General features: G+C 63.0%; 53 protein-coding genes and 1 pseudogene (2 of these 54 running past the window's edge). 41 read left to right on the forward strand and 13 right to left on the reverse strand.

What is annotated here, in order from left to right; genetic code table 11:
* The 12 genes and pseudogenes from betT (ACKFRT_RS02065) to ACKFRT_RS02120 all read left to right on the forward strand — a co-directional run.
* Nucleotides 1–1,614, forward strand: a pseudogene (betT, locus tag ACKFRT_RS02065) (choline BCCT transporter BetT) (it extends 620 nt beyond the left edge of the window).
* Nucleotides 1,615–1,667: 53 nt separating this feature from the next.
* Nucleotides 1,668–3,239 (forward strand): aldehyde dehydrogenase family protein, encoded by a 1,572-nt coding sequence (locus ACKFRT_RS02070; protein WP_408925574.1) that lies wholly within the window; start codon nt 1,668–1,670, stop codon nt 3,237–3,239.
* Between the two features lie 6 nt (nt 3,240–3,245).
* The gene (gene betT, locus ACKFRT_RS02075; RefSeq protein ID WP_296214081.1) at nt 3,246–5,423 is read left to right on the forward strand and encodes a choline BCCT transporter BetT; all 2,178 of its coding nucleotides are present in this window, start codon (nt 3,246–3,248) and stop codon (nt 5,421–5,423) included.
* 19 nt (nt 5,424–5,442) lie between these two features.
* Nucleotides 5,443–7,731 carry a Tex family protein gene (locus ACKFRT_RS02080; protein ID WP_408925575.1) on the forward strand — a complete coding sequence of 763 codons (2,289 nt, stop codon included), beginning with the start codon at nt 5,443–5,445 and terminating at the stop codon, nt 7,729–7,731.
* A 113-nt stretch (nt 7,732–7,844) separates the two neighbouring features.
* The gene (gene rplS, locus ACKFRT_RS02085; protein WP_296214074.1) at nt 7,845–8,186 is read left to right on the forward strand and encodes a 50S ribosomal protein L19; all 342 of its coding nucleotides are present in this window, start codon (nt 7,845–7,847) and stop codon (nt 8,184–8,186) included.
* Between the two features lie 85 nt (nt 8,187–8,271).
* Nucleotides 8,272–9,069 carry a signal peptidase I gene (lepB, locus tag ACKFRT_RS02090; protein WP_408925576.1) on the forward strand — a complete coding sequence of 266 codons (798 nt, stop codon included), beginning with the start codon at nt 8,272–8,274 and terminating at the stop codon, nt 9,067–9,069.
* Nucleotides 9,070–9,696: a ribonuclease HII gene (locus ACKFRT_RS02095; protein WP_296214070.1), complete on the forward strand. Its 627-nt coding sequence runs from the start codon at nt 9,070–9,072 to the stop codon at nt 9,694–9,696. It begins immediately after the preceding gene.
* Between the two features lie 4 nt (nt 9,697–9,700).
* The gene (locus ACKFRT_RS02100; RefSeq protein WP_005295294.1) at nt 9,701–10,006 is read left to right on the forward strand and encodes a DUF2469 domain-containing protein; all 306 of its coding nucleotides are present in this window, start codon (nt 9,701–9,703) and stop codon (nt 10,004–10,006) included.
* A 172-nt stretch (nt 10,007–10,178) separates the two neighbouring features.
* Nucleotides 10,179–10,550 carry a YraN family protein gene (locus ACKFRT_RS02105; RefSeq protein WP_408925577.1) on the forward strand — a complete coding sequence of 124 codons (372 nt, stop codon included), beginning with the start codon at nt 10,179–10,181 and terminating at the stop codon, nt 10,548–10,550.
* A 3-nt stretch (nt 10,551–10,553) separates the two neighbouring features.
* Nucleotides 10,554–12,086 carry a YifB family Mg chelatase-like AAA ATPase gene (locus ACKFRT_RS02110; protein ID WP_296214064.1) on the forward strand — a complete coding sequence of 511 codons (1,533 nt, stop codon included), beginning with the start codon at nt 10,554–10,556 and terminating at the stop codon, nt 12,084–12,086.
* Entirely contained in the window at nt 12,083–13,273 is a 1,191-nt protein-coding gene (gene dprA, locus ACKFRT_RS02115) for a DNA-processing protein DprA (RefSeq protein WP_408925578.1), read from the forward strand. The genes ACKFRT_RS02110 and dprA overlap by 4 nt, the downstream gene beginning before the upstream one ends.
* A gap of 17 nt (nt 13,274–13,290) precedes the next feature.
* Nucleotides 13,291–14,211, forward strand: a complete 921-nt coding sequence (locus ACKFRT_RS02120) for a tyrosine recombinase XerC (protein WP_408925579.1) — start codon at nt 13,291–13,293, stop codon at nt 14,209–14,211.
* Here ACKFRT_RS02120 and ACKFRT_RS02125 read toward each other — a convergent pair.
* Nucleotides 14,186–14,716, reverse strand: a complete 531-nt coding sequence (locus ACKFRT_RS02125; protein ID WP_408925580.1) for a peptidoglycan DD-metalloendopeptidase family protein — start codon at nt 14,714–14,716, stop codon at nt 14,186–14,188. The two genes, ACKFRT_RS02120 and ACKFRT_RS02125, sit on opposite strands and share 26 nt — an antisense overlap.
* A 472-nt stretch (nt 14,717–15,188) precedes the next feature.
* On the opposite strand from ACKFRT_RS02125, the gene rpsB reads away from it, so the two are divergent.
* The 5 genes from rpsB to ACKFRT_RS02150 all read left to right on the forward strand — a co-directional run bounded on the left by rpsB (nt 15,189) and on the right by ACKFRT_RS02150 (nt 19,351).
* Nucleotides 15,189–15,986: a 30S ribosomal protein S2 gene (gene rpsB / locus ACKFRT_RS02130; protein WP_296214052.1), complete on the forward strand. Its 798-nt coding sequence runs from the start codon at nt 15,189–15,191 to the stop codon at nt 15,984–15,986.
* Between the two features lie 171 nt (nt 15,987–16,157).
* The gene (gene tsf, locus ACKFRT_RS02135; protein WP_296214049.1) at nt 16,158–16,976 is read left to right on the forward strand and encodes a translation elongation factor Ts; all 819 of its coding nucleotides are present in this window, start codon (nt 16,158–16,160) and stop codon (nt 16,974–16,976) included.
* Nucleotides 16,977–17,044: 68 nt separating this feature from the next.
* On the forward strand, nt 17,045–17,827 hold the full coding sequence (pyrH, locus tag ACKFRT_RS02140) for a UMP kinase (protein ID WP_408925581.1): 783 nt from the start codon (nt 17,045–17,047) through the stop codon (nt 17,825–17,827).
* Nucleotides 17,828–17,888: 61 nt separating this feature from the next.
* Entirely contained in the window at nt 17,889–18,446 is a 558-nt protein-coding gene (gene frr / locus ACKFRT_RS02145; protein WP_296214046.1) for a ribosome recycling factor, read from the forward strand.
* A 50-nt stretch (nt 18,447–18,496) separates the two neighbouring features.
* Nucleotides 18,497–19,351 carry a phosphatidate cytidylyltransferase gene (locus ACKFRT_RS02150; protein ID WP_408926120.1) on the forward strand — a complete coding sequence of 285 codons (855 nt, stop codon included), beginning with the start codon at nt 18,497–18,499 and terminating at the stop codon, nt 19,349–19,351.
* 11 nt (nt 19,352–19,362) lie between these two features.
* Here the strand turns inward: ACKFRT_RS02150 and ACKFRT_RS02155 are convergent, their stop codons facing one another.
* Nucleotides 19,363–19,788, reverse strand: coding sequence for a lipopolysaccharide assembly LapA domain-containing protein (locus ACKFRT_RS02155; RefSeq protein WP_408925582.1), 426 nt, complete (start codon nt 19,786–19,788; stop codon nt 19,363–19,365).
* Nucleotides 19,789–19,865: 77 nt separating this feature from the next.
* Here ACKFRT_RS02155 and rlmN point away from each other — a divergent pair, with 77 nt between their 5' ends.
* Complete coding sequence (gene rlmN / locus ACKFRT_RS02160) at nt 19,866–20,963, forward strand: 23S rRNA (adenine(2503)-C(2))-methyltransferase RlmN (protein WP_408925583.1); 1,098 nt, start codon at nt 19,866–19,868, stop codon at nt 20,961–20,963.
* A gap of 31 nt (nt 20,964–20,994) precedes the next feature.
* Here the strand turns inward: rlmN and ACKFRT_RS02165 are convergent, their stop codons facing one another.
* On the reverse strand, nt 20,995–21,396 hold the full coding sequence (locus ACKFRT_RS02165; RefSeq protein WP_296214037.1) for a DUF2631 domain-containing protein: 402 nt from the start codon (nt 21,394–21,396) through the stop codon (nt 20,995–20,997).
* Between the two features lie 155 nt (nt 21,397–21,551).
* Here ACKFRT_RS02165 and dxr point away from each other — a divergent pair, with 155 nt between their 5' ends.
* The 3 genes from dxr to ispG all read left to right on the forward strand — a co-directional run bounded on the left by dxr (nt 21,552) and on the right by ispG (nt 25,191).
* Nucleotides 21,552–22,739: a 1-deoxy-D-xylulose-5-phosphate reductoisomerase gene (dxr, locus tag ACKFRT_RS02170; RefSeq protein ID WP_408925584.1), complete on the forward strand. Its 1,188-nt coding sequence runs from the start codon at nt 21,552–21,554 to the stop codon at nt 22,737–22,739.
* Nucleotides 22,724–23,968 carry a M50 family metallopeptidase gene (locus tag ACKFRT_RS02175; protein WP_408925585.1) on the forward strand — a complete coding sequence of 415 codons (1,245 nt, stop codon included), beginning with the start codon at nt 22,724–22,726 and terminating at the stop codon, nt 23,966–23,968. Before dxr ends, ACKFRT_RS02175 begins: the two co-directional genes overlap by 16 nt.
* Before the next feature lie 62 nt (nt 23,969–24,030).
* Nucleotides 24,031–25,191 (forward strand): flavodoxin-dependent (E)-4-hydroxy-3-methylbut-2-enyl-diphosphate synthase, encoded by a 1,161-nt coding sequence (gene ispG / locus ACKFRT_RS02180; protein ID WP_296214032.1) that lies wholly within the window; start codon nt 24,031–24,033, stop codon nt 25,189–25,191.
* On the opposite strand, the gene ACKFRT_RS02185 is transcribed toward ispG, so the two are convergent.
* Entirely contained in the window at nt 25,184–25,906 is a 723-nt protein-coding gene (locus ACKFRT_RS02185) for an ABC transporter ATP-binding protein (protein ID WP_408925586.1), read from the reverse strand. The two genes, ispG and ACKFRT_RS02185, sit on opposite strands and share 8 nt — an antisense overlap.
* Nucleotides 25,903–26,823: an FtsX-like permease family protein gene (locus ACKFRT_RS02190; protein ID WP_408925587.1), complete on the reverse strand. Its 921-nt coding sequence runs from the start codon at nt 26,821–26,823 to the stop codon at nt 25,903–25,905. The genes ACKFRT_RS02185 and ACKFRT_RS02190 overlap by 4 nt, the downstream gene beginning before the upstream one ends.
* A 113-nt stretch (nt 26,824–26,936) precedes the next feature.
* Here ACKFRT_RS02190 and ACKFRT_RS02195 point away from each other — a divergent pair, with 113 nt between their 5' ends.
* Genes ACKFRT_RS02195 through ACKFRT_RS02215 form a run of 5 tightly spaced genes read left to right on the forward strand, consistent with a single transcriptional unit; the run spans nt 26,937 to nt 32,038 of the window.
* Nucleotides 26,937–28,019 carry a sensor histidine kinase gene (locus ACKFRT_RS02195; protein WP_296214025.1) on the forward strand — a complete coding sequence of 361 codons (1,083 nt, stop codon included), beginning with the start codon at nt 26,937–26,939 and terminating at the stop codon, nt 28,017–28,019.
* A gap of 9 nt (nt 28,020–28,028) precedes the next feature.
* Nucleotides 28,029–28,679, forward strand: a complete 651-nt coding sequence (locus tag ACKFRT_RS02200) for a response regulator (protein ID WP_408925588.1) — start codon at nt 28,029–28,031, stop codon at nt 28,677–28,679.
* A 20-nt stretch (nt 28,680–28,699) separates the two neighbouring features.
* Complete coding sequence (locus ACKFRT_RS02205) at nt 28,700–30,580, forward strand: penicillin-binding transpeptidase domain-containing protein (RefSeq protein WP_408925589.1); 1,881 nt, start codon at nt 28,700–28,702, stop codon at nt 30,578–30,580.
* Between the two features lie 11 nt (nt 30,581–30,591).
* Nucleotides 30,592–31,461, forward strand: coding sequence for a type I methionyl aminopeptidase (gene map / locus ACKFRT_RS02210; RefSeq protein ID WP_408925590.1), 870 nt, complete (start codon nt 30,592–30,594; stop codon nt 31,459–31,461).
* 25 nt (nt 31,462–31,486) lie between these two features.
* Complete coding sequence (locus tag ACKFRT_RS02215; protein ID WP_408925591.1) at nt 31,487–32,038, forward strand: carboxymuconolactone decarboxylase family protein; 552 nt, start codon at nt 31,487–31,489, stop codon at nt 32,036–32,038.
* Here the strand turns inward: ACKFRT_RS02215 and ACKFRT_RS02220 are convergent.
* Nucleotides 32,035–33,180 carry an HNH endonuclease signature motif containing protein gene (locus ACKFRT_RS02220; protein ID WP_408925592.1) on the reverse strand — a complete coding sequence of 382 codons (1,146 nt, stop codon included), beginning with the start codon at nt 33,178–33,180 and terminating at the stop codon, nt 32,035–32,037. The two genes, ACKFRT_RS02215 and ACKFRT_RS02220, sit on opposite strands and share 4 nt — an antisense overlap.
* A gap of 157 nt (nt 33,181–33,337) precedes the next feature.
* Between ACKFRT_RS02220 and ACKFRT_RS02225 the strand changes: the two genes are divergently transcribed.
* Complete coding sequence (locus ACKFRT_RS02225) at nt 33,338–33,568, forward strand: hypothetical protein (RefSeq protein ID WP_408925593.1); 231 nt, start codon at nt 33,338–33,340, stop codon at nt 33,566–33,568.
* A gap of 108 nt (nt 33,569–33,676) precedes the next feature.
* On the opposite strand, the gene ACKFRT_RS02230 is transcribed toward ACKFRT_RS02225, so the two are convergent.
* Genes ACKFRT_RS02230 through ACKFRT_RS02240 form a run of 3 tightly spaced genes read right to left on the reverse strand, consistent with a single transcriptional unit; the run spans nt 33,677 to nt 36,917 of the window.
* On the reverse strand, nt 33,677–34,498 hold the full coding sequence (locus ACKFRT_RS02230; protein ID WP_408925594.1) for an SDR family oxidoreductase: 822 nt from the start codon (nt 34,496–34,498) through the stop codon (nt 33,677–33,679).
* Nucleotides 34,499–34,516: 18 nt separating this feature from the next.
* Nucleotides 34,517–35,908 (reverse strand): mycothione reductase, encoded by a 1,392-nt coding sequence (gene mtr / locus ACKFRT_RS02235; RefSeq protein ID WP_408925595.1) that lies wholly within the window; start codon nt 35,906–35,908, stop codon nt 34,517–34,519.
* Nucleotides 35,874–36,917, reverse strand: coding sequence for an alpha/beta hydrolase (locus ACKFRT_RS02240; protein ID WP_408925596.1), 1,044 nt, complete (start codon nt 36,915–36,917; stop codon nt 35,874–35,876). Before ACKFRT_RS02240 ends, mtr begins: the two co-directional genes overlap by 35 nt.
* Before the next feature lie 117 nt (nt 36,918–37,034).
* On the opposite strand from ACKFRT_RS02240, the gene mqo reads away from it, so the two are divergent.
* Nucleotides 37,035–38,507, forward strand: a complete 1,473-nt coding sequence (mqo, locus tag ACKFRT_RS02245; RefSeq protein WP_408925597.1) for a malate dehydrogenase (quinone) — start codon at nt 37,035–37,037, stop codon at nt 38,505–38,507.
* On the opposite strand, the gene ACKFRT_RS02250 is transcribed toward mqo, so the two are convergent.
* Nucleotides 38,504–39,856 (reverse strand): protein adenylyltransferase SelO family protein, encoded by a 1,353-nt coding sequence (locus ACKFRT_RS02250; RefSeq protein ID WP_408925598.1) that lies wholly within the window; start codon nt 39,854–39,856, stop codon nt 38,504–38,506. The two genes, mqo and ACKFRT_RS02250, sit on opposite strands and share 4 nt — an antisense overlap.
* Here ACKFRT_RS02250 and cobA point away from each other — a divergent pair.
* Nucleotides 39,855–40,586, forward strand: coding sequence for a uroporphyrinogen-III C-methyltransferase (gene cobA, locus ACKFRT_RS02255; protein ID WP_408925599.1), 732 nt, complete (start codon nt 39,855–39,857; stop codon nt 40,584–40,586). The genes ACKFRT_RS02250 and cobA overlap by 2 nt on opposite strands.
* Here the strand turns inward: cobA and yaaA are convergent.
* On the reverse strand, nt 40,583–41,308 hold the full coding sequence (yaaA, locus tag ACKFRT_RS02260) for a peroxide stress protein YaaA (protein WP_408925600.1): 726 nt from the start codon (nt 41,306–41,308) through the stop codon (nt 40,583–40,585). The two genes, cobA and yaaA, sit on opposite strands and share 4 nt — an antisense overlap.
* A gap of 68 nt (nt 41,309–41,376) precedes the next feature.
* Between yaaA and ACKFRT_RS02265 the strand changes: the two genes are divergently transcribed.
* The gene (locus ACKFRT_RS02265) at nt 41,377–43,158 is read left to right on the forward strand and encodes a proline--tRNA ligase (protein WP_408925601.1); all 1,782 of its coding nucleotides are present in this window, start codon (nt 41,377–41,379) and stop codon (nt 43,156–43,158) included.
* On the opposite strand, the gene ACKFRT_RS02270 is transcribed toward ACKFRT_RS02265, so the two are convergent.
* Nucleotides 43,133–44,011: a hypothetical protein gene (locus ACKFRT_RS02270; protein ID WP_408925602.1), complete on the reverse strand. Its 879-nt coding sequence runs from the start codon at nt 44,009–44,011 to the stop codon at nt 43,133–43,135. The two genes, ACKFRT_RS02265 and ACKFRT_RS02270, sit on opposite strands and share 26 nt — an antisense overlap.
* Before the next feature lie 53 nt (nt 44,012–44,064).
* Between ACKFRT_RS02270 and rimP the strand changes: the two genes are divergently transcribed.
* The 8 genes from rimP to ACKFRT_RS02310 all read left to right on the forward strand — a co-directional run bounded on the left by rimP (nt 44,065) and on the right by ACKFRT_RS02310 (nt 52,243).
* Nucleotides 44,065–44,634: a ribosome maturation factor RimP gene (gene rimP / locus ACKFRT_RS02275; RefSeq protein ID WP_408925603.1), complete on the forward strand. Its 570-nt coding sequence runs from the start codon at nt 44,065–44,067 to the stop codon at nt 44,632–44,634.
* Between the two features lie 9 nt (nt 44,635–44,643).
* A complete protein-coding gene (gene nusA, locus ACKFRT_RS02280; RefSeq protein ID WP_408925604.1) occupies nt 44,644–45,657 on the forward strand; it encodes a transcription termination factor NusA in 1,014 nt (337 codons plus the stop codon).
* A gap of 33 nt (nt 45,658–45,690) precedes the next feature.
* Nucleotides 45,691–46,035, forward strand: coding sequence for a YlxR family protein (locus tag ACKFRT_RS02285; protein WP_296213971.1), 345 nt, complete (start codon nt 45,691–45,693; stop codon nt 46,033–46,035).
* A gap of 141 nt (nt 46,036–46,176) precedes the next feature.
* Nucleotides 46,177–48,849, forward strand: coding sequence for a translation initiation factor IF-2 (gene infB, locus ACKFRT_RS02290; RefSeq protein ID WP_296213969.1), 2,673 nt, complete (start codon nt 46,177–46,179; stop codon nt 48,847–48,849).
* Nucleotides 48,850–48,902: 53 nt separating this feature from the next.
* Nucleotides 48,903–49,331: a 30S ribosome-binding factor RbfA gene (gene rbfA, locus ACKFRT_RS02295; protein ID WP_296213965.1), complete on the forward strand. Its 429-nt coding sequence runs from the start codon at nt 48,903–48,905 to the stop codon at nt 49,329–49,331.
* The gene (locus ACKFRT_RS02300) at nt 49,328–50,641 is read left to right on the forward strand and encodes an MATE family efflux transporter (protein WP_296213962.1); all 1,314 of its coding nucleotides are present in this window, start codon (nt 49,328–49,330) and stop codon (nt 50,639–50,641) included. The genes rbfA and ACKFRT_RS02300 overlap by 4 nt, the downstream gene beginning before the upstream one ends.
* Nucleotides 50,642–50,693: 52 nt before the next feature.
* The gene (locus ACKFRT_RS02305; protein ID WP_296213959.1) at nt 50,694–51,515 is read left to right on the forward strand and encodes a metallophosphoesterase; all 822 of its coding nucleotides are present in this window, start codon (nt 50,694–50,696) and stop codon (nt 51,513–51,515) included.
* The gene (locus ACKFRT_RS02310; protein WP_296213956.1) at nt 51,512–52,243 is read left to right on the forward strand and encodes a 4'-phosphopantetheinyl transferase; all 732 of its coding nucleotides are present in this window, start codon (nt 51,512–51,514) and stop codon (nt 52,241–52,243) included. Before ACKFRT_RS02305 ends, ACKFRT_RS02310 begins: the two co-directional genes overlap by 4 nt.
* Here the strand turns inward: ACKFRT_RS02310 and truB are convergent.
* Entirely contained in the window at nt 52,240–53,166 is a 927-nt protein-coding gene (gene truB / locus ACKFRT_RS02315) for a tRNA pseudouridine(55) synthase TruB (RefSeq protein ID WP_296213953.1), read from the reverse strand. The two genes, ACKFRT_RS02310 and truB, sit on opposite strands and share 4 nt — an antisense overlap.
* A 30-nt stretch (nt 53,167–53,196) precedes the next feature.
* Between truB and ACKFRT_RS02320 the strand changes: the two genes are divergently transcribed.
* From ACKFRT_RS02320 to ACKFRT_RS02330, 3 genes are all read left to right on the forward strand, one after another.
* Nucleotides 53,197–54,177 (forward strand): bifunctional riboflavin kinase/FAD synthetase, encoded by a 981-nt coding sequence (locus tag ACKFRT_RS02320; protein ID WP_408925605.1) that lies wholly within the window; start codon nt 53,197–53,199, stop codon nt 54,175–54,177.
* A 121-nt stretch (nt 54,178–54,298) separates the two neighbouring features.
* The gene (rpsO, locus tag ACKFRT_RS02325; RefSeq protein WP_296213947.1) at nt 54,299–54,568 is read left to right on the forward strand and encodes a 30S ribosomal protein S15; all 270 of its coding nucleotides are present in this window, start codon (nt 54,299–54,301) and stop codon (nt 54,566–54,568) included.
* Between the two features lie 222 nt (nt 54,569–54,790).
* Nucleotides 54,791–56,502 carry the 5' portion of a polyribonucleotide nucleotidyltransferase gene (locus tag ACKFRT_RS02330; RefSeq protein WP_408925606.1) on the forward strand. Its footprint extends 580 nt past the window's final position, so 1,712 of the gene's 2,292 nt are visible here — the first part of the coding sequence; its start codon is at nt 54,791–54,793; its stop codon lies off the right edge, out of view.

The raw sequence follows: 56,502 nt of genomic DNA on the forward strand, positions 1-56,502 counted from the left end.
CCTGATGGGCATGGCCTTCGGGTACTACGCTTACCGTCTGAACATGCCACTGGCGATCCGCAGTGCTCTGTACCCGCTGATCGGTAAGCGCATCCACGGCCCCGTTGGTAGCGCGGTCGATATTGCCGCCGTCCTGGGCACCGTGTTCGGCATTGCCGCCTCCCTGGGTATCGGCGTGGTGCAGCTGACGTACGGCCTGCACCTCATCTTCGGTTGGGACACGGGCATGGCCACCCAGTCCGGCCTGATCATCGTCGCCGTCGGCATCGCCACTCTCTCCGCCATCTCCGGCGTGGACAAGGGCATCAAGCGCCTGAGTGAGATTAACGTGTTGCTGGCCATCGGCCTGGTCGTCTACGTCACTGTGACGGGCCAGACTGCCTTCCTTCTAGACGCCCTCGTGATGAACATCGGCGACTACGTTTCTTCCTTCCCCGGCATGACCATGGACACGTTTGCCTTCTCCGAGGATCCGGAGGCCACCAAGGCCTGGATGGGTGCGTGGACGCTGTTCTTCTGGGCCTGGTGGGTAGCCTGGGCGCCGTTCGTCGGACTGTTCCTGGCTCGCATCTCCCGTGGCCGCACCCTGCGCCAGTTCGTCGTGGGCGTGCTGACCATCCCGTTCCTGTTCATTCTGCTGTGGATGAGCCTGTTTGGTAACACCGCCCTGGAGCGCGTGATCGGTGGCGACGACAGCTTCGCTTCCAACACCATGGACTACCCGGAAAAGGGTTTCTACGCTCTGCTGCAGGATATGAATGGCGGCCCGGTGCTCATCGTCCTGGCCACGTTGATCGGCCTGCTGCTGTACATCACCTCTGCCGACTCCGGAGCGCTGGTGACTGCCAACTTCACCTCGAAGATCGAGGATTCCCGCCAGGACGGTGCTAAGTGGTCCCGCATCTTCTGGGCCGCGCTGGTCGGCGTGCTGACGCTGGTCATGCTGCAAATTAACGGCGTGCAGACAGTGCAGTACGCAACTATCGTGATGGGCCTGCCGTTCACGATTGTGATCTACCTGATCATGTTTGGACTGTGGCGATCCCTGCGCTTGGAGAACTACGCAACCGAGGCTCGCAGCGTGTCCCTGCACAGTGCAATGTCCGGCCGCTCTGGTGCCAGCGGGGATAAGCAGTCGTGGCGGAAGCGTCTGTCGCGTGCCTCTACGTGGCCGAGCCCAGACAAGGCCAACGAGTACCTCACGAACGTTGCACAGCCCGCCCTCGAGGCCGTCGCCCGCGAGCTGAACGACGGAGGAATCGAGACTACGCTGGTGGCTGCTGAGGTGCCGAACTTGCCAGTGAACCAGCTGGATCTGACCCTGCACCTGGGCGAAGAGCAAGACTTCCGCTACCAGATCTACCCGATGGAGCACCCGGTGCCGAGCTTCACGCGCAGCACCAACAACGGCGAGAATTACTACCGCCTTGAGGTCTTCGATAACACCGGCTCGCTGGGCTACGACGTTTACGGCTACACCACGGAGCAGCTGATCGTAACGTGCTGGATCTGTACGAGCGCCACTTGGAGTTCCTGCACATGCAGCGCGATCTTCCGGGCACCTCCGACATGTCGGATGGCGCCGACCCGGTGCGCGCCTGGACCGAAGACTAACCCCCATCGACCCACTTGACCGCTAGAGCGACAAGAAAGCGAGATTTCTAACCATGAACGCTGCACTGTTCGACCCCACCACCTGCGAACTACTGGCCGGGGTGCACAAGAACGAAGGCGCCCCCGCCTCGCTGTTCATCAACGGCGAGTGGGTACCTGCCGCCAAGGGCGAGACCCGCACCATCATCAACCCCGCCGATAACACCACGGTGGGCGAGGTTTCCGAGGCCTCCGACGAGGACACAAACAAGGCCATCGCCGCCGCTCGCGCCGCCTTTGACTCCGGTGTGTGGGCCGATGTGCCCGCCGCCGAGCGAGGCAAGCTGTTGCTGCAAGTGGCAGCCAAGATTCGTGAGAACAAGGATGCTTTCGCGCGTGCCGAATCCGCCGATACCGGCAAGCGCCTGGCCGAGTCCGAGATCGACATGGAGGACATCGCCAACTCCTTTGAGTACTTCGGCACCCTCGCGCAGCACCAGGCCGGTCGCGTGGTCGACCCGGGCGATGCGAACGTTCGTTCGCGTATCGACGCAGAGCCGGTCGGCATATGCGGCCTGATTACCCCGTGGAACTACCCACTGTTGCAGGTGGCCTGGAAGGTCGCCCCGGCTCTGGCCGCGGGCAACTCATTTGTGCTGAAGCAGGCGGAGCTCACGCCGCACACCGCCATGATGCTGATGACTGTGCTGGATCAACTGGGGCTGCCGGCAGGCGTAGCCAACCTGATCACCGGTGCGGGTGCCAACTGTGGCAACCCGCTGTCGCAGAGCCCGGACGTGGACATGGTGAGTTTCACCGGCGGTTTGGTTACTGGCAAGCTGATTGCCCGCAACGCCGCGGAGACCGTCAAGCGTGTTGCGCTGGAGCTGGGTGGCAAGAACCCGAACGTCATCTTCGCGGACGCGGACTTCGATGCTGCCGTGGATAACGCCCTGAACGGCGCATTCGTACACTCTGGCCAGGTGTGCTCCGCAGGCGCGCGCATCGTGGTGGAGGAGTCGATCCACGACCAATTCGTAGAAGCCCTAGCGGCCAGGGCCGAACAGATCAAGATCGGTGGCCCGTTGGACGAGAGCGCCGAGACTGGCGCCCTCATTTCCGCCGACCACCGCGACAAGGTTGCTGCCTACGTCGACCGCGCTCGCGAGCAGGGCGCGAAGATCCTCTGCGGCGGTCGTATCCCGACTGCAGAGGACAACAAGGGCACCCACTCAACGGGCAACACCGACCTGACCCAGGGCGTGTTCTACCTGCCGACGATCATCGACGGCTGCACCCGCGAGATGGACTGCGTCCACGACGAGGCCTTCGGCCCGACCGTGACCATCGAGACGTTCTCCACCGAGGACGAAGCCGTTGCCATCGCCAACGACACTGAGTACGGCCTTGCTGGTGCGGTGTGGACGTCGGACGCTGGAAAGGCCGAAAGGGTAACTCGGAAGCTGCGCCACGGTACTATCTGGATTAATGACTTCCACCCCTACCTGCCGCAGGCGGAGTGGGGCGGAATGAAGCAGTCCGGCAACGGCCGCGAGCTGGGGCCGACCGGACTCGCCGAGTACCAAGAGCACAAGCACGTTTACACCAACATCGCACCAGCGGTGACAGGGTGGTTTAAGGGATAGGAAAAGTTGGCGGACGAGAAGCGATCCAGGTTCACTGCTGGCCCACGGGCCATCGTAGGCACATACTCGGCGGGTGCCGACCGCAGCCGTAGCGGCGAGCCTCCGAAGGCGAATTGGCCCGTGGTGGGGGTGACCGCCGTCATCACTATCGCAGTCGCTATCTGGGCCGCCATCGCCAGCGATAATTTCGATTCGGTCGTCGGTGGCATCACCACTTGGCTCACGGAGAGTCTCGGCTGGCTATACATAGCCACCGTTGCCATCGCGCTGATCTTCATGGTCTGGATCGCAGTGTCCAAGGCGGGCAGCATCCGCCTTGGACCTGACCACTCCAAACCCCAGTACAGCCTGTTTTCGTGGTCTGCGATGCTCTTCGCCGCGGGCATCGGCATCGGTGTGATGTTCTATTCAGTAGCTGAGCCGCTGGCGCAGTATGCCACCCCGCCGGTGGGGGAGGGGATGACCGAGAAGGCGTACAACGAAGCCATCGCCTGGACTTTATTCCACTGGGGTGTTTCCGGTTGGGCGCTCTACGCCCTGATGGGGCTGGCCTTTGGCTACTACGCCTACCGTCTGAACATGCCACTGGCGATCCGCAGTGCGCTGTACCCGCTGATCGGCAAGCGCGTGCATGGCCCCATCGGTGACGCAGTCGATATCGCCGCCCTGCTGGGCACGATCTTCGGCGTGGCCGCGTCCTTGGGAATCGGCGTGGTGCAGCTGAACTTCGGCTTGAACATGGTGTTCGGCCTGCCCGAGGGCCGGGCCATGCAGATCGCCCTGGTGGCGCTGGCAGTGGGCGTCGCAGCGATCTCCGCAGTTTCCGGTGTGGACAAGGGCATCAAGCGCCTCAGCGAGGCGAACGTCTACCTCGCCACCGCACTGCTACTGTTCGTCCTGATTACCGGCCGCACCGGCTGGCTGCTGAACTCTGCAGTGAAGAACATGGGCGACTACCTGGCCTGGCTGCCGCGCTGGACCTTCGAAACGTTCTCCTACTCCCAAGACCCCGCCGCCACCGCGGACTGGATGGCTAACTGGACGCTGTTCTTCTGGGCCTGGTGGGTGGCCTGGGCGCCGTTCGTCGGCCTGTTCCTGGCCCGCATCTCCCGCGGCCGCACCTTCCGCCAGTTCGTCATCGGCACCTTGTGCGTGCCCTTCCTCTTCGTCGCGCTGTGGGCTTCTATCCTGGGCAACACCGCCTTAGATCGCGCCGTGGGGTCGGGGGACGAGCAGTTCCTCAACACTGCCATCGATAACCCGGAGCGCGGCTTCTACAATCTGCTGGACGGGTTGCCGGGCGGAAGCGTGATCGTGTTGATCGCCATCCTCGTGGGTCTGCTGTTCTTCGTCACGTCTGCGGATTCCGGCGCGCTGGTGATGTCCAAGTTCTCTTCCATCTCTAAGGACCCACAGCAGGATGGTGCCCCGTGGATGCGCCTGATGTGGTCCGCGGCCGTTGCTGTGCTGACCATTGCCATGCTGCAAGTCGGTGGCATTGCCACGCTGCAGATGGCCACGCTAATCATGGGACTGCCTTTCATGGTGGTGGTGTACCTCATCATGGTTGGCATGGTGCGTTCGATCCGCATGGAAACCGCGCAGGTGGATTCCCGCGCCGTCGCTTTGCACTCCGCCATCTCCGGGCGCACCCTGCCCTCCGGCAACGACCTGGACTGGGAGAACCGCCTCGACCGCACCTCTACCTGGCCGTCGGAGCAGACCGCGCAGCGCTACGTGGTGCAGATCGCCAAGCCAGCGCTCGAATCTGTTGCCACGGCGTTGCGGGATAGGAATTACGACGCCACGTTGTTGGTTGCCGACAGCTCCGACACCAAGGTGCCGCAATTGGATCTCTCTGTAGTATTCGGCGAGGCTCCGGTGTTCCGATACCAGCTCTACCCGGTGCTCTCCAGCACCCCGGAATTCGCTGTTCGCGAGGGCGGGTCCGACAAGCTCGACAATGGTGAGAACTATGTGCGCCTGGAGGTCTTCGGCATGAACGGCTCCCTGGGCTTTGACGTCTTCGGGTACACCCGCGCTCAGCTGATCAACAATGTGCTGGATTTGTTCGACCGCCACCTGGAGTATCTGCACATGCAGCAGGGCTTCAGCGGCGAGCACGATCTGACCGAATACACCAGTGATGCGCCCGAATGGGGCGAGGACTTCGGCAAGCAGTAGCCCCTCTAGAATGTGGGGAATGACCGATAGCATCGCTAGCATCATTGCCCGCGAACTCGGGGTGGAACACGCCCGGGTTCAGGCCACCATCGATTTGCTCGACGGTGGCGCGACTGTGCCCTTCATCGCCCGTTACCGCAAGGAAGTGACCGGCGGTATGGATGACGGCCAGCTGCGCCAACTTGAACAGCGTCTGGAGTATATGCGCGAGCTGGCAGCGCGCAAGGAAACAATCTTGAAGAGCATCGACGAGCAGGGAAAGCTCACAGACGAGCTGCGCCAGAAAATTCTGGACGTGGACACGAAGGCCCGCCTCGAAGACCTCTATCTGCCGTTTAAGAAGTCTCGCCGCACCAAGGCCGCCATCGCCCGCGAGGCTGGTCTGGGCGAACTGGTGGATAAGCTGCTCGCAGGTGGTAGCCCCGATCTGGCTGAGGGGTATGTGCAGGAAGGTTTTGAAGACGCCGCCTCGGTGATGGCCGGCGCCAGAGCCATCGTGGTCGAGGACATCTCCACCAACGCAGATTTGGTGGGCGAGATCCGCGAGGAATACTTCAGCCGTGGCCGTGCCGAATCCGCCGTGATTGAGGGCAAGGAGGAGCAAGGCCAGAAGTACCGTGATTACTTCGAGTTCAACGAGCCTTTCGGTGATCTGCCCAGCCACCGGGTGCTGGCGCTGCTGCGCGGCGAGAACGAGGGTGTGCTGCGCGTGAACTTCGCACCGGGGGAGGACGACGAGTTTTACCAGGGCATCATCGCCGACCGTACGGGTTTGACTGCCCAGGGCGATGCCGCCGACAAATTCCGCGCCGAGTGCGTGCGCTTCGGCTGGCGCACAAAGCTGGCGGTCAGCTCTGCAGTGGATGTGCGCATGCGGCTGAAGGAGAAGGCCGACGAAGCCGCCGTGAGTGTGTTTTCGAAGAACCTGAAGGATCTGCTACTGGCCGCACCGGCCGGTCACCGCGCAACACTGGGACTGGATCCGGGCTACCGCAACGGTGTGAAGTGCGCCGTGGTCGATGGCACCGGCAAGGTGCTGGACACGGTCGTCGTCTACCCACACTCCGGCCAGTGGGATAAGGCCCGCACGATCTTGAGCGCCTTGGTGAACAAGCACGGTGTGGAGCTGCTGGCCGTCGGCAACGGAACCGCCAGCCGGGAGACGGAGAAGCTGGCTGAGGAGATCGCCGGCCAGGCGGAGGGGACGACACCCCAGACGGTCGTGATTTCCGAGGCGGGCGCGTCGGTGTACTCGGCCTCCGAAGTCGCGGCACAGGAGTTCCCGGACATGGACGTCTCGCTACGCGGCGCCGTCTCTATCGCCCGCCGACTGCAGGATCCGCTGGCGGAGCTTGTGAAGATTGACCCGAAGTCGATTGGCGTGGGGCAGTACCAGCACGACGTGAATCAGGCGCTGCTGGCAGCTGGCCTGGATACCGTGGTGGAGGATGCCGTGAACTCCGTGGGGGTGGACGTGAACCTCGCGAGTGCGCCGCTACTGAACCGCGTGGCGGGTGTAACGCCCACACTGGCGGAGAACATCGTGGCCTACCGCGACGAAAACGGTGCGTTTAAGTCCCGCAAGGAGCTGCTGAAGGTGCCGCGCCTGGGGCCGAAGGCCTTCGAGCAAGCAGCGGGCTTCCTGCGTATTAACGGAGCAGCTGACCCCCTGGATGCCTCGGCCGTGCACCCGGAGGCCTACCCGCTGGTGCGCCGCATCGTGGATGCCACCGGCGTGGAGGTCGCGCAACTGGTGGGAAACTCTGGCGTGCTGGGCAAGCTGCGGGCAGGGGATTTTGCAGACGATACCTTCGGCATCCCCACGGTCACCGATGTTCTCGCAGAGTTAGACAAGCCAGGCCGCGACCCGCGCCCGACTTTCAAGACCGCCACGCTGGCAGAGGGGATCGAGACGATCAAGGACCTCCAACCCGGCATGGTGCTGGAAGGCACCGTTACGAACGTTGCCGCCTTCGGCGCTTTCGTAGATATCGGCGTGCACCAGGATGGCCTGGTCCATGTTTCCGCGATGAGTGATCAGTTCGTCAAGGATCCGCACGATGTCGTGAGCTCAGGCGAGGTCGTCAAGGTGCGGGTAGTCGACGTCGACGTGCCCCGTAACCGCATCGGCCTCTCCCTTCGATTGCAGGACGAACCCAACGCCCCCAAAGCCCACGGCAGGTCCAAGTCGCAGAAGTCGGCGGGGCATACGCGCAACCCCCGAAGGAAGTCCAACCCCCGTAATCAGGTTCCCCAGGGCAGCATGGCCGCCGCGTTGAAGAACGCGGGATTTGGAAATAGCCGCTAGCCGATGGCATACTACTCAAGTTAATTTCTGTTGTGGGTACGAACCCGTAGGCGCGTTTAATAAGCGAAAAGCCGCGAGGATCCTCTATCCAGACGAGCAAAAGGATTTCATCCATGCACATTCTTGATAAGGTCGACGCAGCTCAGCTGCGCGACGACATTCCCGAGTTCCGCGCCGGCGATACCCTGGACGTTCACGTCAAGGTTATCGAGGGCTCCAAGTCCCGTCTGCAGGTTTTCCGCGGCGTAGTAATCCGTCGCCAGAACTCCGGCATTCGCGAGACCTTCACCATTCGCAAGATCTCCTTCGGCATTGGTGTGGAGCGTACCTTCCCGGTTCACTCCCCGAACATCGACCACATCGAGGTTCTGTCCCGCGGTAAGGTTCGCCGTGCGAAGCTGTACTACCTGCGCGAGCGTCGCGGCAAGGCAGCGCGCATCAAGGAGCGTCGCTAGTACTTACCCCTTAAGTGCTAATAACCCAGTCACAGTTGCGTGGCTGGGTTTTCTGCTTTTTGGGGCGCTGGTATTCTCTTTCCTTGTGACTCATCCACAGGAACCCAACGACCCTAACGTGCCCAATGAGCCTGCCGCGCAGGCGGAGGAGGGGGCGTCGCCACAAAAGAAGAAGCAGAAAAAGACCTACCCATGGTGGGTCGAGATGCCGATCATCATTCTGGTGACGATGCTGGTGCTGGGTGCCTTTAATAACTTCGTGGGTCGCATGTACCTGATTCCTTCCGAGTCGATGGAGCCGACCCTGCACGGCTGCCAGGGCTGCACGCCCGATCGCATCTTCGTGAACAAGCTGGCTTACCGTGGCGACAAAATGCCCGACGCGGGCGACGTGATCGTGTTCGTCGGTACAGAATCGTGGAACGAAGAGTACACCTCCCGTCGCAGTAGCAACGATGTGGTGCGCGGGCTGCAGAACCTTGGCGCCACCATCGGCATCGTCGCGCCGGACGAGAACACCCTGGTTAAGCGGGTGATCGCAACTGGTGGGCAGACCGTGCAGTGCCAGGAGGGCGACCCGGGCATCATGGTCGACGGTAAGGAAGTTGACGATTCCTACACGATGAACCCGCCTGTAAACCCGATCGACCCGACCATGGGGTCCGAGGAATGCCAAGGCAACTACTTCGGCCCCGTCACTGTGCCGGACGACGCTGTCTGGGTGATGGGCGACAACCGCACCAATTCGCTAGATTCCCGCGCACACATGGGCGACGAACACCAGGGGACCATCCCGGTGGAGAACATTGTCGGTGAGGTCGAGACCATTCTGTTGCCGTTCAACCGCATCGGGGGCGTGGATTCCCTGCCTATCCAGGGATAGATGGAGCGCGAGTTAGAGGCCGCGGGCTTGGGCCCTGTAGCGGGCGTGGACGAAGCCGGGCGCGGGGCGTGTTGTGGGCCGATCTCCATAGCCGCCTGTATTTTGCCGACTGACCTGGACGGTGCCGGACTGGACCGGCTGACTGACTCGAAGAAGCTGACGGAGAAGACCCGCGAGCAGCTGTACGACGTGATTCGGGACGTCGCCGTGTCTTTCTCGATCATCCATATCAGCGCCGCGGACATCGACCGCTTCGGCATCCAACACGCCAACGTCTCCGGTATGCGGCGGGCGGTGGCCGCGTTGGAGGTGCAGCCAGGCTATGTGCTGACGGACGCGGTCAAGGTCCCCGGCTTGCCCATGCCGCACCTGCCCGTCGTCAAGGGGGACCAGATGGCTAAGTGCATTAGTGCAGCCAGCGTGCTGGCGAAGGTTTCCAGGGATCGAGTGTTGCGAACGCTCGACGAGGAGTTCCCGGGGTATGGTTTGGCTAGTCACAAGGGCTATGGCACTAAGGCGCACATGAACGCGGTGAGTCTGCATGGTGGCACCCCTTATCACCGCTACAGTTACAAGAACGTGGCCGCTGCGCATCGGCAGTGGCTTGAGGGAAAGGATCGAGGGTAAGTCCGTGAGCGCTGAGGAACTAGACGACTACGAGGCAAACGTCGAGCTGTCCATGTACCGCGAGTACCGCGATGTGGTCAGCCAGTTTTCCTACGTTGTAGAGACCGAGCGCCGCTTTTACCTGGCCAACGCCGTCGAGCTGATCCCCCGCAACTCCGGCGGAGAGGTCTACTATGAGGTCCGCATGTCGGACGCCTGGGTGTGGGACATGTACCGCCCCGCCCGCTTCGTTCGCTACGTCCGCGTGATCACTTACAAGGACGTCAATATCGAGGAGCTCGACAAGCCAGAACTGCAGTTGCCGGACTGACCTGCGCTTTTATTGTTATTCACAGCCCAGGGGTTATCCACAGCCCCCTGGGCTTTTCCTGTGTCCTTTTCTTTGTGGACGCCACCTTGCGCGGTTAATGCCCCACACTTATGAACCAGGTGCTGGCCGTGGGGGCCGGTGCCGGTAGAGAAAATGAGGGGAAGTAAGCGCAGTGGAGCCAGCGAAGGCAGCGAACAAGCGGTCGGTGGGCAACGCGGGGGAGAATCTGGCCGTCGAGTATTTGCAGCGGGCGGGGTATGAGGTGCTGGATCGCAACTTTTACACCCGCTACGGGGAGCTGGACTTGGTGGCGCGGACGCCCGAGGACGACCTGGCTTTCGTGGAGGTGAAGTATCGCACGGCGGATACCGACGGGGGCGGTGTGGCGGCGGTGGGGCCGCGGAAGCTGCGGCGAATTCGCACGCTGGCGGGTCTGTGGCTGGAACAGAATCGCGAGGGGGTGCGCTTTTCCGGGGGACTGCGCGTGGATGTGATCGACGTGGGGCCGAGTGGGGTACGCGAACACGTCGAGGGGGTGTGGTGACCGGTGGCCGTGGGGCATGCGCAGTCGATGGCGCTAGAGGGAACCAGGCGGACGGTGATCACCGTCGAGTGCGATGTGAGCAGGGGGCTTCCGGGCATTTCGATCGTGGGCATGGGGGATACCGCGGTGATGCAGGCGAAGGATCGCATCCGCTCGGCACTGAAGAACTCCGGCGTGGGTTGGCCGGGATCGCGGACGGTGATGAGTTTGTCGCCCGCCGGACTGCCGAAACAAGGGGCGGGCTACGACCTGGCGATGGTCTGTGCCATGCTGTCCGCAGTAGCGGACGATGCATTGGTGGCCGGGCGCTTGGCCGATGCGGTTCTCGTGGGGGAGCTGGGATTGGATGGGCAGATCCGTCCCGTGCAGTCGGTGTTCGCATTGGTACTGGCCGCCGCGCTGGAGGGCTTTTCCACTGTGGTGGTACCCGTCGGCAATGAGTCGGAGGCCGCGGAGGCTGCAGCTGCGGTCGATGGAGGAGTGACGGTACTGGCCGCTCGCAGCCTGGGCGGTGTTATCGACTGGCTGCGCGGCGGAGTGCTGCCGGAGGCGTGCCCGGGGGAGCGTGCCTCGCCGTTGCCAGTGGGCGACTTGGCGGACGTGTTGGGCCAGCCCGGCGCGCGACGAGCTGTGGAGGTGGCCGCCGCCGGGGGCCACAACCTGCTGCTAATGGGCCCGCCGGGCAGCGGTAAGTCCATGCTGGCCGAGCGACTACCGGGGATCCTGCCACCGATGACGGATAACGAGCGGGTGGAGGCCGCCAGCGTGCACTCGCTGGCCGGGGCAAAGGGGAACTTGCCAGAGGTGCTGGCAGGGCGGCGCCCATTTATCGCTCCGCATCACAACGTGACCCCGGCCGCACTCATCGGAGGCGGGCGCGTGCCCGTACCCGGGGCGGTCAGTCTGGCCCATCACGGGGTACTTTTCCTCGATGAGGTCAGCGAGGCGCGCCGGGACTCCCTGGAATGTCTGCGCGTGCCTATGGAGCTGCGCAGTGTGGAGCTTATGCGAGCACACCGAATCTCTAGTTTCCCGGCAGACTTTCAGCTGGTGCTGGCCGCGAACCCCTGTCCGTGCGGAGCGGAGCTACCTACCGACTGCACCTGCCCGTCGGGTGCACGGCGCCGGTATCAGGCGAAGTTATCCGGCCCGTTGCGAGACCGCGTGGACGTGTTTGCCACTACCACGGGTAGACCGCAAGTTGCGGGTCTAAAAAATTTGGGGGAGCCCAGCGCTGTTGTGGCCGAGCGGGTGGCCGCGGCCCGGGATCGGGCTCGGCATAGATGGGGCGCGGCCAGCAACGCGCAGGTGCCCGGAAAAATTTTGCGTCAGGTCGGCGTGGATGATTCCAGCTCTTTGTTGCTGGAAGACATGCTGCGCACCGGCACTATCACGCAGCGGGGAGTGGACCGGGCCATCCGGGTCGCTTGGACCCTTGCCGATCTCGACCGCGCAGACGCCCCGCACCTGGGGCACATTAGTGACGCGGTCGAACTCTTCGGAGCAGACAGAGAGCTAGCGGAGGCACAGCGATGACTACCCAGAAAAATTTATCTGCGTGGGCCTACGTGCGTCGGGTCGTTGAGGCCTCGCGCACTGACGTGTTGAACATGCTCTGGCCTGACGGCTGGGAGCAAGCCGGACCGTCGGAGGTGCAGGCGGTCGCCGCGGCTTTGGGGCGCCGGGGTGGCCACCTGCCCAACGCGCTGGCTGATGCAACCTCCCAGCGCTACAAGCACGACCCGGCTGGGGACGTGGAGTTCGCTACCGCCAGGGGCTGGCGGTTAGTCACCCCGGAGGACGACGAGTGGCCGGAGGAACTGACCGCTAGCTTCGTCCGTATGGCCAACTCCGGCGCGGATCACGACGCTTCCGTCCGTGGCCAGGCCGCCGCCCCGTTCGCTCTGTGGGTACGCGGCGAGATGCGGCTGGATTCAGCGGTGCGCCGCTCCGTCACGGTTGTAGGAACCCGCGCCGCTACGCGCTATGGCGAGCAGGTCACCACGTCTTTCGCGGGCGACCTCGCTGCCGCAGGCTACAGCCTCATCTCTGGTGGGGCTCTGGGCATCGACGCTCTCGTGCATCGGGCGGCTCTACAAGTGCAGGCACCGACTCTTGTGGTGATGGCCTGCGGCCTGGACGTTTCCTATCCGAAGTCACACACGGACCTGTTCGAGCAGATCGTGGCCGCCGGTGGCCTGCTCATCAGCGAGTACCCACCGGGTACCCCACCAGCTCGCCATCGCTTCCTCACCCGAAACCGCTTGGCCGCCGCGCTCAGCCAGGCAACCCTGGTGGTGGAGGCTCCGCTGCGCAGCGGAGCGTTGAATACCCTGAACTGGGCCGAGGCCTTTGTGAAACCAACCTTTGCCGTACCCGGTCCTGTGACTTCGCACGCCTCGTTGGGATGCCTGGATCGGATACGCTCGTCGCGGGCCACGCTGGCCGTCAGCGCGCGCGACCTCATCGAACAGCTCAGCCCACTCGGCGAACAGATGGCGCTGGGGCTCGACGAGGAGGATCGTTCGTCACTGTTGAGTTGGGAGCACGTCGCGGTTATAGACGCCGCAGGTCTGCCCAGCGGTCGTGGGCCCGAAGGTCGGCTACCTCAGTTGGTAGAGGCCACCGGCCTGCCTGCCCGGACGGTGATTCGTTGTCTGCGAGACCTGGAGGGGATGGGCCGACTCCGCAGAGAGGTCGACCGCTGGATTAGGGTCGAGTGACCGGCTAGATTGGTCACATGAGTAACTCCCGTCCCACTGGCACCGTGGCTTCGCTGTGGTCTGCGCTGGACGACTACGAACAGCACCTGCGCCACGTCGTCGGCCGCAGCGAGAACACCATCCGCGCGTACCGACGGGACCTGCACAGTGCGCTGGAAGGCCTGGAGCGCATCGACGAGTTCGACCTCGACCGTGCCCGCGACGTCCTCGGCTGGGCGGTGGATAATGGCGCCAGCCGAGCCAGCCTCTCCCGGCTAGCATCTAGCATGCGCGGCTTCGGAGCCTTCCTGGCCCACCGAGGATTCGTGCAGGCCAACCCAGTCGCTGCGCTGAAGGCACCGAAGCCACAGCGCACGCTCCCGCGGGTGTTGCGCGCCGACCAGGCTTCCGACATGCTCGACGACCTGCGCCCGGAGGAGGCTTCGGCCAAGTCAGAGAACAAGCCCGTAACTATCCGCGATTGGGCGATGGTGGAGCTGTTGTACGCAACGGGCATCCGCGTCTCCGAGCTCACGGGATGCGATGTAGACGACGTCGATTTCTTCACCAACCTGCTGCGTGTAACGGGTAAAGGCAATAAGACTCGCGTGGTTCCCTTCGGAGCCACCGTCGTCACCGCCCTGCAGCAGTGGCTGGCGGTCCGTGACGAGATTGCGCAGGCCACCTCGGCACTCTTCGTCGGCGTGCGTGGTAAGCGTATCGATCCTCGCCAGGTACGCACCGTGGTCAACCGCGTGACGCAGGCCGGTCCCGGCCCGCGTCTTTCGCCCCACGGACTGCGGCACTCCGCAGCGACGGCGATCCTCGAGGGCGGGGCGGACCTGCGCGTGGTGCAGGAGCTGCTCGGCCACGCCAACATGTCCACCACGCAGATTTACACCCACGTGGGCACCGAGCGGCTGAAGGCAGTCTTTAACCAGGCGCATCCCAGAGCCTGACGTGCACGCCACCGAGCAACGTCATCGGGTCGATATATACCCGCCCCTTGCCCTCTAAGCGTGCGCCCCAGGAAAGCCCCGGGGATTTGCGCGCATAGTCCGGCAGTGAGGCGGCATCGGCCAAAACGCCGATGGCCTCGCCCCGCTTAACCCGCTGGCCCGCGCGAACGCGCGCCAACACCGGCTCGTACGTAGTGCGGATTCCATCCGAATGGCTGATGGATACCACCGGTGTGCCCGCCACCACTCCCGCGAAGGCAACGGTGCCGCCCCTGCTGGCAACGATCATCTGACCAGGGGAGGCCTGCAAGTCTACGCCGCGGTGGCCCGGCTGCCAGACGGCCTCGGGAATATCCGCGGCGCGGATCACCTGGGTGCCTGGCGCCGTGGGTAGGCGGTGGGAGCGAACGATCTGCGAAGTATCCGGTGCAGAAAGGGCAGGGGAGGCAACGAAAAGGATCAGTGCGAGACTGCAACACAGGGCGCGGTAAAGCCGTGGGATCATGGTTATAGATGATGCGTGGGGGCGTCCATAAAAAGAAAGAGCACACGAGCCGGGCTGTGGAGAACCAAAACTTATCCACAGATCGGGCGCGACGCGCAGTGGCTGACTTGTTTCAGCAGCGCGAATGGGGGTAGGGTAGCAGTCGCAGTATGTCCGGATTCGTCTCTGCACCGCTCGATGATGTGCACGCGGTTTCGCGAAGACCGCGAGGCGAAGCAAGGCTACTGACTACGCGTAGATAATTCGCACCCCACACAATGGCTCACCAGCACGGTCCCGCTAATACGGCGGGCGAACATGGCGAGCCACAGCTACATCGGGGGACTATCTGCCAGGACGGTGCATAAGCCACGCACGTACAGTGGGTGTCGAGTGCATCGTGAAGAAAACCGTCAAACCCCAAACTTTGAAAGCGAGGAAGGGGCGGCGCTGACCGCAAGGCCGGCGAGAAAAGATCCGCCCCTGTAACACCATGGCTGTTGTTACTATGCGCGAGCTGCTGGACGCTGGTGTCCACTTCGGTCACCAGACCCGTCGTTGGAACCCGAAGATGAAGCGCTTCATCTTCACCGACCGCAACGGCATCTACATCATCGACCTGCAGCAGACCCTGACCTACATTGACGAGGCATACGAGTTCGTCAAGGAGACTGTCGCTCACGGCGGCAACATCCTGTACGTCGGCACCAAGAAGCAGGCTCAGGAAGCAGTTGCTAACGAAGCTGAGCGCGTGGGCATGCCCTACGTCAACCACCGCTGGCTCGGCGGCATGCTCACCAATTTCCAGACCGTTGCTAAGCGTCTGCACCGCCTGAAGGAGCTGCAGGCAATGGACGCGGCTGAGGACGGCTACAAGGGCCGTACCAAGAAGGAAGTTCTGATGCTGACCCGCGAGCGCAACAAGCTGGAGCGCGTTCTGGGCGGTATCGCGGACATGACCAAGACCCCGTCCGCACTGTGGATCGTTGACACCAACAAGGAGCACATCGCTGTCTCCGAGGCACAGAAGCTGAACATTCCGGTCGTCGCAATCCTGGATACCAACTGTGACCCGGACGTCGTCGACTACCCGATCCCGGGCAACGATGACGCAATCCGCTCTGCAAACCTGCTGACCAGCATCATCTCCTCCGCTGTTGAGGCTGGTCGCCAGGCTCGCGCAGAGCGCCAGGAGGCTGCTGCCAAGGAAGCTGCCGGCGATGCTGAAAAGACCGAGGCTCCGGCTGAGGCAAAGTCCGAGGCTGAGAACACCGAGTCCGCCGAGGCATAAGCTGCCTTAAAGTCAGCGTATAGCGCCCACCCCCGTATGGGACACAGTTTAAGACCCGTGTCCGACGGGCGTGGGCGTTACTTGTAACCTAGGCTGGGAAACCAGGACTGAATTTAAATACTGTTATTTCAGCCACTATTAACACTTCCACCAGAAGGAGGATCGCCCCACATGGCGAACTACACCGCTGCAGACGTTAAGAAGCTCCGTGAGATCACCGGCGCCGGCATGATGGACTGCAAGAAGGCCCTGGAAGAAGCCGCTGGCGACTTCGACAAGGCTATCGAGATCCTGCGCATCAAGGGCGCCAAGGACGTCGGCAAGCGCGCAGAGCGCTCTGCGTCTGAGGGCCTGATCGCCGTTTCCGGCAACACCATGATCGAGGTCAACGCTGAGACCGACTTCGTCGCCAAGAACTCCGAGTTCATTGAGTTCGCCGACAAGGTTGCAGCCGCAGCTGCTGAGGCCAAGGCAAACTCCCGCGAAGAGCTCGAGGCGGTCGAGGTGGATGGCCAGAAGGCTGTGGACGCTCTGCAGCAGCTGTCCGCAAAGATTGGCGAGAAGCTGGAGCTGAAGCGCGCCACCACCATCGAGGGTGACAAGGTTGCCGTCTACATGCACCACCGTTCCGCCGACCTGCCGCCGGCAGTCGGCGTACTGGTTTCCTACGAGGGCGATGACGAGGGCGCAGCGAAGGCTGCCGCTATGCAGGTTGCCGCTCTGAAGGCTAAGTTCCTGAGCAACGACGAAGTTCCGGCCGAGACCGTCGCCAAGGAGCGCGAGATCGCCGAGGCTACCGCTCGTGAGGAGGGCAAGCCGGAGAAGGCTCTGCCGAACATCATCGAGGGTCGCCTGAAGGGCTACTTCAAGGATGTCTGCCTGCTGGATCAGCCGTCCGTCACTGAGTCCAAGAAGACCGTCAAGCAGGTCATGGACGAGGCTGGCGTGACCCTGAAGGGCTTCAAGCGCTTCGAGGTTGGCCAGGCTTAAGGCCAAGTAGTTAAGGTCCCCGGCCCGCGAGGGTGCCGGGGCCTTTTTCTATCTATAGGTGGGGTACTATGACGGTCAGTGTCAACAACCTCGAACAAGGAGTATCCCCGGTGTCTACAGCCGAAAACCGCGAAGGCTACAAGCGCGTTATGTTGAAGCTGGGGGGTGAGATGTTCGGTGGAGGCAAGGTCGGCATCGACCCCGACGTTGTGCAGAACGTCGCCCGCCAGATCGCAGAGGTGTCCAAGTCTGGAGTAGAGGTCGCTGTGGTTATCGGCGGCGGCAACTTCTTCCGCGGTGCCCAGCTGCAGCAGCGAGGCCTGGATCGTTCCCGTTCCGACTACATGGGCATGCTCGGCACGGTGATGAACTGCCTGGCTCTGCAGGACTTCCTGGAGCAGGAAGGCGTGGACTGCCGCGTGCAGACTGCCATCCAGATGACGCAGGTTGCTGAGCCATACCTACCTTTGCGTGCCTCTCGTCACTTGGAGAAGGGGCGCGTTGTTATCTTCGGCGCGGGCATGGGTATGCCGTACTTCTCCACGGACACCACGGCCGCCCAGCGCGCCCTGGAAATCGGCTGCGAGGTACTGCTGATGGCTAAGGCCGTCGACGGTGTGTACAGCGACGACCCGCGCACCAACCCGGACGCGGAGCTGTTCCACGAGATCACCCCGTGGGAAGTTATCGAGAAGGGCCTCAAGGTGGCAGACGCCACCGCGTTTTCCCTGTGCATGGACAACAAGATGCCGATCCTGGTGTTCAACCTGCTCACTGAGGGCAACATTGCCCGTGCAATCGCCGGCGAGCGCATCGGCACCCTGGTCGATGGCAACGTCAGCAGTCGCTAACGCGCTAACACGACCCGACACCTCAACACTTTCCCCACCATAGGCTGGTAAATTCTTAAACATGATTGACGATATTCTGCTTGAGTCCGAAGAGCGCATGACCAGCTCTGTGGAGCACGCTCGCGAAGACCTGACGACCATCCGCACCGGTCGCGCGAACCCGTCTATGTTCAACGGCGTTGTAGCCGAGTACTACGGAGTTCCCACCCCCATCACCCAGATGGCGACCATCAGCGTTCCGGAGCCCCGCATGCTGCTGATCAAGCCCTACGAGCAGTCCACGATGGAAGCGATCGAGAACGCTATCCGCAACTCCGACCTGGGCGTAAACCCGACCAACGACGGCCAGGTGCTGCGCGTAACCATCCCGCAGCTTACCGAGGAGCGCCGTAAGGAAATGGTCAAGATGGCTAAGTCCAAGGGCGAGGACGCGAAAATTGCCATCCGCAACATCCGCCGCAAGGGCATGGAGCAGCTGGGCAAGATTCAAAAGGACGGCGAAGCTGGCGAGGATGAGGTTCGCGCGGCGGAGAAGGACCTGGAGAAGATTACTCACAACTACGTCGAGCAGGTTGATTCCCTGGTCGAGGCCAAGGAGAAGGAGCTGCTCGAGGTTTAACTCGAGAGGCCGGTATCCCTCAGCCCCCGCGTACGAAAGGCCGAAGTTCTATCGCTGCTCGCCCGAAACCCAAGAACGGTCCTGGCCGTGACCTAAAGCAGGCCATCGTCGTCGGTGTATCCCTGGGGGCTATCGCCATCGCGGGGCTCTTCACGCCTTTCGCGTGGTATCCGCTGGTGGCTCTGGCGCTGTCGTTGGCCGTCTATGAGGTGTGGCGCCGGCTATACGAGGGCGGGTACGTGCTGAACCTGCCAGTCCTCTTCTTGGGTGCGCAGGTTATTGTATGGCTTTCGTGGCCCTTCGGCCCGACGGGTGCGCTTGCGGGATTCGTCATCAGCGTGCTGTTACTGATGGTCACGCGCCTGTTCCACCACGGGCGATCTTCGCCGCCGCATAATTACCTGCGGGATACGGCGGTCGGCATTTTCGTGCTGACGTGGATCCCACTGTTCGGCAGCTTTGCCGCCATGCTTTCGCGTATGCAGCGCGACCACATCGACGGCTGGGCTTTCATCGTCACGTTCATGCTGTGCGTGGTCGGTTCCGACGTGGGCGGATACATCGCGGGCGTGCTTTTCGGTTCGCATCCGATGGCGCCCGCGGTGAGCCCGAAGAAGTCCTGGGAAGGATTCGTGGGCTCCCTGATCCTATCCACCGCCATCGGCGTGGCCTGCGTGACACTGCTGCTGTCCGGCCCGTTCTGGGTCGGCCTGCTGCTGGGGCCGGGCCTGGCCTGCTGCGCGACCCTCGGAGACCTGGTGGAGTCGCAGTTCAAGCGCGACCTAGGCATCAAGGACATGTCGGGCATGCTGCCGGGCCACGGTGGCCTGATGGATCGCCTGGACGGCATGTTGCCGTCGGCGATGATTACCTGGGTCGTGCTGAATATGCTCAGCGGCGTGTAGCTGGCGTGTGGCTACTGCGTGACCTGCTTGCGCAATTGCACAATGCGCACGCCACCGACCAGCGCCATAATTAGCGCACCGACGATCGCGGCGATCAGCATGCCCACACCAATCGGGAAGGTCATCGTCCACGCGAACAGCTGCAGCTCTGCAGACTCCTGATTCTGCAAAATGAACACCAGCAGCACGATCAGCAGTAGCACGCCGACGATGAGGCCGACCCATGTCGCGCCCGCCAGCGACTTCTTTACCTCGCGGTGCTCTTGCTTGTACACCGGGTCGATGTTGGTATTTGTAGAGTTGTTATTTGTGGACGCCTGATTCTGAGACGGCGTTCCAGCGACAGGCTTTGGGGGTTGCTGATTGATCGGCTGGGGTTGGGGAGTGGCCGGCTTCGGGGCGGGCTGACGATTGATGTTGTCGTTCATACCTACCATTCAACGGCAAAACTTGGTGGGGTTCAGATTTTCGCGATGTGAGGGTTACCCCCGGTACGTGCAATAATGGGCGCATCATGGCTACACCAGTAAAACTTCAGTTCGCAGCACCGAAAAGGGGCATGCCGCCGGTACACATGGCGGATTTGGATGAGGAGACCCTCAAGCAGCACGTGCAGGAACTCGGCTTGCCGAAGTTCCGGGCGGATCAGATTAGGCGTCAATACTACGGGCGCCTACAGGGCGACCCGATGGAGATGACGGATCTGCCCGAATCCAAACGCGCAGCGGTGAAGGAGGCACTATTCCCCGAGCTGATGCACCCGATGCGCAACATGGAGGCAGATGACGGGGAGACCCGCAAGACCCTGTGGCGCCTGCACGACGGCACCATGCTGGAGAGCGTGCTGATGCGCTACCCGGGCCGTGCCACCCTGTGTATTTCCTCCCAGGCCGGCTGCGGCATGGCCTGCCCGTTCTGCGCTACCGGCCAGGGCGGGTTGGACCGCAACCTGTCCGTCGGCGAGATGGTGGAGCAAGCCCGCGCAGCCGCCAGCGTGATGCAGGAAGAGGACGGCCGACTGTCTAACATCGTTTTCATGGGCATGGGCGAGCCGCTGGCCAACTACAAACGAGTGGTGGAAACGATCCGCAAGGTCTCTGCCCCCGCCCCGGACGGCTTCGGCATCTCTCAGCGCAACATCACCGTTTCCACGGTCGGACTGGCTCCGGCGATCCGCAAACTGGCAGATGAGGAGATGAAGGTCCGCCTGGCAGTATCCCTGCACACGCCCGACGACGAGCTGCGCGACGAGCTGGTTCCCGTAAACAACCGCTGGTCGGTGGAGGAGGTGCTGGATGCCGCGCGATACTATGCGGATACTTCCGGCCGCCGAGTTTCTATCGAGTATGCTCTGATCCGCGACATGAACGATCAGGACTGGCGCGCGGATCTGCTGGGCAAAAAGCTGCGCGGTGCACTGGGGACAAAGGTGCACGTGAACGTGATCCCGCTGAACCCGACCCCCGGTTCCAAGTGGGATGCATCCCCAAAGGCGCGCCAGGATGAGTTCGTCCGGCGCGTGGAGGCCCAGGGCGTGCCGTGCACGGTGCGCGATACGAAGGGGCAGGAGATCGCCGCGGCCTGCGGCCAGCTGGCGGCAGAAGAGCGATGAGAGATTTTGAGTTAAGAGCTAGTGGTTAAAACTAGCGGTGCAGCGTTGCCGGGTCGATGTTCTGGGTGCGCAGCTCGTCATCGCTCAGGTCAGCGTAAGCACCCGTCAGGTTCAGCTGGTCAGCGGACCAGACCGGCTCCACGTGACCCTCCGGCTTGTTGCGCGCGGTAACGGTCGTGCGGTTCTTGAGGGTAGGGCGAGCCACCCACAGGCCAACACCGAGGAAGACCACGACTGCCAGTACGATCAGCCAGACGTTCTCAACGTTGCCCTTGTGGTTGCCGAACAGCATGCCCAGCAAGAACAGGCCGCCGATAACACCGGCGGAAATAACTCCGCTGCGCGGAAGCTCGCTCCAGCCCCACGCCGCAGACGGTACGTCCGCGGTGGATACGCCGTTGTAAACTTCAGCTTCCTTAGAGTGGTGCGCCACCGTTTCCTCCTGAAGGTCAAAAAGAATTCTATCCCCCGTATTTTGACACATCGCCGCCAGTTTTTCCCCATCCGCGCGCGCAGACGGGCAGGAAAGTACCCAATTTAGGTGTGGAGAAGGGGGGCGTCCTAAAGAAAAGAAATAGAATAGGCCGCGTGAAAACGCGAGTAGTAGTCCTAGGCAGCACCGGATCCATCGGCACGCAAGCGCTGGAGGTGATGGCGGACAACCCGGAGCGCTTCGAGCTCGTCGGCATCTCTGCGCACGGCTCTAAGCCCGAGCTGCTGGCACAGCAGGCCCGTGATTTCGGTCTGAAACTAGAGCGCGTGGCCGTGGCCTCCGAACGCACGGCGGAAATGCTTGACCAAGAAACCGGCGGTGGCGGCCGTTGTATTCGCGGCAAGGATTCGGCCCGCGAGCTGGTGGAGGCCATCGGCCCGGAGTTGACGGAGAACGACGTCATCCTTAACGCGCTGGTCGGCTCGCTGGGGCTCGACGCGACGCTGGCCACTCTGCAGACGAAGGCGAAGCTCGCTTTGGCCAATAAGGAATCCCTCGTGGCGGGTGGACAACTCGTGTTGAAGGCCTCCAGCGAGGGGCAGCTGATCCCTGTAGACTCCGAACACTCAGCGATGGCCCAGTGCTTGCGTTCCGGGCGCGTGGACGAGGTAGATTCGCTGGTACTCACCGCCTCTGGTGGTCCGTTCCGGGGTTATAGCCGCGCGCAGCTGGAAGACGTCACTCCGCTGCAGGCCGCCAATCACCCGACGTGGTCCATGGGGCAGATGAACACTCTGAACTCCGCGACCATGGTGAACAAGGGGTTAGAGTTGATCGAGGCTAGCCTGCTCTTCGGCATCCCTGCCGAGAAGATCGAGGTGACCGTCCACCCGCAGTCGATCGTCCACTCGATGGTGACTTTCATCGACGGCGCGACAATTGCTCAGGCTTCTCCACCTTCCATGAAGCTTCCTATTTCCCTGGCGCTCGGCTGGCCGGACCGCATCGCAGATGCGCAACCTAAGCTGGACTTCTCCGGGGCCACCGACTGGCACTTCGAACCTCTGGATAATGAGGTCTTTCCAGCTGTGGATCTGGCGCGCCAGGCAGTCACTGCTGGCGGCACGATGCCCGCGGTCTATAATGCTGCGAACGAGGAAGCAGCCGTCGAATTTCTTAACGGCAGGCTCAGTTTCCCCCGCATTGTGGATACGGTCGCGGCAACCATGAAGGCCTGCCAACACCTATCCGCCGAACCCAACAACCTGGAGGACGTGCTGGCGGCGGAGCGCGAAGCCCGTGCAAAGGCGCATGAAAGGATGGCCGCGTGGCTTTCGGACTAGGGGTTCTTCTCTTCGCCCTAGGTATCGCCGTGTCTATTGCCCTGCATGAGGCCGGGCACCTGATTGCAGCTCGCATGTCGGGCATGCGAGTTCGGCGCTATTTCATCGGTTTTGGCCCGACGATCTTTAGCTTCCGCAAAGGTCACACCGAGTACGGGCTCAAGGGCGTGCCGCTCGGTGGCTTCTGCGACATCGCCGGCATGACGAAGCTAGACGAGATGACAGACGAAGAGCGCCCGCATGCCATGTACGACAAGCCAGCGCACCGCCGCATCTTCGTCATGCTCGGCGGCATCATCATGAACATCGTGCTGGCCCTCGGCATCCTGTATGCCGTGGCTCTGGCCTGGGGGCTGCCGGATCGCGGCGTGGTCTTTACCCCCACCGTCGAATCCACCCAGTGCGCCCCGGCTAAGCAAAATGCTGACGGCACGCTAGCCACGTGCACGGGCGATGGCCCGGCGGCGGAATCGGGCGTCCGGACCGGCGATACCTTCCTTTCCGTCAACGGCGAAGAGACCGAAGACTTCCGAGCCTTCACCAAGGCCATCGCTGCCGAGGCTGAGCACGCCACCGACGATGGCAAGCAGGTCGGCGACCGCATTACCGTGCCGGCCGTGGTGGATCGCGACGGTCAGCACCAAGACATCGATCTGCAGATCGAGCTGGTCGAGCGGCTAAACTCCGCGGGCAACACCATGATCTCCGGCGCCGTCGGTATCCGCGCCAAGCGCCCCGACTTCGTCCTCAACCAGTACAACCCCGCCACCGCCGTTGGCGGCACGCTCTCTTTCACCGGGGGCATGGTTAACGACACCTTCCATGGGCTCATTGAACTGCCACAGCGCGTGCCCGGTGTGGTTGCGTCCATCTTCGGCGGCCATCGTGCCGACGACTCGCCGATGAGTGTTGTCGGCGCCTCCCGCGTGGGCGGCGAGCTGGTGCAGTATCAGCAGTGGATGAGCTTCCTCATGACGTTGGCCAGCCTGAACCTATTCCTCGCGGCGTTTAACTTAGTACCACTACCGCCCCTGGATGGCGGGCACATCGCCGTGGTGATCTACGAAAAAATCCGCGACTTCTTCCGCCGCCTGCGCGGCAAGCAGCCGGGCGGGCCTGCCGACTACACCAAGCTGATGCCCCTGACCTATGCGGCGACAGCGGTGCTGCTGATCTTTGGCATCATCGTTATCGTCGCAGACGTAGTAAACCCGATCCGGATCTTCTAGTTCTTCGCTGTAGGATTGGTGGAAGTTCTACGACATTCACGACTGAAAGGTTGTCCTCGCCCATGTCTGGTATTTCCCTGGGTATTCCCGACGGCCCGCCTCCGGTATTGGCACCGCGGCGCAAGACCCGCCAGCTGATGGTCGGCGGCGTAGGAGTTGGCAGCGATCACCCGATCTCCGTGCAGTCCATGACGACCACGAAGACGCACGACGTTAACGCGACGTTGCAGCAGATCGCCCAGCTGACTGCCTCTGGCTGTGACATCGTCCGCGTCGCCTGCCCGAAAACTGTCGATGCCGAGGCCCTGCCCGCCATCGCCAAGAAGTCCCCGATCCCCGTGATCGCAGACATTCATTTCCAGCCGAAGTACATCTTCAGCGCTATCGACGCGGGTTGCGCCGCCGTGCGCGTGAATCCCGGCAACATCAAGGAGTTCGACGGCCGCGTCAAGGAAGTTGCGAAGGCAGCCGGGGATGCGGGCATTCCGATCCGCATCGGTGTTAACGCAGGTTCCCTTGATAAGCGCATCATGGAGAAGTACGGAAAGGCCACGCCCGAGGCGCTGGTCGAGTCCGCCCTGTGGGAAGCCAGCCTCTTCGAGGAACACGGCTACGGCGATATCGCCATTTCGGTGAAGCACAACGACCCGGTCGTGATGGTGGAGGCGTACCGCCAGCTCGCCGCCCAGTCGGATTACCCGCTGCACCTCGGTGTGACGGAGGCGGGGCCGGCCTTCCAGGGCACCATCAAGTCCTCCGTGGCGTTCGGTGCACTGCTGGCCGAGGGCATTGGAGACACGATCCGGGTCTCCCTGTCCGCCGATCCGGTGGAGGAGATCAAGGTGGGCGACCAGATTCTGCAGTCGCTGAACCTGCGCCCCCGTAAGCTCGAGATTGTGTCGTGCCCGTCCTGCGGCCGCGCGCAGGTGGATGTGTACAAATTGGCCGACGAAGTCACCGCGGGTCTGGAGGGCATGGAGTTTCCGCTGCGTGTAGCCGTCATGGGCTGCGTGGTGAATGGCCCGGGCGAAGCTCGAGATGCCGACCTGGGCGTGGCCTCTGGTAACGGCAAGGGCCAGATCTTTGTCAAGGGCGAGGTCATCAAGACCGTGCCCGAGGATCAGATTGTGGAGACCCTCATCGAGGAAGCTATGCGCATCGCCGACGAGGAGGGGCTAGAGGCCGTCGAGGGCCAGAAGGCCGATGTGCGCGTAACTAAGTAGTAACGAGGTCGGCCTCGGTGACCTTGCCGTCCACCAACTCAATGCGGCGGTCCAGCGTGGCCAGCTGCTCCTGGTCGTGGCTGACGTAGAGCACGGGGGTGTTGCGCTCGCGCGCCAGATCCACGATCAGTTCCGTCACACGCTGCGCGTTGGCGGTATCCAGTGCTGCGGTTGGTTCGTCGACCAGCAGCAGCCGTGGGTCGTTCATCAGTGCGCGCGCCAGGTTCACGCGCGCCTGCTGGCCACCGGAAAGTTCGGAGACCTTCGCGCCTTCGCGCCGTTCCAGGCCCACTTCCTTGAGTAGGTACTCGGCCTTCTCTTCTTTTTGACGCCACGCTTTTCCGCCAATACCGAATGGCCTATCGAGGCGGCTCATCACCATGAGCTGTTCCTTGGCCGTCAGCGCCGGCAGCAGATTCGGCTGCTGGAACACGATGCCGAGGTGGTTACGGCGAATCGCCGCGGCCCGGCGCCCGGTGACAGTGCCGAGTTCCAGCGTGTTTTCTCCGTGGAGGACGGCGGAGCCGGAGGTGGCGGTCTCCAGGCAGCCGATGATGGCCAGCAGGGTGGACTTACCGGAGCCGGAGGGGCCGGTGATGCCGACGACCTCGCCGGGGTTCGCGTTGAAGGAGACGTCCGTCAGCAGGTTACGCTTGGTGGTGCCGTCAGTGATCTCGAGGCTGATGTTCTTTACTTCGAGTGCGGGGGAGATCATGAGTTCATTGCCTTTCGCGGATCGACCTTCAATACGGGGATGATGGACAGGCCCGCGCCGAGCAGACCTGCGGCCAGCAGGATGACTGCCGGGATGAGGGTGGTGCTGGGGGAGACGTCCATGGGGATACCTTCCATGAACCCGCCGACGCCGACGGTCAGCAGGGTGCCCGCGGCTATGCCGACCACAAGGACGACCAGAGCCTGGCCGACCGCGTCGCTCAGGATGCTGGAGCGGGTGCCGCCCAGTGCGACGGTGATTGCCACGCCGCGCAGACGCTGCATTGTCCACACAGTGAAGAACGCTCCCAGCACCAGAGCGGAGATGACGTACAGCAGCACGATCATGAGGTTCAGGGAAGACTGCTCGCCCTTGTAGGAGGCGCTGGCCTCCAGGGCATCCTTGCCCTGCAGCATGATGGCGCCGTCGATCGGCTCGGCATCTTCGGCAACCACGCCGAAGGCGGAGGCTCCGGGCAGCTTTTCTACCTCTTCGGTGCTCATCCAGTGGATGGGCTGGTGCTCGAGGTAGAGGTCCTCGCTGGGCTTGTCGCCTTCGTAGGACATCGCGATGAAGGCCTGACCCTCCGCATCCTTCGAGCGGGCCATCGTGACGACCTCTCCGCCACGGCTCTCGACCTCGCTCAATTGGGCGTCAGTAAGAGAACCAGTGTTGAGGGACACAGTGCCGCCGGCATCGTTCAGCACGAGTTGACGGTCGCTTCCGACCTTGTGCTGTAGGCCGGAGGCGGACTGGAAGCTCAGGCCCGCAGACAGGGAGCTCAGCAGCGTGACCATAGCGGTGATCAGCAGGACGGTGGTAATGATGAGCGCCGTCTTGTCACGGGAAACGCGCAATTCGCGAATGCCCTGGAACATGAATCCCCGTACCGGGGTTAACGACTTATTACTTAGCATGGCTCCTATTCTTCGCGCGTTATAGAAGGAACACATCGGGCTAAGGAGTAGTCTTCGGCTCATACTTTAGGCGGAGGTGAATGGCACCCCGTGGCCGCTAGACTTAGGGACAAATGATTCACCATGCCAAATCCACCAAAGTCGTCGCACTGAATCGCGCCTGGGCCTACCTGGGAATAGGCCTGCACCTGCTGATGGCACTCCTGATGGCTGTGACCATCATCCGCGATGGATGGTCGTGGAACGCCGCGGCCGTGTGCTTCATCTACGTCATGGGCCTGTGGCTGCGCCCCACCTGGCTATGGCTCACACTGGTCATCTCCGCGTGGGCCTGCCTGCTGCTCGTAGCCCCGAGCGCGGCCTTTATGGCGTTCGCGCTGTTCTTCCTGTGCGTCGGCGTGCTGCCCCTGTGGCCGGCGATCGTGTGCAACACGGTGGTAACGGTGCTTTCGATCTACCAAAGCGGCGAAGCTTTGGGGCCGATCGTCGCTGCAGTGGTGGCAACCGTCGTGGGCGTGGGCTTCAAGGAGCTTCGCGACGAGGCCAGCGCCCGCGAGACTGCCAGCCGCCACGCAGGCGAGATGAACGAGCGCACGCGCCTGGCCGGGGAGATCCACGACACGGTCGCGCAGGGCCTAAGTTCCATCCATATGATCCTGCAGGCTGTGGAGAAGCGCGTGGACGACCCCGAGATCCTCGAGGACCTACGCCTGGCCCGTACCACCGCCGAGGACAACCTAGCGGAAACCCGGCGCATCATCGCCGCCCTGCAGCCCGGCCCGCTGGTCGGTGGCGACCTGCCCATCTCCTTAGCCCGCGTGAGCTCCGGCACTCCGTTGGGCGAGGCCTTGAGCTTCGAAGTCGAAGGCGAGCCCTACGACCTGGACGAGAAGGTGGAGCAGGAACTCACCCGCATCGCTCAATCGTTGGTTTCGAACGTGGTGAAGCACTCTGCGGCCACCCGTGCCCGGGTCACCCTGACCTACAGCCAAGACATGCTGATCCTTGACGTGGTAGACAACGGTCGCGGCATGGACGAAGAACAGGTGCGTAAGATCGCCGCCGACAAGTTGAGCCTGTCGCCCGTCGGGCTGGCGGGAGTCCGCCGCCGCGCTAATCTGATCGGTGCGACAATGCATGTGGAAAGCGCCCCGGACTCCGGCTGTGGCGTGTCTATTCAGGTACCGATCCGTTAGGAGCGCACCATGCCAAGCCTTCTTCGAGTGCTAATCTGTGACGATCACCCTGTTGTGCGCGCCGGGATCGAGGCGATGCTGCGTGGCACGGGCGACGTGGAGATCGTGGCCTCCGTAGGCGACCCCGACCGCGCCGTCACCATCTGCGCCGCCGAGCAGCCCGACGTGGTGCTGATGGACCTGCGCTTCGGCGAAGGCCCCGGCAGCGAGGGCGCCGAGTCCGGGGGAGTGCGTGCCACCCGCGCTATCCGCAAGCGCAGGCCCGCTCCGGAGGTTTTGATCCTGACGAACTATTCCACGGACAGCGACGTGTTGGGCGCCATCTCCGCCGGCGCGGTTGGCTACCTCCTCAAGGACTGCGCCCCCGAGGAACTGGCCGAGGGTATCCGCCAGGCCGCCCGTGGGCAGACGGTGATGAACAAGAACATTATGGGCAAGCTGCGCGGCCGGCTGGCCAACCCCTTCGAATCGCTGACCAATCGTGAACAAGAGGTCCTGACTCTCGTCAGCCGGGGGAAGTCCAACCGCGCGATCGCGAGGGAGCTGATCCTCACCGAGGCGACCGTTAAGTCCCACATGGCGCACGTTTTTTCCAAACTCAACGTAAAAAACAGGACAGCTGCCGTCGCCGTGGCGAGGGAGCGCGGAATTATCGATTAACCCTGTTACGCTCTGTGCCTATGCGCACCACCTCTTGGACCCCTCGCCGGAGCATCACCGCGGCCGTCACGACGGCTGGCCTAGTGCTGGGCGCTGCGGCTTGCACGCCGAAGCCCGATGTTGCTGACGACGCCGCCCAGGCCTTCCTGGCCGCCCTGTCCAATCCGGGTGAAGCCTCACAGGCCGGAGGGGAGACCGATAACCCCGACAAGGCGACCCAGGCCATCGAGCAGGCGTGGGAGTCTCTGCAGGCCGAGGGGCTGCAGACGGAGCTCAAGGAAGTTAATACGCAGGATAACCAGGCCACCGCGCAGTATTCGATGCGCTGGAACCTGCCTGGTGGGCGCGAGTTTTCCTACGACTCCTCGATGAACCTCACCCGTACCGGCGAAGACTGGTCCGTTCGCTGGCAGCCCGCAGTGCTGCACCCGGAGCTGGGCGCCAACCAGCATCTGGAGCTGCGCACTGTGCCCGCAACGGTGGCCAACGTGGTGGGCTCCGACGGTGCCGTGCTGCTGGAACCCGGCACGCAGTACCGGATTTTTGTGAACACGGAGGAAGCCCCCGACGTCCTCGGCACCATGCGCCGCATCGCCGGCGAACTCGATGCCATGCGCGGAGCCGACAAGTCCGTCCCTCGCATCGATCCAGTGAAGAAGGCCAATGAGGCCAAGGACGTCGACGGTGAGTACTCCGTGCTGACCGTCAACCAGGCTCAGGGCAAGCGTCTGCAGGGCGCCCTCGGGGGCGTTTTGGGCGTGCGCCTCAACGAGGAACCCTCCCTGGTACGCCCGGACCCCTCCTTCGCGCCGGACATCATGGCGCGCGTCAGCAGCGTGGTAGAAGAGGATCTTCAGGGCGAGGCAGGCTGGAAGGTCGTTGCCGCCACCAGCGAAGGCAACGAGGTAGCCAAGGTTGGGGGCGAGGATCCGAAGGCTTCGCCTAGCGTGCACGTCTCCCTGTCCCGCAAGGTGCAGGAGGCCGCGCAGAAAGCCGTGGATACCCGCGACGACGCGAAAGCGATGATGGTTGTCATGCGTCCGTCCACCGGCGAAGTATTGGCTGTTGCCCAGTCCCAAAAGGCAGACGAGGATGGCAATGTTGCCCTGACGGGCCAGTATCCACCAGGTTCGACGTTTAAGATGCTCACGGCCTATGCGGGTCTGCAGAAGCAGGGGCTCACCCCTGATTCAATCGTCGGCTGCCCCGGAACCCAGGACATCGGCGGGCGCATCGTGACCAACTACAACAGTTTTTCTCTGGGGAACACCCCGCTGGAGAACGCCTTCGCCAAGTCCTGCAACACCACCTTTGCGGATATCTCCACCAAGCTGAAGCCGGGCGAATTGAAGGACATCGCTGCGCAGTTCGGTCTCGGCGCGGACTACGACATTGAGGGGCTGGATACTATCACCGGCTCCGTGCCCGAGGGCGAAAAGATGCTCGACCGTACCGAATCCGGCTACGGCCAGGGCCTCGATCTCGCCAGCCCCTTCGGCATGGCCATGGTGGCCTCCAGCGTGGCTGCGGGGAAGGCTCCCACCCCGTACCTCATTGCGGGCGATAACCACCACACCGAGGCCACAAACGACGAAGCCCAGAAAGAGGCCCAGAAGAAGCTCGACCCCCAGGCCATTAAGCAGCTGCGCAGGATGATGCGCGCCGTGGTTACCAATGGCTCGGGATCCGGCGTGGCCGGCGCGGGTGAGGTGTATGCCAAGACTGGTGAGGCCGAGATCAACGAAGGCTCTCACAGTTGGCTCGCTGGATACCGTGGCGACTTGGCTTTTGCCACCCTCATTGTGCTTGGCGGCGGGTCCGAGCACGCCACAGCCGTGACCGCAGATTTCTTCAGCAATCTGGATGGCCCAGACGAGGAGGCGAAGGGGCGTCCAGAGTAGGATAGGGAGCCATGACTCGAGCACCTTTGACTCCCGGAAAGCCCACCCCGATCCGCTCTGTCCCGGCCAACATCGAACGGCCGGAGTACGCGTGGAAGGACAGCGTGCAGGAAAACGTGGGCGAGCCGTGGGTACAGACCCCCGAGACGATCGAGAAGATGCGCGAGGCCAGCCGCATCGCCGCCGATGCACTCCAGGCCGCAGGCGCCGCCGTGGCCCCCGGGGTGACCACCGACGAGATCGATCGCGTGGCGCACGAGTACATGTGCGACCACGGCGCGTACCCCTCCACACTCGGCTACCGTCACTTCCCGAAGTCCAGCTGTGTAAGCCTCAACGAGATCATCTGCCACGGCATTCCCGACAGCACGGTTATTCAGGACGGCGACATCGTCAACATCGACGTCACCGCCTACAAGAACGGCGTGCACGGCGATACCAACGCGACGTTCCTGGCCGGTGACGTCTCCGAGGAACACCGCCTACTGGTTGAGCGCACCGAGAAGGCCATGTGGCGCGGTATCAAGGCCGTGAAGCCCGGCCGCCAGATCAACACCATCGGCCGAGTGATTGAGAGCTACGCCAAGCGCTTCGGCTACAACGTCGTGGAGGACTTCACCGGCCACGGCGTGGGGCCGACCTTCCACAACGGCCTGGTTGTGCTGCACTACGATCGCCCGACTATGTACACCGACCTGCTGGAACCGGGCATGACCCTGACCATCGAGCCGATGATCAACCTCGGCGGTCTCGATTACGAGGTCTGGGACGACGACTGGACTGTCCAGACAAAGGATCGCCAGTGGACCGCGCAGTTCGAACACACCCTGGTCGTTACCGAGGAAGGCTACGAGGTTCTCACGATTCCCAGCGAGGCCTAGCCCGACCGATTAACCTCCCAGAAGTATGGGAGACAAAACTACACCTCTAGGGCCTGGCCCCGTCCCGCGTAACCTCCACTTGCGCTGCCTCAGCCCCTTCGGCACCTTCGCCACGCGCGTCGGAGCTCGCATCACTAAGAAGAAGAACCTCGGCGTGTTCGCCACCATCGGTCGTGCCCCACGGCTCTTCTTTTTCTGGCTGCTTTATGGTGGCTCGATGATGCCCTTCGGCTACCTCTCGCGCGTCGAGACCGAAATGATCATCCTGCGCGTCGCCTATCTGCGCGGCAGCGCCTACGAAGCCGACCAGCACCGTGCCCTCGCCGCGCGTGTTGGGGTCAAGGGTATCGACGCCCTATTCCAGCCCGACCACGGCTTCACCGGCCGCCACGGCACCCTGCTGGACGCCACCGGGCAGCTCGTCCGCAACCGCGGCCTGACCACCGACATGGCCGAACGGCTGCGGGGTCTGTTGAGCGAGCGCGAGCAGGTTGCGTTCGTCATGCTAGTCACCAACTACGACGGTCTGGCCACGGCGCTGGACGTCATGGGAGTCCCAGTCGACGAGCCGCGCTAGGCCGCCCGCCGACGATTCTCCGCTCGCTGGGCAAAGGTTTCCCGCCCCAGCGGCCCGTTGGGTGCCGTCATCACGGTGTGTCCGTCGCCGTGGCTAGTCCAGGTTTCGTTGCCGTCGGGATGGATGGTGACATCCCAGGAGCCAGTCGTCTTCGCGTTGTGGTGTTTGGCGCACAGGCAATGGAGGTTCGAGGTGGACGTCGGGCCTCCTGCCTGCGGGTTTTCGTGGTCGTAGCGCTGCACGTGATCCAGCTGGCACTTGTGCGCGGGCACCGAACATCCTGGAAAGCGGCAGGTTCCGTCGCGCCCTTCCACGCTGGCTCGCACCAGGGGTGTGGGGGAGTAGCCCTCGTTGCTTGCAGCACCAGGGAACTGGATATACGTAACGCGATCCTTCCACCTTTGTGTGGCCTTTGAGCTGAGCCAGCCCCCGGCTGCCCAGATCTGGGCCTCTGGCTGATCGGTACTTTGGTACAGGTTCAGCGTGATGTCCGCCGTGGTCTGTCTGCGCACCAGACGCATCAGGGCTTCGGCGCGGGAGCAAGAATTGTTCTTGACCACGTTGTTGAGCGTCCGCTGAAGTTCTAACCCTTCGAGCTTGGGTAGCGTCAAGAAGAAGACAGTGGTGGTATCGGGGCGATCGTCGATGTCGAGGCGCGCGGAAGAATCCGCATCCTTCGGCTCCTCCGGCAGAGCCTGGGGATCGTGCTTGCGGATCACATTCTCGATGCGGCTGCGGATGGTTGCTCGGGCCAGCATGGCCTGGTTGGGGACGGTGGGGGAGATCGCCTCAAAAATTTTTTCCTCGAAAATTTCGGGCACGTCCATCTTGACGGGGCTGAGGCATTCGGCCATGCATCGCAGCAGGTCAAGAGGGTAGGCGCCAGTGCGGGCGAGCTCGAGGATGGTGGGGAAGCGGCGGAACATGTGGCCGATCTCTACCAGTGTGAGTGCGCGGTATTCCGTCAGGCCGAGACGCACGGCCAGGCGGGTGGATACGTCGATGACGCACTCGTTCATGTCGGGCGTGCAGGCCACGGCGAGGTTTACGTGCCCGCGGTTTACTTCGCACGCTGCGGCGCTTAGTGGATCGTTTGGGTCGGTGATGCGCCAGCAGGGTGTGGTGGTGGAATGCTCGAACATGGTCTTTCCTCTTTTGCCTGTTCGGTGGTGGTTTTGTGGTGTTGCCAAAAAATTTTTCTTGGCTTGTGTGGGCAGTATATAAGCCGCCTCGGACACCCCCTGCGTCTAAGTAGAATTAATCGAACACCGAGCTTGAAAAAATTTTTGAGGAACAACGATGAGTACAGCAAACCGCACATGGGCGCTCACTGGGACAGCGCTGGCGCTGCTTGGCCTGGCGGCCGGGTACGTGGCCGTTCGCTGGAAGGACATTCCGGAGCGCTTTGCGACCCACTTTGGTACTCGCTTCGAGCCGGACAGCGGTATTGGTGCTGTTTTTCGTGCTGATAGCCGCGGGGATACTGCGTTGGAAGCCCTCGCATGGTTACACGGCGGTGATGAACCTTAGGACAAGCGCCTCGGGGTCGGCATGGACTTCAACTACGCCCACTGGCAGGGCAAGGCGTTCCTCGCCTTTGTCGTCCTGGTGCTGATCGGTTCGATCCTTTTGCTCTTTTTACTTTGACGCCCACCGGAACCCAGCGTTAAGAGCTTTCATTGCGCCCTTGTAGGCCCAGGGGGCGTTAACTTGTGCCCAGCGGGCCACAGGGATGTCGGGGCTGGTGTTGATGAGGTATTTGCCCTTGTCCACGCCCTTCAAAATTTTTTGAGCCGCCTTGGCGGGAGTGACCGCGTGGCCCTGGAACAGGGCCGTTGCTTTCTGTATGCGCTTCTTGGAGCGATCTACGCCGTGGATGTCGATGGTGCGCACCAGGGGAGTGTCCACCGCGCCTGGGGCGACGGCGTGCACGTCCACGCCGAACGGAGCCATGTCGAAACGCAGCACCTCGCACATGCCCAGCACCCCGCCCTTAGAGGCGGAATAGGCCGCGTGCCACGGCAGCCCGATGATGCCGGCGGCGGAGGAGACGAACACGAACTTCCGGCGCCCCTCGCCGCGTTCCATGAGCTTCGGCGCGAAGGCCTCCACCATGTGCACGGATCCCATGAGGTTCACGTCGATCACCCGCTGCCACTTCTCGTGGGGCATCGTTCGCACGTCGCCCCAGATGGCGATGCCCGCCACGTGGTGCACCTGGTCAGGCGTTCCATGGGTGGCGATGATGTCCTCCGCCCAGGCCTTTACAGCATCCACGTCAGTGACGTCCACGGTGCGCTGGTCGGCGACGGTGCCCCCGCGGGAGGTAATCTCGCTGGTGGTGGAGGTGAGTCCCTTCTCGTCGCGGTCGCTGATGGCGACTGCGTAGCCACGTTCGGCCAGCTGCAGTGCCACCTCCCGGCCGATACCTGAGGCTGCTCCGGTGACTACAGCAAACATGGCGAGAAAGCTCCTTTGTTAGTTTTCGAGATCTAACCCCAGCAGGGCGTTCTCGACCAATTCTGTCAGAGCGGGGTGAGGCCAATACTGCTTTTCGGCGAAATCGCGGGCTGTGATGCCGAAGGTCATGGCTGTGACGAAGCTCTGAATCAGCGAGCTGGCCTCCGGGCCGATGATGTGCGCGCCGAGGATCTCACCGGTGCCGCGGTCGGCAATGACCTTGCAAAAACCGGTGGTATCTTCCATCGCCCAGCCGTAGGCCACGTCGCCGTACTTTTGGATCTTTACGGCGATGGGGCGGTCAGTCGCGCGGGCTTCGGCCTCGGTCATGCCCACCACGCCGATCTGCGGATGTGTGAACACGCCACTGGGCACAACGTCGTGGTTGAACTTCCGCAGGTCGTCGGGGTGCGCCAGGTTGTGCGCCACCACGCGAGCCTCGGCGTTGGCCACATGCTTGAGCTCGAAGTCATTGCAGGCATCGCCCAGCGCCCACACGCCGTCGGCGCTGGTGCGGCCGTACTCGTCGACCTCTATTCGGCCGTTCTCTTTGGTCTGGACGCCACCCGTTTCACAGTCCAACGTGTCCGAATTATTGACCCGCCCCATCGCGACAAGAACCTCCTCGCCAGTGACGATGGTTCCATCGTCCAGGGTGAGGGTGATCTGCCCGTCGGCTGTTTCCTTGGCGGCGGTAATGGTGCGCCCCAGGTGGTTCGTCCACTGCTGTTGTGCTGTAAAAGCCTCGGAGATGTCGGCGTCCAGCTTCCGCAACAGCTTGTCCGAGCGATTGATGAGCGTCACCTGCGTGCCGAGGCCAGAGAACATCGCGGCGAACTCGACGGCGACGATGCCACCGCCGACGATGATGAGGGACTTCGGTAGTTCATCCAGCCGCATGATGTCCTCGTTGGTGCGATAGCGCACATCGGCGAGGGCTGGGTGAATGCGTGGGCGGCCGCCGGTGGCCAGCACAATGTTGGTGCCGGTGATAGTGGGGCCGTCGTCGATCTGCAAGGTGCGGGGGCCGACGAAGCGGGCGGTGCCTTCGAAGAGGGTGATGTTCGGGGTTTCGTCGCCCGCACGGTAGGCGGCACCGCCGGCACTGATGGGGTCGATGCGATCGGCGAAGACACGACGCTGGATGCCCTGCCAGTCCACATCCTTAAGCTCGCCGGTCAGGCTCAGGCGGGAAGCCTCGGAGAAGCTGCGGGCCACGTCGGCGGTGTGCACAAACATCTTGGTGGGAATGCAACCTACGTTTATACAGGTGCCACCGAAGGTGCCCTTTTCTATGATTGCGATTTTCTGGTGCTCGTTGGTGGGGTTGGGGAGGGAGTTGCCGGAGCCGGTGCCGACGATGATGAGGTCGAAGTTATCCACTATGAACTTTCCTTTCGTTGAAAACATCCGCCAGCCACTCGTCGGCGGCAGCGAAGGCGCGGTCGCGGACCTTGGGGCGGGAGAGGAAGACGTCGTGCAGCGCACCCTCGATCACGATGGTGGTAGACAGAGACGATGCGTTGGAAGCCTGCTGCCACATTTGGCTGGGCATGAGGATGAGGTCGGCGTTGTAGGACTGCCGCGACAGCTTCTTAGAGAAGTGGTGGGTGTGGCTGGTGAGGATCAGCGTGGGCACTCCGGTATCGCCTTCGCCGGAGTGAAGTCGACGGATTTCGCGAGCCACGCCGAGGAGCCATTGGATGTACTTGGGGCGGGGTTCTAGAGGCTTGAGACGCAGGTTGTAGTTCCACTCGCCGGCCTCGCTGACGTGTAGGGACCGGCCATAAGTCGGGTTGATCCCGCCGGGCAGCAACATGGTGGGCTTCAACTTGTGCACGATCGGCAGCACGCGGTTGATGAGGAAGCGAACGGCCGGGTTGAACTGCAGGCCAAACCACGGCGAGTTCAAAACTATGGCGGCGATGGAGCTGTGGAGGGGGGAACCGGCGTCGAAAAGGCGATGAGCCCACATCGTGACATCCAACCCGCCGGTCGAGTGCCCCACAGGAACCACCGCGGAGTGGGCGGCGGCGAGCAACGACGTGGCGGCGGTGAGGTCGACGTCGTAGAGGGACTGGTCGCTCACATGGTGCCATGTCTGGCCTTCGCGCCAGGAACGACCGCACTTGCGAAGATCGAGGCCGTAGACGGCGAAACCGCGCTCGTGAAAATGGCGGGCGACGTGATCCTGGAAGAAATAGTCCGTCATTCCGTGGACAAATAGCATGGCCGGGCGAGAGAAAAAGGAATCGTTGGCCGAATCGGGGCAGTAACGCACCAGGGTGCAACGAATGGGGGACTCACCGTCTGGGTCCGCGCCTAGTTCGAGGAAGTAATGGCCGAAGCCCTCGCCCAGCTCATCGGGCAAAAAATCGAGGTCGGCAGCGGAGGGTGGAAGAGTGGAACTATGAAGCATGCCCTCATGCTAGCGCCACGGGTAACCGAATTTCATTGAAACATTGGCCTATAGGCGTAGAGTAAATATGACACAATAACGGTCTGACTTTTTCGCCTCCGAAGGAATGAATAGATAGTGGCACATAAAGATTCTGTGGATGTTGCATTAATTGGTGCGGGTGTTATCTCCACCACCCTGTCCGTCATGCTGAAGCAGCTGCAGCCGGACTGGAGCCAGGTGATCATCGAGCGTCTGGACACCCCTGGTGCGGAATCCTCCGACCCGTGGAACAACGCCGGCACCGGTCACTCCGCGCTGTGCGAGCTGAACTACACCCCCGAGGTCAACGGCAAGATCGACATCTCCAAGGCCGTGGGCGTGAACGAGAAATTCCAGGTCTCTCGCCAGTTCTGGAGCTACCTGGTGGAGCAGAACGTGCTGGGCGACCCGTCTGAGTTCATCAACAAGGTGCCGCACGTCTCCTTTGCCCAGGGCATGGATCAGGTCGACTACCTGAAGGCTCGCTACGAGGCGCTGAAGGATCACCCACTGTTCCCGAACATGCAGTACAGCGGCTCCGACGAGAAGTTCGCCGAGTTCCTGCCGCTGATGGCTAAGGGCCGCGACTTCAACAACCCGGTTGCGATCTCTTGGTTCGACGAGGGCACCGATATTAACTACGGTGCGCTGACCCGCCAGTACCTGGACGCCGTCACGGCTCAGGGCGTGGAGGTGCGTTATGGCAACGAGGTCAAGAACATCGACCGCGACGGTTCCAAGTGGAAGGTCACCACTAAGAACCTGCACACCGGCGACACGTCTGTGATCACCGCGAACTTCGTCTTCATCGGCGCTGGCGGTATGGCTCTGCCGCTGCTGCAGAAGGCAGGCATCCCGGAGATCAAGGGCTACGGTGGCTTCCCGGTATCTGGCCAGTGGCTGCGCTGCACCAACCAGGAGCTGGTGGAGCAGCACCAGGCCAAGGTCTACGGCAAGGCTTCCGTCGGCGCGCCGCCGATGTCCGTTCCGCACCTGGATACCCGCGTGATCGACGGCAAGAAGGGTCTGCTGTTCGGCCCGTACGCAGGCTGGACCCCGAAGTTCCTCAAGAAGGGTAGCTTCCTGGATCTGTTTAAGTCTCTGCGCGTGGGCAACATCCCGTCCTACCTGGGTGTGGGCGTGCAGGAGATGGGCCTGACGAAGTACCTGATCGAGGAGGTGCTGAAGGATCAGGCGGCTCGCGTGGAATCCCTGCGCGAGTACATGCCGGAGGCTCGCGCCGAGGATTGGGAGCTGGTCACCGCCGGCCAGCGTGTGCAGGTCATCAAGCCGATCGGTGCGCCGAAGTTCGGCTCCCTGGAGTTCGGCACCGCGCTGATCAACTCCAACGACGGCTCCATTGCCGGCCTGATGGGCGCTTCCCCGGGTGCGTCTATCGCACCGTCCGCCATGCTGGAGGTGCTGGAGCGCTGCTTCGGCAACCGCATCGCCGACTGGGCACCGAAGCTGAAGGAGATGATTCCTTCCTACGGCACCCGCCTGGCTAAGGATTCCAACCTGTTCAACGAGCAGTGGGATCGTTCCCAGAAGGCTCTGAAGCTGGTCTAAGTACCGCAATAGGTCGTGAACTCGGCTTCCGCACGCGGCACCGCGGTGTGGAGGCCGAGTTTTTCATATTTGGCGTCCCATACGAAGGGGTTCTGCAGGGCCTCGAGCGCCAGCAGGTAGCGGGTCATGTCGCCCTGCTCAGCCTGCTGCAGCGCAGCCTGCATGCCGTGGTTGCGTGGCAGGAAGATGGGGTTACGAGGCTGCGGGTCGTGCTTTGACCAGCGCTCGGTCCACTCAGCGGCGCCGGGGGTTTCTTCGAGCCCCGGCGGGATGTTGCCAGGGGCGAGCCCGGCCAGCATTGCGTTGTAATCGGGTGCGGCAACCTGCATAAGGTCCAATAGTTGCTCCGCGCAGTCCGGGGCACCGAGTGCGAGGGCCATCTTGTCGTCCCACGCCGCGGCGTACTGCGGCTGGAAGCGGTACAGGTGCTCTGTAAATTTTTGGACGCCCCCATCCACCAGCGGCACTAGCGCCTCAGCTAGGCGCGCGAGGTTCCACATCATCACAGCGGGCTGCTGGCCGTATGCGTAGCGACCACGGGCATCGATCGAGCTATACACCGTGTCGGTGGCGAAGTAATCCATGAAGGCGCAGGGGCCGAAGTCGATCGTTTCGCCGGAGATCGCTACGTTGTCGGTGTTCATCACACCGTGGATAAAGCCGAAGCGCATCCAATTGGCGACCAGGTCGGCTTGGCGGGAGACGGTGGCGTCGAAAAGGTCGAGGGGGGAGGCGCCCTCCGGAAAGTGGCGGGCAAGGGTGTAGTCGACGAGGCGCTCGGTGACCTGAGGCCCCATGAGCGCGGCGTATTGGAAGGTTCCGATGCGGATGTGGGAGCTGGCGACGCGCACGCCGACCGCTCCTGGGTGGAGGCGACGGCGCTGCACAGTACGGCCGGTGGTGAGAACGGCGAGGGAGCGGGCGGTGGGGATGCCGAGAGCGTGGAGAGATTCGGCGAAGGCATACTCCTTGAGGGCGGCATCGAGTGGATAGTGACCGTCGCCGCCGCGAGAAAACGGGGTGCGGCCTATGCCTTTGGCGTGGATGTCTCGGCCGTTTTCGCACAGGAGGAGGGCACGGCCGTCGCCCATGCGGGGGTTGAACTGGCCGAACTGGTGGCCTGCGTAGCCGAGGGCATAGGACTCGTTCTGGCCGGTGAGAAAGGCGATGCCCTCGGTACTACGGAGCCACTGCGGGTCGAGGCCAAGCTCGGCGGCAAGGGGCTCGTTAAGCACTAGCAGCTGCGGGTCGGGGAAGACCTCGCCGGTGCAGGGGAGGGCTAGTTCCGGGAATTCTTCGGCGAACGTATTCATGGTGCTGCCCATTGTAGGGGTAGGGTGATAACCCATGAGGGAGACAGGAAAAGTGGTGCTGATCGGCGGCGGGCCCGGGGCGTGGGACCTGATTACGGTGCGCGGCATGCGCGCGCTGCAGAGGGCCGACGTGATCCTTACTGACCACCTGGGACCCACCAGTGAGCTGGACAAGCTGTGCGACGTGGAGACCAAGGAAGTCATCGACGTGGCAAAACTTCCGTACTCCAAGCAGGTGAGCCAGGAAAAGACCAATGAACTGTTGGTGGAGCACGCGCGGGCGGGCAAGACGGTAGCGCGGCTGAAGGGCGGAGACCCGTTCGTGTTCGGCCGCGGGTTCGAGGAAGTGCAAGCATGCGCGGCCGCTGGCGTGGTCTGCGAAGTTATTCCGGGCGTGACCAGTGCCGTGAGCGTGCCCGCAGCCATCGGAGTGCCAGTGACCCAGCGTGGGATGGTGCACGCCTTTACCGTGGTCTCCGGCCACATGGCGCCAGAAAACCCGCGGAGCCTGGTGGACTGGCGCGCGCTGGCGGCCTCGGGGGCTACACTGTGCGTGATTATGGGCGTGCGGAACGTGGCTGCGATTGCCGCGGAGTTGCAGGCCGGGGGATTGGCCGCCGACACCCCGGCGGCGGTAATTCAGGAGGGCACTACCGACCAGCAGCGGGGATTCCGCTGCACGCTAGGCACGCTGGCAGAAACATTTGAGGCCAACGGGGTGACCTCGCCGGCGGTGTACGTGATAGGCGAGGTCGCGGGTCTCTAGACCACGAGGGTTAGCACCGAGGAATTTTGCTCCACGGTGAAGCCGGCGGCGCGGGCAATGTCAGCGACCTCCGCGGTGGTGGTGCCGGTGGGGTTCTGGGCAAGCGCGCGGGCCAGCAGACCCTTGTAGTGCTTGTTGAAGTGGCTCACCACCTTGCGGCTGCCGTCGGGGCGTACGGATTCCACGCGCACCGTGACGGCGGTCTTGAGCTTGCCGAGCTGTTGATAGGCCCCGGAACGCAAGTCCACCACCAAGCCGTGCTCCTGCTCTGCTCGCTGCAGCGCCTCAGTGATAGCGGAGCCCCAGCGCTTTTTCATCGTGGTGCCGGGGGTCAACTTGGTGCCGCCCGAAAGCCGGTAGTGGGGGATCGGATCCCCACCCATGACCAGGCCATACAGGGCTGAGCCGATGGCTAGGTGGGACGTGGTGGCGTCTGCAAGAGAAGGCGCATCGAGCGCATCGTAGAGCACGCCCGTGTAACGGTGAAGGGCCGGCATCGTCGGGGCGGAAAGCAGGGCTTGGTTGGCCTCGACCTCGCTGCGTAGTTTCTCGGACAGTCCCAGGACCTGCATGGCGGCCTCCGGATCGTCGGTGCACAGTGCCACCAGATCGCGGGTAATGTCCGCACGGATCGGGTCGAGCTCCGGGAAGTGCAGGGGAGCGCCGGCAGGCAGCGAACCGCCGGGAGCCTTGGTTTCGGACGGGGGAAGCACGATCAGCATTCCCACAGACTAACTAAAACCCCCACCAAACGACACAAGTCACAGGGGAAAAGGTAAAGTCTTGACTCATGATTACTCGGATGTCACAACTCTTTTTGCGCACCCTGCGTGACGACCCCGCAGACGCAGAGGTGCCCAGCCATAAGCTGCTGGTACGGGCGGGATACATCCGCCGCGTGGCCCCCGGCGTGTACTCGTGGTTGCCGCTTGGCCTGCGGGTTCTACAAAACATTGAAAAGATCGTGCGCGAAGAGATGGATGCCATCGGCGCCCAGGAGATCGCCTTTCCCGCGCTGCTGCCACGCGAGCCCTACGACACGACCGGTCGCTGGGTGGAATACGGCGACGCGCTGTTTAGGCTGAAGGACCGCAAGGACGCGGACTACCTGCTGGGCCCGACACACGAGGAGATGTTCGCCTCCATCGTGAAGTCCGAGTACAACTCGTACAAAGACTTTCCCGTAATCCTGTACCAGGTGCAGACGAAGTACCGCGACGAAGAGCGCCCGCGTGCCGGCATCCTGCGTGGCCGCGAGTTCATCATGAAGGACTCGTACTCCTTCAACATGGACGACGAGGGGCTAGAGGAGTCCTACCAGCTGCACCGCAAGGCGTACCAGAACATCTTCGACCGATTGGGCATCGAGTACGCAATCTGCTCTGCGACTTCCGGCGCGATGGGCGGCTCGGCATCCGAGGAGTTCCTGGCTGTCGCCGCGAACGGTGAGGACACGTTCGTGCGCTCCACTGAGAGCGATTACGCAGCAAACGTCGAGGCCGTGGTGACGCAGGTCCCGCAGACCCGCCCGATTGCAGGACAGCCGGAGGCCAAGGAGTATGACACCCCGGTTTCCGAAACCATCGAGGCGCTGGTGAACTGGGCCAACAGCGAAGGCATCACTATCGACGGCCGTGCCGTGGAGGCCAGCGACACTCTGAAGTGCATCGTGGTGAAGGTCACCGACCCGACGCTTGACGAGGAAGGCCAGCCACGCGGCGAGTCCCTGGCCGGCGTGCTGGTTCCGGGCAACCGCGAGGTGGACATGAAGCGCCTGGAAGCTGCCATGGAGCCTGCGCAGGTGGAGCTGGCCGACGAGGCCGACTTTAAGAAACACCCGTTCCTGGTGAAGGGGTACGTCGGCCCGAAGGGGCTGGCGGCCAACGGCGTGCGTCTACTGGCCGACCCGCGCGTGGTGGAGGGCACCTCCTGGATCACTGGCGCAGACGCGAAGAACCGCCACGTCGTGGGTCTGGTTGCAGGCCGCGACTTCACTCCGGACGGTGTGATCGAAGCTGCCGAGGTGTTGGAGGGCGATCCGTCCCCGGACGGCAAGGGCACCCTGACGCTGGCTCGTGGCATCGAGATCGGCCACATCTTCCAGCTGGGTCGCAAGTACACAGAGGCCTTTGACGTGAAGATCCTAGACGAGGCCGGCAAGCGCTCCGTGCCGACGATGGGCTCCTACGGTGTGGGCGTGTCGCGACTGGTGGGCGTGATCGCCGAGCAGATGCTAGACGATTCCGGGCTGCGCTGGCCTGCCTCTGTGGCTCCGTTCGACGTGCACGTGGTAATCGCCAACAAGGACGCAGCCGCGGGCGAAGCAGCAGCGGAGCTAGTGGAGACGCTGTCTAACGACGGCCTGGAGGTTCTCTTCGACGACCGTCCGAAGGTATCCCCGGGTGTGAAGTTCAAGGATTCCGAGCTGCTGGGTATGCCGCTGGTGGTCGTGGTTGGCCGCGGATTCGCCGACGGCAAGGTGGAGCTGCGCAACCGTATGTCAGGGGAGACCTACGAGGTTGATTACGCGGACGCGCTGGACGAGGCTAAGAAGGCTCTCCGCGGAGCGTAACCTGCAGTGGATCGCCCTCCAGGGCGGCCTCTCCACGGGAAACCAGGCCGCACCAGGTGGCCGCGAAGATGCGCGCCTCGGCCGTGCCACCCATTCCGGCTAGGCGGCGCAACTGCACGGTGATGGGCCGGAGGGTGGGGTAGAACAAGCTGTCGCCCGGCTTGTCGCTGGTGTACGCCGCTTCGGGGGTGGGGACATGTGCACCGAGCTCGTCGAGCACGTCGATGGTGGCATCGCGCAGCGTGCGCAGGCGGTTCGCTGTGGTTTCGATCGGCGGCCGCGTGCCTTCGTCGGCCTGCGCCAGCGCGGGGCCGGAGGAATAGATTGCCGCGTAGGACATCTTCAGTAGGTCGCCGAGCTGTTCGTCTTGGCCTTCGCCTCGGAATCCGCCGGCGACCTGCGGGGTGATCTGGGGCTTGCGAGGCGCGCGCTCTTGGGTGGTCATGTATGCCGCATACAGGCCCGCGACCAGTGAGTGCCCGGCCTCCGGGCCGTCTTCTTGCAGAGCCTCGGTGTACGCGCTGTCGAGTTGGCCTTCGCTGCTGCCGCCGTGTGCCGCATCGGCGCATTCTTGGGGCGGGTTGCCATTCTTGTCCTCACCACACTGGCGCAGCGATTCCTGCAGAACCAACTTGTGCTGTTCGCCGAGGAAAGTGGCCATCGCTTTGTTGCCTGCGCGGCGCTGTCGTTCTTGTGCGCCTTTTATGACGCCCCCTAGGCGGGCAAGCGCCTCACTCGTCTGCGGAGCTTGGGGGAATACCTCGTCGCAGGCCGTGAGCGTAATTCCGGCGCCGAACAGCGCACCGGCGCCCAGGAAGCGGCGGCGGGTAAGGGTGAGGCGAGAGCTGGGCATATCCATCAGGATTAGAAGTCTACTAGAAGCTAGCTGCTGCTAGACTGCCGGTCATGGCATTTCCACATAAGGAGCAGCTGGAAGACTCGCTGCGCGGACTGGTACAAGAATTCGGTTTGGTGATCGAGGACATCAAGATCACGAAGGCTGGTGCGAAGTCTGCGATTCGGATTGCAGTCGATACCGCCGACCCGCGGGCTGAACGCCCCGATCTGGATCGGCTGGAAGAGCTGAGCCGTGAGGTATCCACCCACCTGGACGAGGCCGAGGCCGCAGGAGAGATGAGCTTTGGGCCCGGATACACCTTGGAGGTGACGACTCCGGGCGTCGATTTCCCCCTCGTCGAACAACGGCATTGGGTACGCAACATCGGGCGCCTGGTGCGACTAGCAGGTGGCGTGGAGCGCATCGCGCAGGTAGACGGCGAAGATGTCGTGTTGATCACACCGGACAAGAAACAACCCAGTGTGCGCCGAGTGCGATTCGCAGATGTAGCCGGCGCGGTGGTAGAAGTGGAGTTCTCACAAGCGCCCGCCGCAGAGGCCGACCTCGTCGGATTGGCCATTGAGGCTTATGGGTTGCCGAGTGCAGAAGAGCAAGAGGATAGTCCGGCTGAAGACTAGGAGAAACAAGTGAATATTGATATGGCAGCACTGCGTGCAGTCGAAAAGCAGGAGTCGGTGGACTTCGACGACCTGCTGGAGGGGGTTAAGAGGGGGCTGCGCGAGGCATACCGCGCAAACAGCCGCTTCACCGGGCCGGTAGATGTGGACATCGATCCGATTAGTGGCGAAGTCACCATCTACCAGGTGGAAAAGGACGAAGAGGGAAACGTCACCGGGCGCATCGACGACACTCCGAAAAATTTCGGACGCGACGGTGCGCTGGCCGTGCGCGAGGCTATCCGCTTCCGCATCAACTCCGCCCGTGTTCAGAACCGCTATGACGAGTACGCCGAGCTGCGCTACCGCGTGGTATCCGGTGTGGTCTCTGCCGACGCCCGCGCCAACGAGCGCGGCGTGACTATCGTGCACCTGGGCACTGAGGCCAATGGCCAGGATGGGCAGATTCTTCCTGCCGAGCACATCCCCGGCGAGGAGCTGGAGCACGGCATGCGTGTGAAGGCCTTCGTGACAGACGTGATTAACAACGCCAACCGCATGGTGCAGATCAACCTGTCCCGCACGCACCCGGAGCTGGTAAAGGGGCTGTTTGCCCTGGAGGTTCCGGAGGTTGCCGATGGTTCGGTGGAGATCGTCTCCGTCGCGCGTGAGGCAGGCCACCGCACCAAGATCGCAGTGCGTTCCACGGTGAAGGGGCTCAACGCCAAGGGGGCCTGCATCGGTCCGCGCGGTCAGCGCGTATCCAACATCATGCACGAGCTGGGCGGAGAGAAAATCGACATCATCGACTACTCCGATGATCCGGCGACGTTCGTGGGCAACGGGTTGTCGCCGTCGAAGATCGTAAGCGTGCAGGTCACCGACCCGGAAATGCAGATCGCCCGTGCCGTCGTGCCGGACTATCAGCTCAGTCTGGCGATCGGCAGGGAAGGCCAGAATGCTCGCCTGGCGGCTCGCTTGACCGGTTGGAAGATAGACATTCGCTCGGAGACCGATGCCGCGGCGGAGGACACGCCCAGTTAACTGTTTCGGGGGTCGGCGCGATACACTGGACTGGTGGTATTCCATGAATGTCCCACGAGCAAGCACCTTCCCGAAAGGACGTGCATTGCAACGAAGCAGGTGATGGGAATAGATCAGCTGCTGCGTTGTGTTGCGCAGAAAAGCACGGAGGGCGCTGAAGGCAAGGTTCAGGTCGTCCCCGATCCGGAAAGAAAGCTTCCCGGGCGAGGCGCGTGGATCACCCCCACAGTGGAGGCATGGGAAATCGCCGTGAAGCGCAGGGCTTTTGGCCGTGCGTTGAGGGTATCCGCCAACGTGGATGCAGCCCCTGTACGTGACTACATCGTCACACTGCCAGTGACAGTGACAATAAAAGACGAGGAAATTACGTCGACATGAAGAACAACGAACACTGATGAGCACGCGATGAAGCAGCATCAGCGATGAGTATCTACAAGTACGGGAGTCGTAAGTAGGCCCGGCAGCAGGCAAGCCTGCACGCTAGAGCGCACTACGGCTCCGCAAACATGAAGGAGAGTAGTGGCCGGAAAGCTACGCGTACACGAGTTGGCCAAGGAACTCGGAGTGACGAGCAAGGAGTTGCTCGCCACCCTGAAGGAACAGGGCGAGTTCGTAAAGACCGCTTCTTCGACGGTGCAGCCGCCCGTCGTCAAGAAGATGAAGAAGCACTACGGAGTGGGCCAGGAGGCTCCCAAGGAGAGTGCAGCCGCTCCGAAACCCGCTGCAAAGCCAGGACCGAAGCCTGCGCCCAAGGCAGCAGCGAAGCCGGGTCCGAAGCCCGGTCCCAAGCCGGGTCCGAAGCCTGCTACCAAGCCCACCTCCTCTACGAAGCCGGCGCCGAAGCCCACGCCCAAGCCGGGTGCTAAGCCGGGTCCGAAGCCTGGTGCCAAGCCGGGCCCGAAGCCGGGTGGCCGCGCTCCGCGTGTGGCGAACAATCCGTTTTCTTCCGGTGCGCCCTCTGAGCGCCCCGCACCGCGTCCGCGCGGTGGGCAGGCAGGCCCTGGCGACATGCCCCGTCCGGGCAACCGCCCGGGCGGCAACAAGAAGGCCAGCCCGAAGCCGGGCGCAAAACCGGGCGCTAAGCAGGGCGGCGGTCGTCGTCCTTCGCCCGCAATGATGCCGAGCCACCCGAACCCGGCACAGATGCCGTCCAAGTCCGACAACTTCGGCGGTGGCCGTGGACGCGGAGGGCGCCGCGGAGGGCCAGGCGGCCCCGGTGGCCCCGGTGGTCCGGGAGGCCCACGCGGTGGACGCGGTGGGCGTCGCGGCGGTACCGCAGGTGCATTCGGCCGTCCCGGTGGCGCACCGCGCAAGGGGCGCAAGTCGAAGCGTCAGAAGCGCAACGAGTACGAGGCAATGCAGGCGCCGAGCGTCGTTGGCGGCGTGAAGCTGCCTAACGGCAAGGGCGCTAAGATCCGCCTTGCTCGTGGTGCATCTCTGATGGACTTCGCCGAGAAGATCGAGGCGGATGCAGCGGCACTGGTCCAGGCACTGTTCAACCTGGGCGAGATGGTGACCGCTACCCAGTCGGTCTCCGACGAAACCCTGATGCTGCTGGGCGAAGAGATGGATTACAAGGTCGAGGTCGTTTCCCCAGAGGACGAGGACCGCGAGCTGCTGGAATCCTTCGACCTGCAGTTCGGCGAGGACGAGGGCGAGGACGACGACCTGGCCCACCGTCCGCCGGTGGTTACCGTTATGGGTCACGTCGACCACGGTAAGACCCGCCTGCTGGATACGATTCGTGAGGCCAACGTCGGTAGCGGCGAGGCTGGCGGTATTACCCAGCACATCGGCGCCTACCAGGTTTCCGTGACCATGGAGGGCGAGGATCGTTTGGTCACCTTCCTGGATACACCGGGTCACGAGGCCTTCACCGCCATGCGTGCCCGTGGTGCGAAGTCCACAGATATTGCGATCTTGGTGGTCGCTGCTGACGACGGCGTGATGCCGCAGACGGTGGAGGCGATCAACCACGCCAAGGCCGCCGACATTCCGGTCGTGGTCGCGGTGAACAAGATCGATAAGGATGGCGCACAGCCGGACAAGATCCGTGGCCAGCTGACCGAGTACGGCCTGATCCCGGAGGAGTACGGTGGCGAGACGATGTTCGTGGACATCTCTGCGAAGCAGGGGACGAACATCGATCAGCTGCTGGAATCCGTCCTACTGACGGCCGATGCTTCTCTGGATCTGCGCGCCAACCCGGACATGGACGCCCAGGGTGTGGCCATCGAGTCGCACCTGGACCGTGGTCGCGGCCCGATCGCCACGATTATCGTGCAGCGCGGTACGCTGCGCGTGGGTGACTCGATCGTTGTTGGAGACGCCCACGGCCGCGTGCGCCGCATGATCGACGAGCACGGCCAGGACGTGACCGAGGCAGGTCCGTCTCGCCCGGTTCAGGTGCTGGGTCTAACCAGCGTCTCCGGCGCCGGCGACAACCTGCTGGTGGTGGACGAGGACCGCACTGCGCGTCAGATCGCGGACCGCCGTAACGCCCGCCGCCGAAACGCCATGCAGGCCAAGAACCGCAAGCGCGTATCCCTGGAGGACCTGGATGCGGTGTTGAAGGAAACCAACACCCTGAACCTGATCCTGAAGGGCGACAACGCCGGTACGGTCGAGGCCCTGGAAGATGCCCTGCTGAAGATCGAGGTCGACGACGAAGTGGATCTAAACATCATCGACCGTGGTGTCGGTGCTGTGACGGAGACCAACGTCAACCTGGCTGCCGCTTCCGACGCGGTGATTATCGGTTTCAACGTGCGTGCTGAGGGCAAGGCCACCGAGGTGGCCAACGCCGAGGGCGTGGATATCCGCTACTACTCGATCATCTACAAGGCGATCGAGGAGGTTGAAGCAGCGCTGAAGGGCATGCTGAAGCCGATCTACGAGGAAAAGGAGATCGGCACCGCGGAGATCCGCCAGATCTTCAAGGCTTCCTCCGTGGGCCTCATCGCAGGTTGCATGGTGGAGACCGGCAAGGTACGCCGCAACGCCCAGATTCGACTCATCCGCGACGGCAGTGTCGTGGCGGAGAAGGCGACGATCGAGTCGCTGCGCCGCGAGAAGGACGACGTTACCGAGGTCTCCGCAGGCTACGAGTGCGGTATGGTGCTGTCGTACCCGGACATTCAGGTCGAAGACAAGATCGAGGTCTTCGAGCTGGTCGAGGTGCCGCGTACCTAAAAATTTTGGAAGCGTCTTAAGAGCGTCTGAAATCTTAAGAAAAGGAGAAGTTCATGGTTGATCACGCACGCGCTGCGCGCATGGCCAAGCGCATTCAGCAGATTGTTGCAACGGCCATCGAGCGGCAGATCAAGGACCCGCGCCTGGAGTTCGTGACCATCACGGATGCGCGCCTTACCGGCGACCTTCACGATGCGACGGTGTTCTACACCGTTCGTGGCAAGACCGTGGACGAAAAGCCGGATAACGCAGCAGCGGAGGACGCGCTGACCAAGGCGAAGGGGCAGCTGCGCAAGATCGTCGGCGATCAGCTGAGCGTGCGCTTCACCCCGACGCTGAGCTTTAGCCTGGATACCGTACCGGAGGCCTCCGCACACTTCGAGGAGCTGCTGGCCCGGGCTAAGGCCCAGGACGAGGCTCTGCGCAAGCAGTCCGCGGGCGCCCGCCCGGCGGGTGACGAGGATCCTTACAAGACGCAGTGATTAAAGACGCTTCTACCGGCCAGGCCGATGCCCGCACAATTCTGGGGCTCGCCTGGCCGGCTCTCGTTGTATTGGCGGCCACACCGCTGTATTTGCTGTTGGATACGGCGGTCGTCGGCCGTCTGGGAGCAACCGATCTAGCCGCATTGGCTGCCGGCGCTACGGTGCTTAGCACTGTCACTACCCAGCTGACGTTCCTGTCCTACGGCACGACTGCCCGGGCGGCACGTCACTACGGTGCCGGTCGCCGGTCCGCCGCGATCTACGAAGGGGTGCAGGCCACGTGGGTGGCACTGGGTGTAGGCGCGCTGTTGGCCGCCGTCGTGTTCGCCTTCGCCCCGGCGATCATGGGCTTCTTTTCTGGCGACGCCGCCGTGGTCTCCGAGGCCACGACATGGATGCGGGTGACTTGCGCGTCGATCATTCCGGCGCTGTGCACCATGGCGGGCAACGGTTGGCTGCGCGGCATGTCTAACACGAAGCTTCCGCTGTGGTTCACGCTCGCCGGAGTGATTCCGATGGCGGTGATCGTGCCGTTGTCGGTCAAGCACTTCGGCTTGGTGGGCTCGGCGTATGCCAACGTCGTGGGGGAGTCCATCACAGCCCTGTGTTTCCTCGGCGCACTGGTCGTTTATTGGCGCGCGGAGGGCGACGGTAAGCCACTGGCTCCGAATTGGCCGGTGATTAAGTCCCAGCTGGTGATGGGCCGGGATCTCATTTTGCGTAGTTTGAGCTTTCAGGTGGCTTTTATCTCTGCCGCGGCCGTGGCCGGGCGCATGGGGCCAGCCCCGCTGGGCGCCCACCAGGTTCTGCTGCAACTGTGGAACTTCCTGACCCTGGTGCTGGATTCCGTGGCCATCGCCGCACAGGCTCTGGTGGGTGCGGCTCTTGGTGCTGGGTCTTACGCAACCGCGCGGAAGGTCGGCGTGTCCGTGCTGCGCTTTTCTGTCGGTGCCAGCCTGGTTCTGGCCGCGGGATTGGCGGCAGGGGCCCAGGTTATTCCACGGATTTTCACTACAGATGCCGACGTGCTGGCCACCATCGGCGGACCGTGGTGGTTACTTGTCTTGTTGGTGCTGGCCGGGGGCGTAGTATTCGCCTTGGACGGGGTGCTTCTGGGGGCTTCCGACGCGGCATTCTTGCGCACTGCCACCATCGTCTCGGTTCTGGCTGGCTTTATTCCGCTGGTCTGGCTTTCCTGGATCTTCGGCTGGGGTTTGGTCGGCGTGTGGTGGGGGCTGCTCGCTTTCATCCTGCTCCGCTTGGCATTTGTTTCTTGGCGGTTCTCCGGCGATAAATGGATTAACTAATGTTAGAGTTGTTAATTATTGTGACTTAAGGCGGAGAGAGGGGGAGTGCCCGATGACTCGCACTTTGTGGGCAGTCAGCGACCTGCACGTCCGCGCCCCCGGCAACATGGATCTTGTCCGCGAGCACATTCGACCCGCAAGCCCCTCCGATTGGCTGATCGTCGCCGGAGACATCGCCGAGGATCTGCCCTCCATCGAGCGCACCCTGGGGCTGTTGCAGAGCCGCTTTGCGCAGGTAATTTACACCCCCGGCAACCACGAGCTGTACAGCCGTACGAGCGACCGCCTGCATGGCCGCGCTAAGTACGAGGCCGTCATTGCTGCCGCGCAGCGCCTCGGGGTGCTCACCCCGGAAGATCCCTTCCCGCTGTTCGCAGGCCACACCGTGGTGCCGCTGTTTACTCTCTACGATCACTCGTGGCGCGATTCTTCGATGACGCCCACGGACGCGTTGGCCGCAGCCCGCGACAAGGGCATCGTGTTGATAGATGATTTGGCGATTGCCCCGTACGAAGACATCGTCCTGTGGTGTCGCGAACGGCTCCGCTATTCCGTCCGCCGCTTGGCGGCGGTGAAGGAGCCGACGATTCTAGTGAACCACTGGCCCTTAGTACGAGAAGCGATGAGTAACGTGCGGCACCCGGAAATCGGGTTGTGGTCCGGCACGCGACACACGCAGAAGTGGCCGCAACGCTACCGTGCGAGCACAGTGGTTTATGGCCACTTGCATATTCCTGTAGAGTTTTCGGTCGAAAATGTAACGCACGCGGAGGTCTCTCTCGGTTACCCCAGAGAGAGGAAGGTGAGCCTTCCACCCCGCTTAGAAAAGAAATTGTGGCCCTACCCAGTACTCGTTGAGGAGGTGACGGTATGAGGCACGACGGAACACTCGCCACGGCGCTGGATGACCTGGCGGTCGTAGAGAGCTTCGGCGCGCGCCAGCCGACCATTCCCCGCGGATTGCTGCCCCGTGGCGCGGCCTGCGCAGAGCTGCACAGCACGACTGGGGATCTGCGACAGTTCAATGCCCTCTCGGCGGAGGAACAGGCACTGGTGGGTGGTGCTGTGGACCGTCGCAAGGCGGACTTCGGCGACTCGCGCTGGTGCGCGCACCAGGCGCTGAAAAATTTTATGGACGTACACCCGCCTATCCTGCGTGGCCCCCGTGGCATGCCCCTGTTCCCGCACGGCATCTCCGGGTCCCTGACCCACACCGAGGGGTTCCGCGCGGCGCTGCTGGCGCCGGCTCGGCGTTGGGCGTCGGTAGGAATCGACGTGGAGGCCGCCCGACCGCTGCCGGAGGGCGTGTTTAACACCATCGCCCGCCCTGGCGAACAGCGGCGGATTCACAAGGCAATGCGCTCCGAGGATCTGCAGCTGTTGGATACCGTGTTGTTCAGCGCGAAGGAAGCCACCTACAAGACGTGGTTCCCGCTCACGCACCGCTTCCTGGATTTCGACCAGGCAGATATCGACCTGCGCCCCGACGGTACGTTTACTTCGTACCTGCTGGCACGCCCGGTGCCAGTACCGTTCATCCAGGGGCGCTGGACTATCCGCAATGGTTACGTCATCACCGTCGCAGCCGTACCCGCCAGCTAGTCCATTCCGGCGGGGCGGGCGACAAACACGCTGGCCGCGCGCTTTCCCTTCTCCTCGATCAGGGCGATGGCCTGCCCGGAAGGCGTGACGGCCGCGCGCACGCCCTTGTTGCCCACCGGCTCCAGCCACTTGCCGAGGGACAGATCCACACCCTCTGATTCGCTGATGTCGCGAGTGTCGAAGCAGCGCACCATCGCCTGGTCCAGGTTAAGGGTCAGGCTCGGGTTCTCGTCGAGTTGCTCCAGCGTGCGAGCCTCGGAAATGTCGAATGGCCCCACCGAAGTGCGGCGCAGCTTTGTTAGGTGGCCGCCGACCCCCAGCGCGGCGCCGACGTCCCGGGCAATCGCCCTAATATAAGTGCCGCTTGAGCAGTGCACGGAAATTCTAGCGTCGATGCACGAGGTGGCGGCGTCGACCACAACATCGAGCACCTCCAGCGAAAAGATGGTGACGGGGCGTTCCGGTAGTACAACTTCTTGACCTTCGCGAACCAGCTCGTGGGCGCGCTTGCCGCCGATCTTGATGGACGAGACAGAGGTGGGGCGCTGCATGATGTCTCCACGCTGCGTGTCGAAGGCCTCACGTACCTGTTGCTCGGTGAGTGCCCGCAGATCCTCAGGGGCGGCGGTGGACAGCACGTCACCCTGCGCATCATCAGTCTGGGTGGCGGCGCCAAGGCGCACCGTTGCCTCGTAGCGCTTGTCGTGCGCTACGACGTGGGCCAGAAACTTTGTTCCTCTTTCGACGCCCACAACTAGCAGCCCCGTTGCCATCGGGTCGAGGGTGCCCGAATGGCCGACCCGGCGCGTACCCATGATTCGGCGGAGCTTGGCAACCATGTCGTGCGAGGTGGGGCCGGAGGGCTTGTCTACGAGAACCACCCCGGAACGGCTCAGGACGGAAGGGGCACTGCGTTGATTCATACCCACAGGCTATCGACTAGCATGCAACGTGTGAGTATCTGGTACGGACTGGACCGAATTCCCGAACACCTGGCAGCCGGAGGCACCGTCGTCACCATTGGCGTATTCGACGGCGTGCACCGTGGGCACCAAGAACTGCTGCAGCGAGCCGTAGAGCTAGCGCGTGAGCGGGGAGTGCCGAGCGTGATGTTCACCTTCGACCCGCACCCGACCGTCGTTTTCCGGCCGGATGCGGTACCACCGCTGCTGTCGAGTGTGCGCCGACGTGCAGAGCTGGCTCACGAGTACGGCATCGACCACGTGGTGGTGGTTTCCTTTACGAAGGAGATTGCCAGCTGGTCGCCGGAAGAGTACGTGGACCATGTGCTGGTGGAACTGCTGAACGCGAAGGCAGTAGTGGTAGGGGATAACTTCACCTTTGGCCACAAGGCGGCCGGTACTTCCGAAACGTTGCAGCAGCTGGGCGCGGCGCGCGGTATGCGGGTGGACGTGCTGGGCTTGCTCGAGGACGGCGACCACGTGGTGTGCTCTACCTGGATTCGCCAGGCGCTGGCCGAGGGGAACGTGGATGGCGCCAACGAGGCCTTGGGGCGGAACTTCCGTGTGGCCGGCGAAGTCACGCACGGCGCGGGCCGGGGTGGTCGGGCGCTGGGATTTCCCACGGCCAACCTGTACTTCGCGGAGAAGTTCGCGCTGCCGGCCGACGGCGTGTACGCCGGGTACGTGACGGTACTGCCGGGGCACGGGATTTCCGCCGGGGCAACCGTCGGCACCATGCCGGTGGGCGAGCGGCTGCCGGCGGCGATCTCGGTGGGTACTAATCCCACGTTCGGCCACGAGCCCCGCAGTGTGGAGAGCTTCATTCTGGACCACGATGCCGACCTGTATGGCCTGGACATTGCCGTGGAGTTCGTGCACCACCTGCGGGGGATGGAAACGTATAACTCCTTGGAAGAGTTGATCGAGGCGATTGGCCGGGACGTCACCGAGACCCGCAAGGCACTGGGCTAAGCGTTTTGGGAACTGGTGCGTGGGCGTGCTAGACTCCCCAGGTCGAGCGACTGTGGTCTGCGGTAGTCGCTGGTTACGAACCTTTTGCGCAGACTGAAATAACTATCAAGGAGAATCATCCATGGCACTGTCCAAGGAAAAGAAGACCGAGACTCTGAAGGAGTTCGGCCTGCACGAGACCGACACGGGCTCCCCGGAGGCTCAGATCGCGCTGCTGACCGTCCGCATCCGCCAGCTGACTGAGCACCTGAAGTTCCACAAGCACGACCACCACTCCCGCCGCGGCCTGCTGCTGCTGGTTGGTCGCCGCAAGGGCCTGCTGAAGTACCTGGCTGAGAACAACGTTGACCGCTACCGCTCCTTGATCGAGCGTCTGGGTCTGCGCCGCTAGGTCTTACTCCTAGTTTTCCACACGCCCGCCACCTTCAACGTCGGTGAAACGACGAGGTGGCGGGCGTTTGTGCTATTTCGTGCTAACCTTGATGCCGGTTAAAACCTCAAAGCCAATGGAATATTGAAAGAAGAATCCCACGGTGGTGGCGTCGGCATCGAAGACCAGACGAACAGGTAGCCGCCGTGGAGTAACGCAGAAAGGCGATTGCGAAACTCCATCATGAGTACGAAGAAGCAGAATATTCAAGCAGAGCTCGTGGACCCGGATGCCGGTGTGTGGGAAGTAGAAGCCACCATTGACAACGGCGACTTCGGCACCCGCAGCATCCGCTTCGAGACCGGACTGCTGGCTCGCCAGGCCGATGGGGCAGTGACGGCCTACCTGGACGAGGACACGATGCTGCTGTCCACCACCGCCGCCTCCCGCCAGCCGCGCGAGGGCATCGACTTCTTCCCGCTGACCGTCGACGTGGAGGAGCGGATGTACTCCGTCGGCCGCATCCCCGGCAGCTTCTTCCGCCGCGAGGGTCGTCCGGGCACCGATGCGATCCTGGCTGCCCGTTTGATCGACCGCCCACTGCGCCCCACCTTCGTCCGCGGCCTGCGTAACGAGGTGCAGGTGATCGTGACTGTCCTGTCGATGGATCCGCAGGATCGCTACGACGTGCTGGCTATTAACGGCGCTTCCGCCTCCACGCAGCTGTCCGGGTTGCCAGTTTCTGGTCCGGTCGGTGGCGTGCGTATGGCGCTGGTTGTCGACGACGACCACCCGGAGGGCCAGTGGGTGGCCTTCCCCACGCGCGAGCAGGAAGAAAAGGCAATCTTCGAGCTAATTGTGGCTGGTCGCGTGACCGAACCGGTGAAGCCTTCCCGTGGCCGTGGCCGAGGTCGCAAGGGTGCGGGCAACGACGAGCCGAACGTGGCCGTCATGATGGTCGAGGCCGGTGCGACTGACTCTGTGGTCGAGCGCATCGCCGATGGCGCGCCCGCACCGACCGAGGAGGTTGTGGCGCAGGGTATCGAGGCCGCCAAGCCGTTCATCGCCACTCTCTGTGAGGCGCAGGATGCTCTGGCCAAGGCTGTGGACGCCGAGACGCGCGAATTTGAGCTGTTCCCGCCCTACGGCGAGGACGTTTTCGCCTCGGTGCAGGCGGAGGCACTGGATGCGCTGGAAGACATTATGGCCATCGCCGACAAGCAGGAGCGCGACGAGGCCCTGGCTGCGAACATGCAGGCCAACGTGGACGAACTACTGGCGGAGTTCCCGGAGCGCGAGGCTGAGATCCGCGCGGCGCACAATGAGGTGACCAAGACTGTCGTCCGTCGCCGTATTTTGGAGGACGGCTTCCGCATCGACGGCCGCAACAGCACCACGATCCGCGACCTGGGCATCGTCGTCCAGCTGATTCCGCGCGCCCACGGTTCCGCATTGTTCGAGCGCGGTGAGACCCAGATCCTGGGCGTGACCACGCTGGACATGCTGAAGATGGAGCAGCAGATCGACTCTTTGGGGCCGGAGACCACGAAGCGCTACATCCACCACTACAACTTCCCGCCGTACTCCACTGGTGAGACTGGCCGGGTGGGCTCCCCGAAGCGCCGTGAAATCGGCCACGGTGCGCTGGCGGAGCGCGCATTGACGCCCGTTATTCCCAGCCGCGACGATTTCCCGTACACGATCCGCCAGGTGTCCGAGGCTCTGGGCTCCAACGGCTCGACCTCCATGGGTTCCGTGTGTGCCTCTACGCTGAGCCTGTACAACGCGGGTGTGCCGCTGAAGGCGCCGGTGGCGGGCATCGCCATGGGCCTGGTAACCGGCAAGGTCGGCAAGAATGGCAAGGACAAGTACGTTACCCTGACCGACATCCTGGGCGCCGAGGATGCCTTCGGCGACATGGACTTCAAGGTCGCCGGCACGAGCGAGTTCGTGAC

The organism is Corynebacterium jamesii, assembly GCF_046097395.1.
GTDB lineage: Bacteria > Actinomycetota > Actinomycetes > Mycobacteriales > Mycobacteriaceae > Corynebacterium.

What these genes read in the sequence shown, in the direction of transcription:
- ACKFRT_RS02305 (WP_296213959.1), top strand. Translation starts at nt 50,694, where the DNA reads ATGACTCGCACTTTGTGGGCAGTCAGCGACCTGCACGTCCGCGCCCCC.
- ACKFRT_RS02125 (WP_408925580.1), bottom strand. Translation starts at nt 14,716, where the DNA reads ATGATCCCACGGCTTTACCGCGCCCTGTGTTGCAGTCTCGCACTGATC.
- ACKFRT_RS02215 (WP_408925591.1), top strand. Translation starts at nt 31,487, where the DNA reads ATGGGAGACAAAACTACACCTCTAGGGCCTGGCCCCGTCCCGCGTAAC.
- frr (WP_296214046.1), top strand. Translation starts at nt 17,889, where the DNA reads ATGATTGACGATATTCTGCTTGAGTCCGAAGAGCGCATGACCAGCTCT.
- ACKFRT_RS02200 (WP_408925588.1), top strand. Translation starts at nt 28,029, where the DNA reads ATGCCAAGCCTTCTTCGAGTGCTAATCTGTGACGATCACCCTGTTGTG.
- yaaA (WP_408925600.1), bottom strand. Translation starts at nt 41,308, where the DNA reads ATGCTGATCGTGCTTCCCCCGTCCGAAACCAAGGCTCCCGGCGGTTCG.
- ACKFRT_RS02070 (WP_408925574.1), top strand. Translation starts at nt 1,668, where the DNA reads ATGAACGCTGCACTGTTCGACCCCACCACCTGCGAACTACTGGCCGGG.
- ACKFRT_RS02205 (WP_408925589.1), top strand. Translation starts at nt 28,700, where the DNA reads ATGCGCACCACCTCTTGGACCCCTCGCCGGAGCATCACCGCGGCCGTC.
- pyrH (WP_408925581.1), top strand. Translation starts at nt 17,045, where the DNA reads ATGACGGTCAGTGTCAACAACCTCGAACAAGGAGTATCCCCGGTGTCT.
- ACKFRT_RS02190 (WP_408925587.1), bottom strand. Translation starts at nt 26,823, where the DNA reads ATGCTAAGTAATAAGTCGTTAACCCCGGTACGGGGATTCATGTTCCAG.
- ACKFRT_RS02220 (WP_408925592.1), bottom strand. Translation starts at nt 33,180, where the DNA reads ATGTTCGAGCATTCCACCACCACACCCTGCTGGCGCATCACCGACCCA.
- ACKFRT_RS02095 (WP_296214070.1), top strand. Translation starts at nt 9,070, where the DNA reads ATGGAGCGCGAGTTAGAGGCCGCGGGCTTGGGCCCTGTAGCGGGCGTG.
- rpsO (WP_296213947.1), top strand. Translation starts at nt 54,299, where the DNA reads ATGGCACTGTCCAAGGAAAAGAAGACCGAGACTCTGAAGGAGTTCGGC.
- ACKFRT_RS02155 (WP_408925582.1), bottom strand. Translation starts at nt 19,788, where the DNA reads ATGGTAGGTATGAACGACAACATCAATCGTCAGCCCGCCCCGAAGCCG.
- ACKFRT_RS02310 (WP_296213956.1), top strand. Translation starts at nt 51,512, where the DNA reads ATGAGGCACGACGGAACACTCGCCACGGCGCTGGATGACCTGGCGGTC.
- rpsB (WP_296214052.1), top strand. Translation starts at nt 15,189, where the DNA reads ATGGCTGTTGTTACTATGCGCGAGCTGCTGGACGCTGGTGTCCACTTC.
- tsf (WP_296214049.1), top strand. Translation starts at nt 16,158, where the DNA reads ATGGCGAACTACACCGCTGCAGACGTTAAGAAGCTCCGTGAGATCACC.
- ACKFRT_RS02265 (WP_408925601.1), top strand. Translation starts at nt 41,377, where the DNA reads ATGATTACTCGGATGTCACAACTCTTTTTGCGCACCCTGCGTGACGAC.
- ACKFRT_RS02185 (WP_408925586.1), bottom strand. Translation starts at nt 25,906, where the DNA reads ATGATCTCCCCCGCACTCGAAGTAAAGAACATCAGCCTCGAGATCACT.
- rlmN (WP_408925583.1), top strand. Translation starts at nt 19,866, where the DNA reads ATGGCTACACCAGTAAAACTTCAGTTCGCAGCACCGAAAAGGGGCATG.
- ispG (WP_296214032.1), top strand. Translation starts at nt 24,031, where the DNA reads ATGTCTGGTATTTCCCTGGGTATTCCCGACGGCCCGCCTCCGGTATTG.
- ACKFRT_RS02240 (WP_408925596.1), bottom strand. Translation starts at nt 36,917, where the DNA reads ATGCTTCATAGTTCCACTCTTCCACCCTCCGCTGCCGACCTCGATTTT.
- rplS (WP_296214074.1), top strand. Translation starts at nt 7,845, where the DNA reads ATGCACATTCTTGATAAGGTCGACGCAGCTCAGCTGCGCGACGACATT.
- ACKFRT_RS02195 (WP_296214025.1), top strand. Translation starts at nt 26,937, where the DNA reads ATGATTCACCATGCCAAATCCACCAAAGTCGTCGCACTGAATCGCGCC.
- ACKFRT_RS02120 (WP_408925579.1), top strand. Translation starts at nt 13,291, where the DNA reads ATGAGTAACTCCCGTCCCACTGGCACCGTGGCTTCGCTGTGGTCTGCG.
- mtr (WP_408925595.1), bottom strand. Translation starts at nt 35,908, where the DNA reads ATGTTTTCAACGAAAGGAAAGTTCATAGTGGATAACTTCGACCTCATC.
- ACKFRT_RS02250 (WP_408925598.1), bottom strand. Translation starts at nt 39,856, where the DNA reads ATGGGTTATCACCCTACCCCTACAATGGGCAGCACCATGAATACGTTC.
- ACKFRT_RS02225 (WP_408925593.1), top strand. Translation starts at nt 33,338, where the DNA reads ATGAGTACAGCAAACCGCACATGGGCGCTCACTGGGACAGCGCTGGCG.
- rimP (WP_408925603.1), top strand. Translation starts at nt 44,065, where the DNA reads ATGGCATTTCCACATAAGGAGCAGCTGGAAGACTCGCTGCGCGGACTG.
- map (WP_408925590.1), top strand. Translation starts at nt 30,592, where the DNA reads ATGACTCGAGCACCTTTGACTCCCGGAAAGCCCACCCCGATCCGCTCT.
- ACKFRT_RS02230 (WP_408925594.1), bottom strand. Translation starts at nt 34,498, where the DNA reads ATGTTTGCTGTAGTCACCGGAGCAGCCTCAGGTATCGGCCGGGAGGTG.
- cobA (WP_408925599.1), top strand. Translation starts at nt 39,855, where the DNA reads ATGAGGGAGACAGGAAAAGTGGTGCTGATCGGCGGCGGGCCCGGGGCG.
- ACKFRT_RS02080 (WP_408925575.1), top strand. Translation starts at nt 5,443, where the DNA reads ATGACCGATAGCATCGCTAGCATCATTGCCCGCGAACTCGGGGTGGAA.
- ACKFRT_RS02270 (WP_408925602.1), bottom strand. Translation starts at nt 44,011, where the DNA reads ATGCCCAGCTCTCGCCTCACCCTTACCCGCCGCCGCTTCCTGGGCGCC.
- dprA (WP_408925578.1), top strand. Translation starts at nt 12,083, where the DNA reads ATGACTACCCAGAAAAATTTATCTGCGTGGGCCTACGTGCGTCGGGTC.
- rbfA (WP_296213965.1), top strand. Translation starts at nt 48,903, where the DNA reads ATGGTTGATCACGCACGCGCTGCGCGCATGGCCAAGCGCATTCAGCAG.
- truB (WP_296213953.1), bottom strand. Translation starts at nt 53,166, where the DNA reads ATGAATCAACGCAGTGCCCCTTCCGTCCTGAGCCGTTCCGGGGTGGTT.